Consider the following 57,671-nt stretch of genomic DNA (forward strand, 5'->3'; position numbering starts at 1 on the left):
AATTGTACAAATCAGACAGCTAAGAGGGGTAGTGCCACGGTACATCGCGTTGGGGTCAAGTTATTTACTGGCCGGGGGTGTTGTGTCAATGATCATGACAATGGTGCATCGTTCATTAGGGGAACCCTTGTTAGTTATGTTTGCGCCTTTAACGTACCTGGAGTTTGGGATCCTGGCCGAGTTGATCTGCTTTACCCTGGTGCTGGGGTATCGGCAGCGTCGGGGGGCCATTAAGAGTGCTATTGTGGAACAACGGCTTGCCCGGGAACGCGAACGGCACCAACGTGAACAGGTGGAAGCCGAACTGGTTACCGAGAAACTTCAACAACAGATGTCGGCGATGCAGATGATGGCACTTCAGACGCAGTTGAATCCGCACTTTTTATTCAATAGTCTTAATTCGCTTTCCTCACTGATTGCCGATGAGCCGGTGAAAGCGATCCGATTCGTCGACGAAATGTCGAGTGTTTACCGCTACCTGTTGCGCACTAATAATCTGGCGCTAACGACATTACAAACCGAATTAACGTTTATCGACTCCTATTATCACCTACTTAAAACCCGCTACGGAGCGGGAATTGAGTTGATTAAAACGGTTGACGAGTCATCTCTAACGTGCAAGCTCCCTCCCCTTACACTACAATTATTGCTTGAAAACGCGGTAAAGCACAACATCGTCTCCGCCGAGAACCCCCTGGTGATTCGATTCGATACCAGCCCCGACGGCTGGCTGACGGTGAGCAACACACTCCAGCGAAAGACGGTTAACCGGGCAAATTCCACGCAGAAGGGGCTTCTTAATATCCTCTCCAAATACCAGCTTTTGGGCCAGCCCACACCTAAAGTAGAGGAAACAGCCGATGCGTTTATCGTATCCTTACCACTGATCGAAGATTAGATTAAACGTATTTTTTAACCACAGAGGCACAGAGAACACAGAGAAAAATATGTCATAAAAACTCTGTGTTCTCTGTGCCTCTGTGGTTAATCTAATTTTGTCTAGTAGAGATCGTGTACACCGGCGTTTCCTGAAAGCGGGAGGCTACAATCAGTTCCGTACTTCCCAAATGCGGCTTAAATAAATCGCTGGCTACCTGCGGGCAATTGTTGTCTTTAGATAAGTGCGACAACAACACATGGCTCATAAAATCAGGCTTGTGCGTTCTGAAAATTTCCAACGCCTGTTGGTTAGATAAGTGTCCCTTACCACCCCGGATTCGCTGTTTAAGAAAATAGGGGTAGCGGCCATTGGCCAGCAGGTCATCATCGTAATTGGCTTCCAGAAAAGCCGCATGGCATTGGCTAAAGTGATGGATGAGGTGTTCGCAGGGAGCGCCAATATCAGTAAAGACGCCCACTCGCGTGTTCTGATACGAAATCAGGAAACTATGCGGATCGCTGGCATCATGATGTTTCGGAAAAGCGGTAACACAGAGTTCGCCAATCCAGACGGGTTCATACCCACGCAACGCCCGGAGTGGAAACGTCTTTACAGGAAAGCCACAGTGTTGAAGCGTACCGGGCGTAATGAACACCGGTAATTGATATTTTTTGGCAAGTTGAGGAACACCCCGGATATGGTCTGAATGTTCGTGGGAAATAAAAATAGCCCGTACTTTATCCAGCGATAACCCGAGCCGCTCCATACGCCGTTCCGTTTCCCGGCAGGAGATGCCAGCATCGACTAATACCGCATCCTGATCGTTCCCAACGTAATAACAATTCCCGTTACTGCCCGAATTTAACGAGGTAATAAATAAGTTCATGATGATCTGACAAGCTACGCAATCGCCATACGAAGGTACGGCTTTGTCAGAGATTGACAGGTAGGGTTATTTTTTTTCTTTGACAGGATTAAAATGTAGTGCCGACCGTCCCGGTCGGGCGGGGAACACTTAGCTACACACCCGACCGGGACGGTCGGCACTACAACTATACCGCTTAGGCCTCTTTGGGTTCATCCTTCTTGGCGTTCTCTTTCAACGCTGCCAGACCTTTCTTTCCGTAAGCGAGTCGGGTAATACCGACATATAAAACAGGGACGACGAAAATGGCCAGCGAGGTAGCCGCTATCATTCCACCCAACACCGTACGACCAATTGTAGCGCGGGCAACCCCGCCTGCCCCACTCGCCAGCGCCAGGGGAAATACCCCCAGAATGAAGGCTAGGGAAGTCATCAGAATCGGGCGTAGTCGCAGCCGAACCGCTTCAATGGTCGACTCCAGCAAATCCTCGCCTTTATCGACGCGCTCTTTCGCAAACTCCACAATCAGAATAGCGTTTTTGGCCGCCAACCCAATCAGGGTGATCAACCCGATCTGAGCGTACACGTTATTCGTAAGATACGGAAACAGGATAAGCGCAACGATAGCACCCAGCGCACCGATGGGCACCGACAGCAGTACGGAAAATGGTACGGACCAGCTTTCGTATAAAGCAGCCAGGAACAAAAACACGAACCCAACCGACAGCATGAAAATGTAAATTGAGCTATTACCGGCGTTGATTTCTTCGCGGCTCAGTCCACCGAAATCGTAGGCGTAACCGGCAGGGAGTACCTTGGCGGCTACCTCTCGTAGCGCGTCATTGGCCTGACTACTACTATAACCCGGCTTGGCTCCACCATTCAATTCGACGGAACGGAACAGGTTGAAGTGCGAAATCAGCGGAGCGTTTTCAATGACCGTAGTTTTAATAACCGCACTAATCGGCACCAACTGGCCACCCTGGTTACGAACGTAATACTGACCCAGATTTGTTACATCCGTTCGGTACATCGTATCTGCCTGCGCTACCACCCGAAACTTACGCCCGTAAATAATGAAGTCGTTGACGTACTGGCTACCGAGGTACGTTTGCATCGTCCGGTACACATTGCTCACCGAAATACCCAGTTTCTTGCATTTGTCGCGATCCACATCGACCCGGTACGCGGGGGCTTTGGCGGTGAAGTACGAAAACGCCCGACCAATTTCAGGCCGTTTGTTCGCTTCGGCCAGGAAGTTCTGTACCACACCGTCAAAGGCCTTCACGTCATCGTTGGTTTCACGCTGCTGAATCTCAAACGTAAATCCTGAACTCTGTCCTAAACCCGGGATAGCCGGTGGCTGAATAACCTGAGGCCGAGCGTCGTTCAGTGTTGACAGAGCCCGTTGTAGTTTAACCACGAGCGAGTCGGCCTGCATACCCCGCTCGGTGCGTTCCTCCCAGGGTTTTAGCTGAATAAAGACCGTACCGCTGTTCGATTTTGAGGCAAAGGTGATGGCATTCAAACCGCCAAGGGCTGAAAAGTGCGCTACGTAAGGCTGCTTTTTCAGAATATCCATCACCTTGTTGAGCACAACCAAACTCCTTGATGTCGAAGCCGCTTCCGGGATTTCATAGGTCACTATCAGACGTCCTTCGTCTTCCGTCGGGATAAAGCCGGTAGGTTTGGCGCGGAACAGCAGCGCCGTTCCAATATACACCACCACCAGCCCGACAATCACCAAAGGGGTCAGCTTAATCAGCCGCTTCACACCGTTGGAGTAGACATTCGTAACCCGCTCGAACCATTGATTGAACTTGTAGAAGAACTTATTCAGTCCGGTCGCTTTTTCGTCGATGTGCATTGGCTGCAACAGCAATGTACAAAGCGCAGGTGTAAGCGACAGCGCAACAAAGGCCGAAATCAACACCGAAACGGCAATCGTAATGGCAAACTGCTGGTAGAGTCGCCCGACAATGCCCGGAATAAAGCCTACGGGTACAAACACAGCCGCCAGAATCAGGGCAATGGCAATTACCGGAGCGGATATCTCCCGCATGGCTTCCCGAGTCGCGTCTTTGGGCGTCATACCCTTATCGAGGTTCACCTGCACGGCTTCGACCACCACAATCGCATCATCCACCACAATCCCGATGGCTAGTACAAAGGCAAAGAGTGTCAGCGTGTTAATGGTAAACCCAAGCGGTACGAACAGGGCAAATGTACCCACAATCGAAACCGGGATGGCCAGCAAGGTAATGAGCGTTGCCCGCCAGCTTTGCAGGAACAAAAACACGACCAGTACCACCAGCACGAGGGCTTCGCCTAAGGTTTTCACCACCTCGCCAATCGATACCTGAATTACCGACACTGATTCGAAAGGCACCACATAATTGATATCTTTCGGGAACGTCTTTTTCAGGTTGTCCATGGCCTCATACACACCCTTGGCCGTTGCCAGCGCATTACTGCCCGGCAACTGATACACCAGCAAATAAGCCGCCCGATTGCCATCAACGAAGGAGTTACTGGCATAGGAGAACTTACCCAATTGCACCCGCGCTACATCTTTCAAATAGACCAATGAACCCTTAGCCGGATCGCTCCGTACAATGATATTCCGGAAGTCCTCTTCCTTACTGAGTCGGCTGTTGGTAAATACGCTATACTCAAATGCCTGAGTAGAAGGTTGTGGGGACGCTCCTACCGAGCCACCCGCCACCTGTAGGTTTTGCTCCTGTAAGGCTGCCACTACATCGTCGGAGGTTAGGCCGAGTTGCGCAAGGCGGTCGGGTTTGAGCCAGATCCGCATACTAAAATCATCCGCCCGGCTGAAAATATCCCCTACGCCCGGCACCCGTAACAGGGCATCCCTAATATAAATATTGGCGTAGTTATCCAGGAATGAGACATTATGGGTCTTGTTGGGCGAGTAAATCGCAACCAGCATAAACAGGGATGGGTTTCGTTTCCGAACCACAACACCCAGGCGGGTAACCTCTTCCGGCAGCTGCGGCTGGGCAATACCCACCCGGTTCTGTACATCCAGAGCGGCAATATTCACATCGGTACCTACCTTGAACGTCACGTTCATGGTCATCCGACCATCGTTGGTGGCGTTGGTTTGCACGTAGTCCATGCCCGGCGTACCGTTCACCTGCGTTTCAATGGGCGTGGCTACTGTCTGCTCAACCGTCTGTGCATCGGCACCGGTGTAGGTGCCTGTCACCTGCACAACGGGCGGGGTGATATCAGGATACTGACTGACAGGGAGACTTAACAAAGCCAGTACCCCGAGTGCCACAATCACAACCGAGGCAACAATGGCAGTAACCGGCCGATTAATGAATATTTCTGCGAACATATTTTTTTAGGAGAAAGGAGGAGAGGGAGAAGAGGGAGGAAAGGAAAGTACCGTTTTTTCGTTGTCCCTTTCCTCCCTCTCCTCCTTTCTCCCCTACTTTTACTTGGTTACCTGCACTTTTGCCCCTTCCCGGATTTTCTGCGTGCCTTCGGTTACGATGGTTTCTCCTTCTTTGAGACCATCTTTCACGATTACTTTATCATTAATACGGGCACCGAGCGTTACTTTCTTCTGGCTGACCTTGCTACTATCGCCCACTACAAACACAAAGTATTCACTCATTTGCTCCGTTACAGCCTGATAGGGAATTAATAGTTGTGGCTCACCCGTATTGTTTTTCACCCGGATGTTGGCATTCAAGCCAACTTTGAGTTGTTTGTTGGGATTTGGAAAGGCAACCCGAACCCGAAGGGTACCCGTTTGCGGATCAACGGCCCGGTCAACGATGCGTACCGAGCCAGGGTATTTGTATGTACTCCCATCTGGCAGTAACAGGATCAGTGTTGAATCACGGACTACATTCGGCTGGCCCTGTAATTTTAAAAATCGGGGAATCTGTGATTCATCGATCTGTACATCAGCGGCAATCGGGTTATCCGATGAAATCGTGTTGAGTGGTGTTGAACCCGGAGCTACAGCCGCGCCAAGTCGTACCTGCGAAATGCCGATTGTACCATCGAGCGGGGCGTAAATGGTTGTGTATTTCAAATTCGTAGCCACCTGCCGAATCGTTGCTTCGGAGGCCTCTACCTGCATTTTAGCCGCTTCCAGCGAAGCATTGGCGTTATCGACCAATTGCTTGGCAACGGCATCCTGTTCGGCCAGGGTATTGTACCGGTTAGCGTCCTTTTGAGCCCGGTTCAGGTTGGCTTTCTGAACGTTCAGATTGGCAACTGCCTGATCGTAACTCGCCCGATACTGCTGGGGATCAATCGTATAGAGTTTTTGTCCTTTACTGACATGCTGACCATCCTGAAAAAAGATACCCGTAATATTGCCGGCCACCTGCGGTTGAATCTCCACCTCCAAAAGGGCAGTTACCGTTGCCGGAAACTGATCGTAATAGGTAGCACTTCCTTTGGTAACTTTCACCGCACTAACAGCCGTGGGCGGTGGAGGAGCCTGTTGTTGCTGGGCATCTTTTTTACCGCCACAAGCGGCAAGTAACAGGGTCAGGATCAATCCCGATATAGCCAGATTTATAGGCTGCTTCATAATTCTAATAGACACGTTTGTCATGCTGACAACACTTAAAACTGAATAACACCCAATGCCCGCTGAACATCTAACTTACTGATCAACACCTGATAAAGTGCATTGAATACATTAAGTCGTGCGGTTCGGAGATCGGCTTCGGCGATGGTTACGTCTAGATAGGTTTTGATGCCGGAGCGATACTGTAGGTTGATAATCCGGTACACATCTTCGGCCAGTTGCTGATTCTCGACCAGCGCCAGATAGTTCGCCAGATTCCCCTTGTAGTTTGCTAAGGCCGTGGCATACTCGGCATCGACCGCACTGGTCAGCGCAGCCAGATCCCAGTTCAGCCGCTGAACCTGCAACTCGGCAATTTTTGTCTGATGAATACGTCGCCCTCCCTGAAAAATAGGTAGCGCAAGCGTTAAGCCAATTACCGAGTTGGGAAATGACGCGCTATAGAGTTGCCCGAAGGCATTGTTCTGATACAATAAATTGTAGTTACCAAAGGCCGATACCGATGGCAGATATGCCCAGCGATTGTAGCGAACATTGGCATCCAGTAAACGCCCCTGTGTTTGCAAAAGCTGATATTCAATCCGATTTTGCGGATTTACTAACGAGAGTGTGTCCAGGGTAACTTCCCTGGCCAATTGTAAGGTATCATAGGTTACCGCCAGTTGACTTGTTGGCGGGTACCCCATAACCTGTTTTAGCACCTGGTATTTTGACCCAACCAGATCCCTATATTGTTTCTGCTGAGCGCGGGAATTATTAAGCGCAATCTTCGCACGCTGCGGATCGGTTTTATCAACAATTCCGCTCTGATACTGATTGGTAGCGTCCTGTAAACTACGTGTCAGGCGAGCGATATCCTGGGTCAGAATATCGACCTGACGTTGCGTCAGGATTAGATCATAGAACGCTTTGCTGACATTTACGACAACATCGATTTTATTTCGGACCGTGTTCTGAGTAGCCTGTTCCCGGTAGGCGTCGGCAGTTCGGCTGGCCAGTAACACATCCCGGTTAAAAATACTTTGCGTTACCGAAAGTGAGGCCGTCGATGTGTTTTGGGCACCGAGCGAAACGGGACGTTTCTCACCCGTGGTCGCATCAGGAATGAGGGTAACGGGCAGTTTGAGGTAATGGAGCAGGTTATAGGAGGCACTTAGTTGGGGGTACCAGGCGGCCAGTGCGCTTTGCACAGTACGTTCGGCAATATCCTGGTCAATAATCGACTGACGGACTACAGGCTGATGACCCAACGCATACTGAATGCAATCGGAAAGATAAGCTTGTTTCGATAGCGAATCTGTTGTTTTCTGACTTACTGCATCAATCGACAAAAACCACCCAAGCGCGAAAAGAAAGCCAATAAACGTTCTATTCATAAACAGTTAAACCTTGAAAACCGTAGTTGGGAGATTGGCAACGGTCTGTATCTATAACAACTCGCCAGAGTGTCCATTTTGTTCGTTCGTTCCAAAGAAATTAGTGACTGCGCTACCGCTACTTAAGTAATTTCTCGAAACCATGCCCCGTAAAACAACCTGACTTACCTACCTGATAATGAGTCCTTTTCACCACTAGCTAATTACTTTTTACTACTAATGCCACCTGTGTATTAAATTAATCTTAACGCCCCCAGCAGGCAAATTTGACAGGATCACCAATTGGTAAACCGGGCATGGATTGGTGCAGTTTTTAAAAAACCTGCAGGCCACTTAGAACGCCCAGACACCCTACTTTAAATTCCTCGTTTTTGCTTTACCCCTGTTTTGGTTTGTCAAAGCGGGGCAAAGGCCGTAATTTTCGGACTATTTATCAGTACGCAACCACATGACTGAAGCAACCAAAGACTCCGACGAAGGCGTTACCAACGAAAATAGCACCGCTGGTGGCAGCAGTGCTGGTAGCTCCCTCAACTTCATTGAACAAATTGTAGAAGAAGACCTGGCCGTTGGTAAGAACGGTGGACGTATTCACACGCGTTTTCCACCCGAACCTAATGGCTACCTGCATATTGGCCACGCTAAATCCATTTGCCTGAACTTCGGACTGGCCGATAAGTACGGCGGGCAGACAAACCTTCGGTTTGACGATACAAATCCCGTAACGGAAGATACCGAATACGTTGATTCGATCAAGAACGATGTCCGTTGGCTGGGTTTCGACTGGGAAAACGAGTTTTATGCATCTGACTACTTCGACCAGATTTACCTCTTTGCTGAGAAACTGATTCAGAAGGGGTTAGCCTATGTAGACGATTCAACTTCGGAGGAAATTGCCGCTCAGAAAGGTACGCCGACTGAACCGGGACGCATGAGTCAGTACCGCGATCGGAGTGTGGATGAAAACCTCGATCTGTTCCGTCGTATGAAAGCTGGCGACTACCCCGACGGTGCCAAAGTGCTACGCGCAAAAGTCGATATGGCCTCGCCGAACATGCAGTTGCGTGACCCAATCATTTACCGGATCAAACACGCGCATCACCACCGTACGGGCGATACCTGGTGTATTTATCCGATGTATGATTTCGCACATGGTCAGTCCGATGCGATTGAACACATTACCCACTCGCTCTGTACGCTGGAGTTTGAGGTACACCGGCCCTTATACGAGTGGTTTATTGATAAGCTTGATATTTTCCCCTCCCGCCAGATCGAGTTCGCGCGGCTCAACCTGACGTATACGGTCATGAGCAAACGTAAGCTCAAACAACTGGTGGAAGAAGGCCACGTGAGCGGCTGGGATGATCCCCGGATGCCAACCATCGCGGGTATTCGTCGGCGTGGTTATACCCCCGCCAGCATCCGTGAGTTTGCCGACCGTATCGGAATTGCCAAACGCGATAACCTTATCGACGTGGGCTTGCTGGAATTCTGTCTGCGCGAAGAGTTGAATAAGACTACACACCGGGTCATGGCCGTTCTCGATGAAAAGCCCCTGAAACTCGTTTTAACGAATTACGAGGTTGGCCGTGAGGAGATCATGCCTATCGAAAACAACCCCGAAGACGCTACCGCGGGCGAACGCGATGTGCCCTTCAGCCGGGAAGTGTACATCGAGCGGGATGACTTCATGGAAGTTCCGCCGAAGAAATTCTTCCGCCTATTTCCGGGCGGTATGGTACGGCTGAAAGGTGCGTATATCATCAAGTGCGATGAGGTTGTAAAAGACAATGCAGGGGAAATTATCGAACTGCGCTGCTCCTACATTCCCGAAAGTCGGAGCGGTTCTGATACATCGGGCATCAATGTGAAAGGCACGATTCACTGGGTATCGGTTCCACACGCCGTGGAAGCCGATGTTCGTCTGTACGACCGCCTGTTTTCCGTGGAGAACCCAGCGGCCGACGAACGGGATTTTAAAGAGTTACTGAATCCAAACTCGCTGGCAACCGTCCATGCGTTTGTTGAACCTGCCCTGGTAGAAGCTGCCCGATCGGGAGCCCAATCCAACTTCCAGTTCATGCGCAAAGGCTACTTCATCCTCGACCAGGACTCCACCGCCGACCGTCCCGTATTCAACCGGACCGTTACACTGAAAGACGGCTGGGCGAAGGAGATGAAGAAGGGGTGACACTCGGAAGGGATAATGCTCGGAAGGGTTGATTGGGGTAATATATGAGTAAACGAAATAACTATGTTACCCTTTGCCGAACGTGCTCAAGCAGATGACTCAAAATTTTTGGGTTACTGATTGAATACGGAACATCCGTATGGGAAGCATAAAGCTCGCGTATTCCGTTCGGCATTAGGGATAACCAGTATTGAATGGGAAATTCTGCGCGATGCTGTTTTGTCGGCGGTACTGTTAAATTCAGCGACTCATGAGGGTAGAAATAGCTATGGTGAAATTTACGTAGTTGACTTTGAGATGACTCATCAAGCCAAGACCGCCACTGTGCGAACCAGTTGGATTATTGATGACGGTAAAAACTTTCCACGACTAACGAGTTGTTACGTATTAAAAATATAATATCATGGATGAGCTTCATTTGCATGATTTGGTGGCACTGACGACACCTTTGCCACAGTATAATTTGCGCCGGGGCGAAATAGGTGTAATCGTCGACATTGGCCCAGACATGAATTATTTGCTCGAATTTGTTGGCAAAAATGGAATACCCTACGCCATGCCAACTGTTTCGGCAGCCCAACTGATGAAAGTCTATTTGCAGGCTGATATGGTTGAGTAAGTTTACTTTATTTTAACCGGACGGTGAAGCTGAAAGACGGCGGGGCTAAGGAGATGAAGAAGGGTTGATCTATTTGCTGAGTACAGAATACAATAAATGGTCTTTGTTTAGCAACTAATGGCTTAAGGCATAGGTTGCCAAACGAAGACCATTTATTTATCCATACTATAAACAACTTAAAAATATCTCAATGGCCAGAACTAGAAAACATCAAAGGTTACCCAAATTCACTGATTTGTTTGTACCTGTTGTTCAAGCCCTTATTGACCTTGGCGGCTCTGGAAATATTGAAGAAATAAATGAACGTGTCTATGAAATAACCAACTTATCTGAAGATGTATTAAACATTCCTCATGGAAAAGATGGTAGAACTGAGATAGAATATCAGTTGGCGTGGACAAGAACTTATTTAAAAAAGTATGGGCTATTAGAGAACTCAGCTAGAGAACTCAGCTAGAGAACTCAGCAAGAAGTGTCTGGACACTCACGAATCAAAATATAAATCCAAATGAGATTAATCCAGATGAGATTGAAAGAAAGGTCAGAGACTCTTCAAAGAAAGCCTCTCAATCACAAACTGAAGAGCCTGATAATATAGAACAAGAAATTGAAGTAGCTGATTGGAAGGAGCAACTGCTGGAAAAGTTGTATATTATTTCACCTAGCAGTTTTGAACGCTTAACACAACGCTTATTGCGTGAAAGCGGATTTGTTCAAGTAGAGGTTACGGGAAAAACGGGCGATGGCGGTATTGATGGAAAAGGTATTGTTAGGATAAGTGGATTTTTAAGCTTCCATGTAATTTTTCAATGCAAACGATATAAAGGCACTATTACCCCTAGTCAAATCAGAGATTTTAGAGGAGCAATGCAAGGAAGAGCAGATAAGGGTCTATTCGTCACTACGGGCACTTTTACTAGAGAAGCGGTAAAAGAAGCAACTAGAGATGGCGCTCCTCCAATTGATTTGATTGATGGCGAACTTCTATGCGATAAACTTAAAGAGTTAAAACTAGGTGTTGAAACCGAGTTTATTGAAGTTGTTAAAGTTAAACAAGCTTGGTTTGATCAATTTTGATTAGCAAGTACTTTTGGATCTAAATCTTCACCCCATGTCTATCATCCGCAAATCAAGCAATATCAACGATATTCCGGCTTACGATAAAGAATACTGGTGGGCTAAAACGCCACAGGAACGCCTGGCGGCTGCGCTAAAACTGATTCGGCGGGCAAAAGCCATCTATTACGCAAACCCCAAAAACCCACCCCTAGGCAATGGAGGACAAGTATTTAAATCTGATAAGCCTATTGACCACCGAAAATTGCCGATTATTCAACCGCACGACTTAGGCGATTTAGAAGTTTCGCTGTAAACCCTGGTTTACTTCCTCTTGCATATAATCCGTGTTGTTTGGTAATGTCTTTAGAAAGGACTTCATATTGCCAACTGCTTCCTTTCTTGCATGAGCAGACTCCTGGCCAGGACTACTAGGCGATAGCTTAACTACCTTGAGAACTATCCGTCGGGTGGCCATTTACATCGCTTTCCGATAGCCAAGCTAAACGCAAAAAGTATCTTTCTACCGACGCAATGGCTTCATTGGTCTAATTTCAGTAACACTTCTCATTCACCGGCACATTCGCAGTTTACGTCGGCACATTATGTTAAAATAGCTTAAACACGGCAAAAAGGCCTTTTAGCCTGCAACACCTCGAAAAAAAAACTCGTATCCGGAAGTAGACGATCCACTCAACACGTCAACTTAACCAGATCCGGATGAGAAATCGCGTTTCAACGTTCGACCGACTACTGGGTAGTCAACCAAAGTTCACCAGATGGCTAATGCTTATTGGCCTACTCGTGTCTTTGTCGGCCTGCACGACTGATGCAGACGAGGATATACCCCAACAGCTTGGTTCAACTACCGAGAAACAGGCGCTTACCCGATGGATTTCGAATTACTTACAGGAGGCCTCCACCGAAAACAGTACTAATCTGCCCATTCCCGACAGACGCCCAGATTCACAGGCCGCGCTCAAGCAAACTACGTATGACCCCGCCAGTACAGATAGCCTGGCTCTGGGTTACGTTTCCTGGATTGGGGAACGTGAGGATTCCATCAAGGTCGTTACCCAACTAATCTACGCGCTGCCGGATTCAATGGTGCAACAGCTTGACAGCACACAGATTATCGCCGAGATACTCATTGATTTAAGCGTCACCAGCGCTAGTGATACAACTACCATGTCGTTAGGCGATTCCACCCATGTGCCGCGAAAGGCAGCTCTCGGTCCAGTTCCACCTAGTTTATCAATCGCTCCGTTTGCCAGTAAGCCCAAAAAGACTCGCCCAATTTTTCATCACTAGCATTCTGACTTTCCCTATCACTCTTTTTTACACCTAATCAAGCTACTCAACCTCTTTAGTCCTATGAATTTTCGTATAGCTTACCTCCGCCAGCCATCAACAGTTTTACCAACTCAGAAGGCAATTAACACGGTTCTATTCCTTATCTGCCTCAGCTGGACAGCCTTATTGGTGGGATGCTCGACTTCGGACGTTACCACACTAGGCGACTGGCGAACCCGCTCTGACCTTGATGGGGTAAGTCGTAGTGCATCCGTTGGTTTTGTCATTGGAAACGTAGCCTACATTGGCACGGGCACCACTTCTTCGAACGATCTCTTGAAAGACTTCTGGGCGTATGATCAATCCACTAATGCCTGGAGCCAGGTGTCCAATTTCGGGGGGGCTGCCCGTATTTCGGCTGTTGGGTTCGCTCTGGGCAACAAGGGGTACGTTGGCACCGGCGTAGACGCCAACAACAATCGGTTAAAGGACTTTTGGGAATTTGATCAGGCCGCTAATACATGGAATCAAATTGCCGATTTTGGCGGAACAGCCCGACGAAACGCGGTGGCCTTCGCGGTTAACAATAAAGGGTATGTCGGCACTGGCTACGATGGAAATTACTTAAAAGATTTCTGGACGTACGACCCCGAAAGTGGTAGCTGGGAGAAGACTACCAGCTTTGGCGGAGGAAAGCGATTAGGAGCCATTAGCTTCATTATCAACAACATTGCCTATGTTGGCACCGGTACAAATGGCGCGGCTCTCACCGACTGGTGGGCCTACGACCCGGCGCAGGACCTATGGATCGAAAAGGGTGATTTCGAGGATGAAGAAACCGTAGCTCGTAGTTACGGAGTTGGTTTTGCAATCGGCTCACGGGGTTATGTGACGGCTGGAGACGGCAGCGCTACGGTTTGGCAATACAATCCTGATGATGATAGCTGGGCTGAATTTGGCGTCTTTGAAGGTGGTACCCGATTGTACGCACTGGGGTTCGCTATGAATGGGAAAGGGTACATCACAACGGGGCTTAGCGGAACGACTACCTTTGATGACCTATGGGAATTTGACCCCACCATCGCACAGGATACAGACACATACTAACGCTTGACCAAATTTGACGCTCAAGGCCCATTGAATCACTTTTCGTTGATTTTCAATAAAATACAACTAACAGAATCTAGTAGTGTCTAGTTGGATTAAGTACTACAATCAACAAAAGCGTTCTTACTTATCAGTATAACTATCTACACAAGTAAAGTTATGGTCGTCAGTCGAGAGGTGAATTTTACGGGGACATGCCCATCCATTACCGAAATAGTCTATCATGTACGTCAGCGAACAGGTGTTCCGGTTACGTATGTAGCTGATAAGTGGCTATTGGCAAACCCGCTCAATAAAGTTGACATTTTTAGTCTTTATCAGGATGGAGACCACACTATTGTCCTGACCAATGACGAACCCACAACTGATTTAGTAGGAGCCACACTCTATGCCTTATTGGAAATGGGCGGTTCGTATAGTGATCAAGGCTATGCCCTATAGCAACCGGCATACATACTATGAATTCGAGCGTAGAAATGGCAAGTTAGGATCATGTCTACGCTCGAATTCATAGTATATTTACTGGAAAACGAATCCGGACGAACATGAACCGAATCAATAAAGAAGACATCAAACAAGAGGTATTTGACCTGTATGATGATTATGCGCATAACCGGCTCGATCGGCGCGACTTTGTGCAAAAATTATCGACCTATGCCGTTGGCGGCCTTACCGTAGCCTCTTTGATGAGCTTTCTCATGCCTGATTACCAGGGCGCTATCCAGATCAAAGCCGACGATCCACGGTTAAAATCAGACTACGTCAATTATCCTTCTCCAAAAGGGGGCGGCACCATCAAAGCCCTGGTGTCGATGCCAGTGGATGCGAAAAAGAAACTTGGCGGTATTGTTGTGGTTCATGAAAATCGTGGATTGAATCCGCACATCGCAGATGTGGCCCGGCGAGCAGCTCTGGCCGGATTTATTACGATTGCGCCGGATGCGTTGACCCCATTGGGTGGCTATCCGGGCAATGACGATGAAGGTCGTGCGCTCCAAAGTAAGCGAGACCGAAATGAAATGTTAGAAGATTTTATTGCGGGCTATGAGTATCTAAAAGGCAACAAAGACTGCAACGGCAAAGTTGGTGTTGTTGGTTTTTGCTTTGGTGGGTGGATTGCCAATATGATGGCTGTGCGGTTACCCGATTTATCGGCAGCCGTTCCGTTCTATGGCGGGCAGCCAGCCGCTGAAGATGTTCCAAAAATAAAGGCTCCGCTCCTCTTGCAGTATGGCGAACTGGACAAAGGAGTTAATGCAGGTTGGCCAGCTTATGAAGCCGCGTTAAAGCAGAACAATAAAGAATACACCGCTTATGTGTATCCCAATGCAAACCACGGCTTTCATAATGATACGACCCCTCGTTATGACAAAGCAGCCGCCGAATTAGCCTGGAAACGTACTATTGACTTTTTCACTGCAAAATTGACCTAGTTTAATCTGGCTCACTTTCCACAAGCGGCACTTCCCGTGCAGGTTAAACTCACAAACAGTTCGGAGCGGATTTTCCAGCCCGCGCCTGTTTTACGCCACATGGCCAGGTAAACACCCGTGATTGTTTGAACGCCATCCGGGCGCTGGAAACGACCAGTCCAATGCCCTTGCTCGGCTGCTAATGGAGCAGTCGAGCTTATTTTTATGCTCTCAGTATCACGAACATACCCCCTAAAATTTGGGTCATTGAACTGAACCGCTACCGAAGCCAGCACCGAATCCCGGCTTGTTACGTGGGAGCCGCTTCCCCGGGTCACCTCAATATCTGGCAGCATCGTTTGCCCAAAGCCCGTCAGATCACGGGCCTGAATTGCCTGGTTCGATTGTGCCCGGAGCGAACGTATAGCGGCTACGTCGGGCGATTCGGTAGTCTTCGTCTGAGCCAATAAGTGAAGCGAAAACAACAGGAACCCGATTGGCAATAGCAAAAAACGGTTTCGAAAAGGATTCATAGAAATAAGTGAAAATTTTCTAACAGGGAAGCTGTTCAAACTTTTATTGTTTCCATGAAACAAGTGCGATTTGGCGTGTAATGCCGACCGTCCCGGTCGGGAGAGAAACAAGTTAATCCACACCCGACCGGGACGGTCGGCACTACACGCGTCTTTCCTTACCATTTTGGAAAGTTTAAACAGCTTTAGGATTGACAAATCCGTTTGCTTACTGCAACCGGTAAACTGGATACCGGTTGTGCGTTTTTTCGTAATAGGGTGTCTGTCGATAGATGAAGTCTAACTGAGCGTCGGCGTTTTCGGCGAAAGCTTTATCAGATGCTCGTTTATCGTCCAGTTTTTTGCGGAGTGCGGGGTCTTTTTTCAGAAGTTCAGCGGCTGTATCTTCGAAAATATAATCGGAAAAATATTCTTTCTGGTCAAGTGAACTATCGAAGAAGTTCCAGGCGAAAAACGAATCGACACCCTGTGGTTCAAGCGTTTCAACGATATATCGATTGGTGGGTTGATTGGTCAGAACCAGGTAGTCGCCTTTGTAAAACTGAATTGTTTGTGACTCCGACCGCAGCTTAATACCCGAGTGAATATAATGGCCCTCATAAGGTCGTTGCGGGCTTTTGTAATCAGTGACGTAGTAGGCCGATACGGCCATTGAGGTATCTTTAGGCAGTATCTGTAGTATCACTCCATTGCGTTTGAGCAGACCAATCACCTCAAACCAGGCCTGAGGAATAACGTATGTTCGTGGCTTATCGACCTGTACATCAACGACAAAGTTATTCCAGTAGGGAATTCGCTTCGTGAACGGTTTCGAGCGATCGTAATACAGTCGTTTCAGGCCCGACACCTCACTAGGTTTGTAGGCCGCTTCGTATCCCAGAAAGGTGATCGAATCGGTTTTACTACGATCCAACTTATAGCTTAACGGGAAGTTCGTCTGTTTACGAACTTCCTCATTGGCTTTCCGGTAATTCGCCAGAATCGTTTGGGCATCCCGTTCACATAATCGCAGAACCGATTCGTCGAAGGCGTAGGAGGCTTTTACCCGAGCCGGGTAGTCTTTCCACATATGCGTCTCCAGGGTGAATCCGAAACAGTTGAATAAGGCGGCATAGCCGGTTGAGTAACGGGGCGAATCGTTATAACCCAGTAAACCACTCTCGGGGGTTTCCGAAAAACTGTTTATATACGGAGCCGGTGGAAAGCCCTGCCCGGTCAGCCGTTTATCGAGTTCAGGCTGGAAGGTTTGCGTCATGTAGCCAGACACGGTTGGGTGGAGTTTGTCTTTCTGCGTGGCGAAATAGGTCAATACATGCTGGTAGTCAGCGCCATCACTGGTGTGATTGTCAATAAACACCTGTGGCTTCAACGATTGATACATCGTCTGAAACGCCTTCGTGTTTTCGGCTTCTGCCTTTATAAAATCGCGGTTCAGATTCAGGTTTCGGGCGTTTCCCCGAAAGCCATAGGATTCGGGTCCATTCTGGTTCACCCGCGATACTCCTCGATTCAAGGCGCCATCGATATTATAGACAGGCACGATGGCCAGTAGCACATTTTTGGGCAATTTATTCGCTTTTAATAAATCCCGCACCATCATCATACAGGCATCAATCCCTTCGGGTTCGCCGGGGTGAATACCGTTGTTAATCAGCAGGGTTACGCGATCAGGCCGAGCCGTGAATTGTTTATCAGCCGCTAACAAAAACACATGAAGTGGTTTTCCGATATCCGTTTTTCCCACCTCAATGAGCTTGGCCTGATCATATTGCCGGTCTACTTGCTGATACCAGCTTATAATCTGGGCGTAGGTAGCCGTCTGATTCGTGTTGCGCTCGTAAGGGGTGAGATCTCCAACTTTAGCCTGGGCATACATAGCTGTTGGTAAGGCAATTAGAAAAAACAAAGCGTATATTTTGATCATAAATAGTTCGATTTTTATTTTTAACCGCAAAGGACGCAAAGCTCGCGAAGAATACACTTTGCGCTCTTTGCGATTCATCTTTGCGTCCTTTGCGGTTAAAAATAAAACAATTAGACATTACTCTTTTTTTTCTTCCTGGGTAAAACGGGTGTACTTGCTGGCGGTATTCGGTGAAGGGTTGCCTGTTCGTAGGCATAGCATAACTTCACCAGTGTTGGCTCACTAAACGGTCGGCCAAAGAATTGTAAACCAGCCGGTAAGTCAGTATATGTAAAACCCATTGGTACGGTAAAGGCCGGGAAGCCCGTTGGGGGTGAGAGTGCGTTGTTGTTCGTTCCCGACGGCGTGTTCAGATCGCCAATGAGCCGGGGTGGGTAACTAAACGTTGGATACACCAGTACATCGACCCCCGTTGAATCCATCGCCCGAAGTAATAGCTGACGAAGCCGGGCACGCAATCCCAGATTTTTGGCCCAGCCTTTATGCGCTTCGGGTGCCAACGTATCAGCATCCGAGTCGAGTAACGTCTTTTCGATACTGGGGTGAAACTGCTTCGATTTGATAATGGACTTCAGGCTTTTATGGGGCGCATTGGGGCCTAAGTTGGCCAGGTATATATTGAAATCCCGCCGTAGTTGTGGAATCGTATCGAATGATTTATTGATGGTATCCAACTCAGGCACCCGAACTGAATCGACAACAATGGCTCCGGCCGCCCGGAGTTCATCCAGCGCCTTGTTGAACAGGGCATACACTTGTGGATCAGCATTCTTTGTCGTGCATAATTGCCGAAATACACCAATCCGGGCTCCTTTCAATCCGTTTTTATCCAGAAACTGCCGGTAAGTCTGCGGGATTTTCCCTTCACTGCGTCGGGTCACCGAATCAGCTTTATCATAGCCCACAATCACATCGAGCACCCGTACAGCGTCTTCCACCGTCCGACAAATTGGCCCACCTGTATCATTTGTCATAGCTAGTGGGGCAATTCCATCGCGACTAACGAGCCCCAACGTTGGCCGAAAACCAACCAGACTTTGATGCGCAGAAGGCCCGCGAATAGAGCTGCCCGTATCGGTCCCCAGGCCAATGGTTCCAAAGTCAGCAGCTACAGCAGCAGCCGTTCCCCCACTCGAACCAGCCGTTGTTCGTTTCGTATCGTAGGGATTACGCGAATAGCCTGGCAAAATAGAACTCACCGAAAAGTTGCCCGACGTAGCAAACTCCGCCAGATTCGATTTGACAATAATGATTGCACCAGCCTCCCGAATTCGCTGTATAACAAAGGCATCTTTGGGCGGGATTGACTTTTTCATGGCCAGGGTTCCATTCGTGGTGGGCATGTCGAAGGTGTTGTAGTTATCTTTTACAATCACTGGAATACCATGCAGTGGGCCCACAAATTTTCCCGTTGCCTTATACAGGGAATCCAACCGATGAGCTTCGGTCAGTGCTTTGGGATTCACCATGATAATGGCATTCAGGAAAGGCCCCTGTTTGTCATACGCTTCGATCCGGTCGAGGTAAAGCTGTACGAGTTGCGCCGAGGTCAGTTTACCGGCTTGCATGGCCGTGTGCAGTTGATCGATGGTGGCTTCACGCAGTTGTTTCGGCTTGAACGACTGTCCCTTGACAGATACAATCAGGCACAGAAAATTGAGTAAAAGAGGAAGTACAAGTTTCTTCATTGTATACGGTCCGTAAACTATATCAATTACGTATTGAGTAGAAATGGCAGAATAAAGTATTGATTAGAAAGAAGCTTGCCAATTTTTGAGATAAAAATAAGCTTACAAACAGAACAATCGCTATAGACCCAAAAAAGTCCAACTTTTCATCCGTTCCGTTTAAGGAAGTCAAAGTAAGCCTGCTGTTTGACCTTACCCAAACAAATCCCGTACTTGCATAGACTATTTTCTCCTACAAACTCTTACCAACAACAATGAACCTCAATCGCAGAGATTTCCTCCGGCAGCTCGGCTTCGGAGCCGCTGGCCTGGCCATTGCCTCTACCCTGCCCGACACGAGTTGGGCTTTACCAGCCAAAACGGGAAAATTACCCCGTAGTTTACCTGAGGCACAAGGTGTTGCACCGGGCGGCCTACTTGATTTCGTGAATACGGTGGAGGCTAAAAAGCTTAATATTCACAGCATGATGGTGCTTCGTCATGGCCAGGTCGTGGCGGAGGGCTGGTGGGCACCCTACGAACCCCAATACATTCACACGCTCTATTCGCTAAGCAAAAGTTTTACGTCATCGGCAGTTGGGATGGCTGTTGCCGAGAAGCGATTAACGGTTGAGGATAAAGTTGTTTCGTTCTTCCCGAAAGAAGTGCCTGCCAACGTTAGTACGAATCTGGCAGCCATGCGGGTGAAAGATTTATTGACTATGTCGACGGGCCATGATAAGGATACGACCCCTGCCTTGCGGGGAGGTACAGACAACAACTGGATTAAATCATTCCTGGCACAACCTGTCGATCATGAGCCGGGAACATTTTATATGTACAACAGCGGTGCCACCTATATGCTGTCGGCCATTGTGCAGAAGCTAACGGGTCAAACCTTGCTTGAGTATTTAAAACCGCGTTTATTCGGGCCACTGGGTATTGAGGGTATGGATTGGGAAGTTGACCCAAATGGCATCAATACCGGTGGCTGGGGCTTACGGATTCGCACGGAAGATATTGCCAAATTCGGCCAGCTTTACTTACAGAAGGGTATGTGGAACGGGAAACGCCTACTGTCAGAAGCGTGGATTCATGACGCGACCATCAAGGAAGTTGAGTCGAAGGGCGGCAAAGGTGATGCCAGCGTCAACGACTGGATTCAGGGATATGGGTACCAGTTCTGGCGATGCCGTAACGACGCTTATCGGGCCGATGGTGCGTTCGGACAGTTTTGCGTTGTGCTACCCAAAGAAGATGCCCTGATTGCCATCACTGCCGAATCAGCGAATACACAGGGAATTCTTGATGCTATATGGGATCATATTCTGCCAGCTCTTCGGGGAACGGGCCTACCCGCCGATAAAATAAAACAGGCTGCCTTAACGCAAAAACTGGCAACGCTCACGCTACCACCCAGTGTTTCGCAATTGGCCTCCTCTATACAACCTAAAATAAGCGGGAAGACATATGCCGTTGCGGATAATTCATTGCATGTAAAAGATGTAACTCTGACATTCGGAAAGGATGGCTGCATCTTTAAGCTTCAGGACGACCAGGGCGATCATCAGGTATTGTGCGGCATTGGTCGCTGGCGGGATAGTACAACCACCTTATCCGTAGCCCCACTGTCGCTGACACCCACACCTGTACCCAATGGCCCTAACCGAAAAGTGGCAGGCAGTGGTGGCTGGCAGGACGACACTACCTTTGTCATGACCTGGCGCTTTATCGAAACTGCCCACTACGAAACCGTAACCTGTCGATTTGGTGCCGACGGTGTTCAGGTGGAATTTCAAAATAGCATAAGCATTATTACGAAAGGGAAAGACAAACGCCCTGTACTGGAAGGGAAGGCGGTAGCGTAGTTTATTGTCATGGATAATCAGGAATGGTCATTTAGTTGCCGTTTGTTAGCAATAAATGACCATTCCTGACTATCCATGACAATAAATTACAATAATTTATCCAGTGTAATTGGCAAATCCCGGACACGCTTACCGGTTGCATGGAAAACGGCGTTGGCAATAGCTGCGGGGACGCCCACCAGGCCAATTTCCCCCAAGCCTTTCACACCCAATGGATTCACAATGTCATCATGTTCTTCTACAAAAATGACATCGAGTTCGTGAATATCGGCGTTAACGGCCACGTGGTATTCAGCCAGCGAGTGGTTCATTATTCGACCCAGGTGGTGGTCCATAATGGTTTCTTCTTCCAGCGCTTTACTGATTCCCCAAACCATGCCGCCCAGAATCTGACTTCGGGCGGTTTTAGGGTTGAGAATACGCCCCCCGGCAATGGCACTCACCAGCCTCGTAACCCGAACTACGCCTAAGTCCTCATCAACTTCCACTTCTGCAAACACCGCCGAATGCGCACTGCGGGCATATTTTCGCTGTTGTAGCATTTTGGGTAACCCCGCCGATGTTTCCCGAACAGCCGCTCCTCCGTTGGAATCAACTACAGCCTGTAGGGGAACCGCTACCGATGGATCATTTTTTAGTTGAATCGAGTTGTCGGCAAACACAACATCCTTACCATCAACTTTAGCAAAGGGCGAACCGGGCATCTTTTTGGCCAGTTTGAACAGCTTTTTCGCTAACTCTTCGCAAACCGTTTTCACGGCTGTTCCAACGGTTGCGGCTGTCCAGGAACCACCCTCAATTGGGGCAGCAGGCATATCACTATCCCCTAACTTAAACAGTACGTCTTCAATTGGTATTCCAAGCGTATCCGCGGCAATTTGCGTCATGATGGTGTAGGTACCTGTACCAATATCAGCCGTGGCGCTACTAACCCGAAGCTTACCATTAACCATCAAAACCGCTTCGGCACGGGCAGGCATCTGATTAGCCTCCCAGATACCAGTCGCCATACCCCATCCTACCAGGTTGTGGCCATTGCGCATCGACCGGGGTTCAGGCTTTCGTTTCATCCAGCCAAACCGTTCTGCCCCCTGCCGAAAACACTCCCGAAGCTCTTTACTCGAATACGGTAAATCAGCGTTCATGTCGCGTTCCGTATAGTTTCTCAGGCGAAACTCAACGGGGTCCATTCCCAGTTTATAGGCCAGTTCATCTACAGCACATTCGAGCGCCGACATACCGGTTACGCCACCCGGCGCCCGCATATCGAGAGGTGTGGCCACATCCAGAGGTACCAGTTTGTACTTAAATGTAACATTCTCCGGTGGATACAGCAGTCCCCCCCAACTGGATACAATCTCGGTGTAATCTTCAAACTGCGAGGTTTCCCCAACGGTATCATGATAAAGGGCCGTCATGGTTCCATCGGCCGATGCGCCTAAGGCAACCGTCTGCACCGTGGCTGGTCGATACCCAAACGTAAACATCTGCTGTCGGGTGAGAGTAACCCGCACAGAGCGCTTTAATTCACGAGCAGCCATTACAGCCAGAAATAGCTGGTATTGGGGCCGAAGACCTGAGCCAAAGCCCCCCCCTACATAGGGAGAAAGTACGCGTAGGTTCTTAAATGGGATATCGAACACCTGCGATACATATAAAACACTGTTCGTTACCCCCTGGGTTTTGTCATAAATAGTATACCGCGCCCCCGCCTTATTTCGGCCTTTTTCATACACGACCGTACTGGCAAACATCTCCATCGGGTTATGGTGCTCCATACTATGAACATATTCACCCATCATTTGCACGGGTGCGGCACTAAAGGCTTCCTCAAAATTACCCCGAGGTTTTGGTGGGGGTGGTTTTAGCAGTGAAGCCATACCCAGCGATGGTTTACGTGCCTTATGCCGATTGGCCTGCAAATCAGTTTCGTGTGTGTCTTCCTGATAGTCAACCTCAACCAGCGAGGCCGCATAGCGAGCGAGCTCGAAGGTTTCGGCTACGACTAACGCAATCGGTTGCGCATTATAGCTGATTTTAGCATCTCGTAAGGGTCGAAAGGGAGAGCCGGGTGGGGCATCCTGGTCTTTGTAGTTCATATCGAACCAGGCTAGCTTGGGTCGGTTCTCGTGCGTAAAGACCTGTAGAACGCCATCCAGACTCAGGGCCTTGGTGGCATCAATTCGCTTTATTTTCCCCTTCGCAATGGCGCTGTTCACCACATAGCCGTAGAGTAGATCCGAAGTCTCAAACTCGGCGGCATACTTAGCCTTACCTGTCACCTTATCCAGCCCGTCAACGCGGCTCAGAGGCTTTCCTATGTATTGAGTCATGATGCTGGTTTCAGTTTAGCTGCCTGTGATAAGGCCCGTACAATGGCCCGTTTTGCCAGTTCGATTTTGAATGTATTGTGACCAAATCCCTGAGCGCCTTCCAGTAGTGCATCCGCAACCGACTGAAATTCAGCCTTCGATGGTATTTTTCCGGCCAGGGTAGCTTCAACTTCGGGTCGTCGCCACGGTTTATGCGATACGCCACCGAGTGCAATTCGGGCGTCCTTGATACGACCGTCTTCCAGTTCCAAAGCCGCAGCTACCGATACCAGGGCAAACGCATAAGAGGTTCGATCACGAAGTTTCAGGTAGCTATAATTTTTCGAAAATCCGTTGGCAGGCAAGTCGATAGCGGTAATGAGTTCATCGTCCTGAAGCGTATTGTCGATATGGGGCGTATTACCGGGTAGGCGGTGAAATTCGGCAAAGGGAATTGTTCGTTCCCCATACGATCCTGTTACGCGCACCACCGCTTCCAGGGCTGCCAGCGCTACGCACATATCCGATGGATGTGTAGCTATGCAGTGTATCGACCGGTCCGGCGCTTCGGTACCCAGAATCGCGTGAATTCGGTTAAATCCAACGAGTGCCGAACAGCCCGAACCAGGTTCACGCTTATTACAGGGTGTAGCCACATCGTAGAAGTAATAGCAGCGGGTACGTTGCATCAGATTGCCGCCATCGGTTGCCATATTACGCAACTGCGCCGATGCGCCCGCCAGAATGGCCTGCGATAGTAATGGGTATCGCTTAGAGACCTGTTTGTCATATGCCGTATCGGCATTGGTCATCAACGCGCCCAATCGTAATCCACCTCCTTCGGTTTCGGCAATGGTAGCTAAGGGTAATCGGTTAATGTCGATTAGGCGGGTGGGGCGCTCCACATTCTCCTTCATCAGGTCAATCAGGTTGGTACCACCCGCAATGAATTTGGCGGTATGCTCTGATGCCCGCTCGCTCACCGCGTTGGTCACGCCATCGGCCCGGGTATAGTCAAAATTGGTCATAGTGAATCGGGTTGAGGGTGCATAACCGACTGAATCGCATCAACAATATTGGTATAGGCACCACATCGGCAGATGTTGCCACTCATTAACTCCCGAATATCGTCGGTCGTTTTTGCATGCCCTTCGTTCATGAGTCCAACTGCTGAACAGATCTGCCCTGGGGTACAATAGCCGCATTGAAAAGCATCATGATCAATAAACGCTTTCTGAAGAGGATGAAGCCCCTCCGGTCCAGCCTGTTGAGCTAATCCTTCTATCGTTGTGATCTGATTACCCTCTTGCAAGACCGCCAGGGTTAGGCAGGAGTTGATACGTTTGCCATTTACCAGCACCGTACAAGCCCCGCATTGGCCATGATCACAGCCTTTTTTGGTTCCTGTCAAATGCATGTATTCGCGCAACGCATCCAGTAAGCTCGTCCAGGGTGCTAACTGTGCGGAAATGTCGGAACCATTGACGGTAAGCGTAACGGTCCGGGTAGCTGGCAGCGATGGCGTCTGTTTAGCCATCGGGGGTGATTCAGCAGTAAGCGTCATATCGTTTTCGGTTGAGTCTCTTGAATCTCTATAGTCTCCGAACTCCCGTAGTGGCGGGTTGTTCGTGAAACTTAACCAGCGGGAAATAAACTAAGGAAATGGTCATACGCCTGATCGTTCTTATCCATCAATTCACCGCAGTCTTTTTCCGGTTGACTGAATCCAATCTGGGCGTTATGGCACTGACGAACCAACTTTGCATCATCAATCAGCCCGTTACGTATTGATGACGGGTAGCCTAATAAAACCTTATCAACACAAATACTCCAATCATGAAAACGTTAGTTATTGGCGGAACGGGAACCGTTGGCAGCCAGGTAGTTGAGGAATTGGTACGCCATCAGGTGTCAGTACGAGTGCTGGTGACCTCCGCCGAGAAAGCCGCCCAGTTGCCGGAAGGGGTGGAAGCCGTTATTGGTAATCTGGATCAACCCGGCACCTTACCCAAGGCCTTTACCGGTATCGATGTCGTTTTTCTCTTGAATCGGCAGGGGCACACCGAAGCAGCTCAGGGCCAGTATGCCATTGCGGCAGCCAAACGGGCTGGGGTTCGAAAAGTTGTGTATCAGAGTATTCATAACGTTCGGCAGGGCGCGCACATCCCGCACTTTCAACCCAAGATTACGATTGAAAATGTGCTGATGCAGTCGGGCCTTTCGTATGTATTCATCTGCCCGAATAACTTCTACCAGAATGATTTCTGGTTCACTAATGCCATTTCAACCTATGGTGTGTATCCACAACCCATTGGCGATGTTGGCCTGAATCGGGTTGATGTTCGGGATATTGCTGAAGCAGCGGTCATAGCTATGTTAACCGATGATTATAACGGGCAACACATCCCATTGGTAGGACCAGAGACATTAACTGGCGAGGTAACGGCTTCTATTCTAAGCGAACAACTCGATGCTGCTATCTACTATCGGGGGAATGATCTGGATGTTTGGGCTACTGATGCCAGGCGCTCCCTACCTGATTGGATTATTTCTGACTGGACCAAAATGTACCAGTTCTTTCAAGCGCAGGGGCTTGTGGCTTCTGATCAGGATATAGCCTTCTGTACGAAGGTACTAGGTCACGCACCTCGCAGCTATGCGGATTTTATTGCCGACCATCTTCTGGCTTTTCACCTTCATGTAGAAGTAGCTTAAGTGGCCCTTCTCCAGGCTACGAGTCACTTGATAACCCTTACCCGGCAGTTCATTAAAGCAAAATTCCGGTTGGTCGGACACAGCCTGGCGCAGTTGATGACGATGCCCCAACTTTGGCTCACCAATCTGGGAACAGAAGAATTAATAACTAACATTCTCTTTTTCAACCAGTAAACAACTAAACACAATGAACAGATTTCCTACTTTTATGCTAGCCGTTATGGCTACACTTGTACTGGCTACCTCATCCTGTAAGAAAGGTGATGATGGAGTTCAACCCGCAGACAATACGGCAACACCTGCTTTTGTTGGCAAAAATCTGGTCATGACCTCCTTTCAGGTCAATCCGGCGATTGACCTTGATGGTGATGGCAAACTGGACACCGATCTGATGGTTTTCCTGCGGGCCTGTGATAAAGACAACACCCTGGTTTTCGAGAAAAACGGTACGCTGTCGGGTAGTAACGGACAACTCTCCTGCTCCGACAACGAGGCCGATCCATCGGCCGTAAAACCAAGCCACTGGACGTATAACGAGCAGACAAAAACCATTCGCATTGTGAAAGACAGCGATGCAACGGATGTTTCAGAATGGAAAGTACTGGAGGCTTCGGCTACGGGACTGAAAGCGGAAGTATCTATCGCCGATCCCAGCCAGACGTCCAAGACACTCATGACCTGGAAAGCATTGTAATTTTCATCTCGCACCTTCCTCCTTTTCAAACCCATGAAATCGGCTAAACAACGTTTCCTGCTCACACTAGTCGTCATCAGTTGCGGGCTAATTGCCGCCCATACAGGCGATGTAATGTCTGAACTAACGATTCAATCCGGCAAGCTCCGGCAAGACGTTCTGTTAAATTTAAAAGAGCCTAACTGGTTCTTTTTCAACGCAACAGCCTCCATGCGACAAGTGGCACGTCGGTTGCCCGAGTCATCAAGGGGCGCAACCGTTCGGGCTTTAGGCAAGGTTGTTCGGGCTTATATTGAGTCAACAACGTTTAAGAATGAATGGCGTCAGGATGTACGCTCGGTTTATCCATATGACGAGTCGTACACGGATGAAGGTTTAGCTCAAAAGAAACAAGCTAACGATACAGAAAAAGCTGCACTAAAAACGCAGATGGCCACGTTGGATCAGGCTTTCGCGCAAATGGACCCCGCCATGTTGCAAATGGGTATCCGAACACAATTGGTGCAGGAAGAGCAGCAACTGGCTTCACTATCCGGTAGCGAGCGCACACGCCAGGCACAACATATAGCGGAGTTAAAAAAGATGCTGAACTTACCACCAGCCGAATGTAAGAAACAGTATCTGGCCTCTTTAATCGAACAGTCCCAGAAACAAGTGAGCAAATCCGGTACTGATATTGATCAGGAAGAACTGGCACTGCAACGAAAAAAGAAAGCTGAGTTCGACGCCCATGCTGATTTTCATCCCCTTCTGAAAAAACGGCTACAGGATTTTATTGACTTAACGGAAACGGTTGATTTCGAGGCTCGTTTAGTACCCATGGGTTACAAACAGGAGTTTGCGAATCCGATCTACCAACGTAAGCCCGCTGAGTGGAAATTCCTATATCGCTTAGGCAAAGAGCCCGTAACCGAAGCACGGATGTTTGCAAAGCAGTGGCTAGCAGAATTACATTAAATTCCGTTTTACCAGCTAACTAGATACGCCAGATCCTGGAGGTCTGGCGTATCTAGTTAGCTGGTAAAACGGAAAGTCACTCCTACTCCATATGAAAAACTCGTTCCAGTGGCACAGCCACCGGCGAATTATCGGGATTTGTATCCATCAAGTCGGCCATGTAAGCCCACCAGCGCTTCATAATGGGCAATCCTGGCAAATTGGCAGTGGTATGAGTATCAAGCCGTTTCTGAACGGCAAATAGTGTTCCGGTTGCCCGATCGAGGAAAATAGAATAGTCGCGAACACCCGCATCAATTAAAGCCGCTGATAATTCCGGCCAGATTTCGTCGTGACGGCGTTGATACTCAGCCTCAACACCCGGCTTTAGTTTCATTGTAAAGGCAATTTCTTCCATAGTTTTTCTGGTTTGGAGTTTGAAGTCTGAGGTTTGAAGTTGGCCTCACCTAACTTCAAACCTCAGACTTCAAACTCCAAACTATTTCAGTTTGCACAATTCCGTCCCTGCCAGCAGGAAACAACCGAGGCCATAATCGTCAAAATCAGGCTTGCTGTCGTACGTAACAGGCTGACCATCTTTTGGCTCTTTACCGGTTCCCTGCACATAACCTAAGAAGCCGTTCGGGTGTACAGAATCGGTAGCCATTGCATTCCAGGCTTTAGCCATAATTGGTCGATAGGTTTTTCCATCCAGTAAGCCATGAGTGACGCCCCAGGCCATGCCATAAATAAACAGGGCTGTTCCGGTCAGTTCTTTCCCCCCGTAATTAGTGGGGTCATGTAAGCTTACATTCCAGTAGCCATCCGGGCGTTGTAGGGGTGACAACGCCTTCATCATCTCCAGATAGGTTTTTTCGTACTCTTCCCGATGCGGGGCATCTTTCGGAATAATGTCAAGTACCCGAACCAGCGCGGCAACAGCCCAGCCATTCCCCCGCGACCAATAGCAATCCTGCCCATTGGGCTCTTTGTAAGGTGGCACAAAATCCTTATCACGCCACCATAAATGGTCTTCTGGATTATAGAGTCCGTTACCCCCATGTTTGGTTTTTGAGTAGTTGTAAATCTGGTACATCTTCTCAAAATAGGTATTTGCTACAGTACGATCTTTCTCCAGAACGCCTAGTTGTGCAAACACCGGCATGGCCATTTGTAAGGCATCGACCCAGTTCCAATCGTCGATTTTATCACTTTTTACCATTGCATCGATTGATGCTTTGATATCGTGAAGGCGCTCTGGTTTCTTATCAATCAGGAATAAGTCAATATAGGTTTGTCCGCAGCACTGGTCATCGGCGTTCCGGGTATTGATACCGCTTCGAAGGCCCCATTGGTGCTTTTCGCCCCACTCAACGGCGTAATCATAATAGGCTTTCTTTTTATCTATGCCATACAACGCCATCAACCCTTCGTAGTACACCGCTCTTGTCCAGATGTTGCTGGGCCGCGTTTTGTTCGTTACAATCTCCTTTCCAGGATCTGGCCAGGCCTTCATAAAATAGGCATTCGCCAGCGTCATTTTGGCGATGATATCTTTCCTCTCAGGAAGTTTCTGAGCCTGTACGCTACATGCACCAATGAGGACCAGTACTACAATCCGACTGGTTATTTGTCTGAATGCCATGGTTACTGTTTTATGTAGAGACCAGAGAAGCGTTCACTACATTAATGGACAACTGCATGGGCGGTGTATTTTTTGAGTTCGACACAGTCGCCGGGTAGTGGATGCGGATTCCAATGTTGGTGTACGGCTAAAGCAGCTCCCAGTGCCGATGCCTGCGCAACGGATGCTGCGTAGACTTCGATAGTTGGAAAAGCAGTGGCCAGTAAATTCATATAGATCGGATTTTTGCCAAATCCACCATCCACAAAAATACGTTTGACAGGAGAACCCGCCAGTACCAGATTAGTCGAGATTAGCTGTTGCGAAACAATATCAAGCATCAGCTGGTGATACGCTTCCTCATAAGTGGCGAAATCAGTTAGCTGCCGTTGCCCAAACAAAGATCCCTGCATGGAGAGCATCTGATTTCCTTTTGCATCACGCTCGGTTGTTACCTGACTGGCCTGATGGCGCAATTTCTCGATTATTTCAGGGTCATAAGCCACTTTCGTGAACTGATCTATCGGCGTCTGAAACTGCTCTGCCAGCCGTTTAACCTGTTGCTCGTGCTCATACCCTGCAAACAACCGAGCCGCTTTTACCGGCTGGCCTTTGTAATGCATAAAGTTGAGACAGTCGTACTGGAGTTCTTCCGGTGTCAGCGGCAGGCTATTGAACGGGTTCATACTCACGCACCAGGTCCCAGTCGAAATGAGCACAAAGGGTTCCTGAAACGAAGCCAGGTAGGGAATCAGCGCCGATGAGCTATCATGTAACCCCACGCCAACCTGAACCGTAGTATCACCAAAAACCGTCAACCGGGCTGAATCAGACGGAACAATGGGCGCCAGATGAATATCAAGTTTTTCATCAGTAACCCATCTGTGATACTGTTGCCGGTCAAAATCCCAGAGCATGGTGTGGCAACCGATGCTGGTCAGTTCAGAAACAGGCCAGTTACTAATCAGATAGCTTACGTATTGAGGCAGATGGAGCGCAAAGGCCAGTTTCGAAAACAAATCCGGCTGCTCGTATTTGAGTCGGTATAGCTGAAGACCTGAATTCAAACTTCGCAACGGTGGCGATGCAGTTTGCCGGGTCAAGTCGGCTTCTCCCCCGTAGGTATCGTAAAAATTCTGTAGTAAAGTATCCGGGTAGGCTTTCAGATAACTATATAATTGCCCAAGCGGTTGCCCGGTCTGGTCGATGTAGACCAAACTGGCGCCATAAGTCGAAAAATTCACGGCCTTTACTGAGAACTCCGGCAAGGCCAATACCTCCGTTAGTGACGCAGTAACCCACCTGGTGAGCTTAGTCAGGTCTTCGCATAACTCACCATCCTCGTCGGGTATCTCCACAAACTGCTCCGATTTCTCCCAAACGATTCGATACTGTTCATCGAAGAGAAACAATTTTTTATTCGTCTTACCGATATCGAAGATGGCAATGACATTCATAAATGATGAATTATGAATGATGAGTGATGAATGATGAACAACAAATGGTCTATGCGAACTCATTCATCATTCATCACTCATAATTCATCATTGATTTACAGTCCCGTTGCTACTGTTTTGGCTCCCCGCTCGCCAATGAGTTGCTGGCGAACGTTCAGTTGCCGATAAAGGCCCAGTGGATTCAAGGCGGCACCAGCCCGCCGACGAGCTTCGGCAACTAAGGGCCGAACATCCGTCCGGAAGGCATCTTGCAGAATTTCCTGAGCACGAACCGGATCGTTGGCTTCACGAGCTTCTTCTAAGGCAGCACGATCAACTAACAACGCCTGCGCATAAGCGAGTTGAATGGCTTCTACCGACTGGAGCAGGTCTTCGAGTGGGTCTTTCACATTGTGGCTGGCATCAATCATCCAGCCAAGGTCTTTGGCATGATTCATAGCCCGAGCGTCCAGCCCATCCACCAGTTCAGTGAAAATCAGGAATAACTGGTAAGGCTTGATGCTACCCGCCGTCAGGTCGTCGTCGCCGTATTTGGAGTCATTAAAATGGAAACCACCCAGTTTGCCCTGGTGTAACAGAATAGCCACAATCTGTTCGATGTTGGCATTGGGTAAATGGTGCCCCAAATCCACTAGCGTAAAGGCCTTTGGCCCGAGTTTGCTGGCGTACAGAAAACTGCTACCCCAATCGCCTACGGTCATCGAATAGAAATTCGGTTCAAATGCTTTGTACTCTACAAATAGCTTCCAGTCGTCGGGCAGGGCCGCGTAAATCTCCTCCAGGCTGGAAAGTGTCCGATCAAAGGCCTTACGGAAATTAAGTTGACCCGGGAAACAGGAACCGTCTGATAACCAGACCGTCAGCGCATCAGATCCCAGGGCTACGCCATGCCGGATTACCTCAATATTATGGTCGATAGCCTGTTGCCGAATAGCCGGATCGGTATGTTGTAAGGAGCCAAATTTATAGCTCAGGTTTTGGTCGGGCTGATCCTGGAATGTGTTGGAGTTCACGGCATCGAAGCGCAGCCCGTGCTTAGCAGCAAGTTGTTTGATCGCTTCTGGATCTGTTGGGATGTCCCAGGGGATGTGCAGTGAAATAGCCCCGCTGGCCCGGTTTAGGGCGTGCAGCAAGCCAACATCCGCAATTTTTTCTTCCAGCGAACGAGGCTCTCCCCCACCCGGGAAACGGCCAAAACGGGTTCCGCCCGTGCCCAGCGCCCAGCTCGGTATGGCAATCTGGAAATCAATCAGTTTCTGAATAATTGGTTCCGCCGTAGCGACCTCCTGCGTCCAGTACGACAATTTCCGTTGGTGACCTTCCAACTGCGACTGGTTATAATCAGCAATATGTTCGGGTTCGAGTTGCATAAGGGATTGGGTTTATGGTTTGAGGTTTACGATTTTCAGTTTACGGTTGGCTAACGCGGGAAATGCTGGCGCGTCAGCCAACCGTAAACTGAAAACCATAAACCATATACCTACTTCACCGGACAAACGCCATCGCTACACCACCATCTACATTCAGGACGTTGCCGGTGGATTTAGACAACAGGCCATTGGTGAAGGCCAGACAGGCATTGGCGATATCGTCTGGGAGGATGATTTCGTTCAATAGCGTCCGCTTGGCATAGTATGCGGGTAGCTCTGGTACAGTGATACCGTATGCTTTAGCACGGCCTTCGGCCCAGGCACCTGCCCAGATTTTCGAATCAGAAATAACCGCATCGGGATTCACCACATTCACCCGGATATGGTCTTTGCCTAACTCAGCCGCATTCAGGCGACTCAGGTGTAGCTGCGCTGCTTTGGCCGAACCGTAGCCTGCATTATTGGGACCGGATACCAGCGCATTCTTGCTGACAATATTAAGTACATCGCCACCTAATTTCTGCTTCCGCATCACCTCAACCGCTTTCTGAGTCACTAAAAACTGGCCTTTTACCAATACGTCGTACAGTAGATCCCAATCTTTTTCGGTATGCTCCTCAATGGGTTTGGAGATACTCAAACCCGCACAGTTGACTACAATATCAACGCCACCAAAAGCCAGCGCAGCTGTATCAAACGTAGCGGCAATTGTTTCGCCTTTTGTTACATCTAACTGATCAGCTGCGTAAGCATCTTTACCATATTGCTTCAGGAATTCCTCCTTCGCACCTGCCAGCCGGTCGGCATCGTTGTCGTTGATGACCACAACCGCGCCTTCAGCCAGGAATTTCTTGGCGATAGCCTTTCCGATCCCACCTGCACTACCCGTAATCAGGGCAATTTTACCCGAAAGTGGTTTTGGTTTCGGCATCCTCTGGAGTTTAGCTTCTTCCAACAGCCAGTATTCAATATCGAACGCTTCCTGTTCGGGCAGACCAACGTAATCGGATACGGCTTCGGCGCCCTTCATTACGTTAATGGCGTTGGTATAAAATTCTGCGGCTACACGCGCCGTTTGCTTGTCTTTTGCAAAGGTGAACATCCCCACCGCTGGCCACAGTAAAACGACTGGATTTGGATCACGGATGGCCGGACTATTGTCATGTTTGCAACGCTCGTAGTAAGCGGTGTAATCGGCACGGTAATCGGCGAACGCCTTTTCCAGATAGGCAATGCTATCCTCACCAGCCAATTGAGCCGGGTCCAGTACCAGCGGACGAATTTTAGTACGCAGGAAGTGATCAGGGCAGCTGGTACCCAAACGAGCCAGGCGTGGCAGGTCACCTGAGTTAACGAATTCCAGCACGCGTGCATCGTCCGTAAAATGACCGATCATCTGGCGATGGCCCGAAGCCAGCCCACGCAATACTGGCATTAAAGCAGCGGCCTGTTTTTTACGAGTATCGGCATCCGTGTTTTCAACCACTTGTCCACCAAATACCGGGCGTTTCTTGCCATAATTCTGGTTTAGGTACTCAGACGCCTGCTCAATGACTTCCAGGGTATTTATATACGATTCGTAGGAGGTATCTCCCCAGGTAAACAAACCGTGTCCACCCAGAATAATGCCCCGCAGATTCGGGTTCTTTTGAATCGCTTCTTCCAGTTTCAACCCAAGGTCGAAACCAGGACGCTGCCAGGGAATCCAGGCCATCTTATCGCCCCATATTTCGTGCATAATTGCTTCCCCATCGCGGCTGGCGGCAATGGCAATCAGTGCATCCGGGTGCAGGTGGTCAATATGTTTAAATGGCAGTAGGCCATGTAAGGGTGTATCAATGGATGGAGCAGCACATTTTGGGTCGAACAGACAGTGATCGAAAAGACCAACCATTTCGTCCTCAAAAGCCAACCCCCTGTAACGGCTTTTCAACGCATGTAAACGTTCTACGTACAGATTTGCGCAGCCTTTTTTAGTGAGTGTACCAATATCGCCCCCAGACCCTTTTACCCACATTACTTCAACAGGATCGCCAGTAAGCGGGTTAGTTTCCATCAACTTAACCGATGTATTTCCTCCGGCATAGTTAGTCAGGCGCAGATCGGCACCAAGCAAATTGGAGCGGTAAATAAACAAAGCCACTTCGTCACCGGCCAGCTCGGCTGCCTTATTCTCATCCCAGAGGTAGCTAACGTAGTTGAACGCTTGCGTTGTATTCATAAATAGTTAAATAAGTAGTATCCGACAGTAATCTTGTTTTGTACAAAGTACGTTAGGCTAATTTTCTCCTGCTTCATGTACTCTCCTGTTATAATCACATTATAATGGCAAAAAACATGAACTGCTTTTTCTAGTCCAGTTGGGCGAATATACAGGAGAGAACAGGTAGGTTTTAGCAACGAACAAGGATAAATTTGAAAATTATGACGGGACTGTCTATAGGGCTCCGCTTGTCCCGCACGAATACATTACTTATACATAATTCATCATTTATAATCAGACAATAGTGGCTGTAATCTGGGGTGTTATATTTCATGCGCTGGGGGGATTTGCCTCTGGCAGTTTTTATTTACCGTACAAGAAAGTAAAAGGCTGGGCCTGGGAAAGCTATTGGCTCATAGGCGGTTTGTTCTCTTGGGTAGCGGCTCCCCTTCTCCTTGGCTCAATCACTGTTCCCAATCTATTTGGTGTGCTGGCTCAATCATCCAGTGAAACCATTTTCTGGACCTATTTCTGGGGTGTTCTTTGGGGCTTTGGGGGATTAACCTTTGGGCTAGCAATGCGCTATCTGGGTCTATCGCTTGGTATGGCCGTTACGCTGGGGCTTTGTGCCGTTTTTGGAACCCTGGTACCTCCTATCTGGCAAGGTCAGTTTGGGGAGCTTATCGGCACCCTCTCTGGTCAGGTCATTGTGCTGGGCCTGGGGGTTTGTGTATTAGGCATTTCTGTTTGTGGCATTGCCGGAATGATGAAAGAACGAAGCTTAACCGATGCCCAGAAGAAAGCGTCAATTGCGGAGTTCGATATTCGCAAGGGGCTAATGGTTGCTATATTTTCGGGGGTCATGAGTGCGTGTTTCTCGTTTGGCCTGACAGCCGGGCAACCTATTGCTGAACTGGCTGTCAGGAACGGGACCGATCCACTCTATATGAATAATGCAGCACTGGTCATTATTCTGTTAGGCGGCCTGACGACCAATCTTATCTGGACAATCTACCTGAATATCAAGAACCGCACGTATACCGATTATCGAAATGTTTCGACCCCCATTCTCATGAATGTTTTATTCTGCGCGATGGCTGGGTTTACCTGGTACTTCCAGTTCTTTTTCTATGGCATGGGCGACAGTAAAATGGGAGAATATCGCTTTTCAGGCTGGACTCTCCATATGGCATTTATCATTGCCTTCAGTAGCTTCTGGGGCCTGTATCTGCACGAGTGGAAAGGCGCTAACCCGAAAACCATGCGCACCATTACCTTAGGAATCCTACTGGTTGTGTTCTCAACAGTGGTTGTGGGGGTTGGCAATTATCTGGCTGCATAAGATCACATTAAGTAACGCACAGAAGCCGGTCAAAGCAATAATAAATTTGCTTTGACCGGCTTCTGTGCGTTGGCTTATATGGCTAAATTGCAACTTAACAACCTGCAGATACCGATAGTAGATTAAAAAGTCATTAAATTGCCAACGTTTATCGGTCGAGAAACCCGGTGATCAGTTTTACCAAAATGCACCCATAGTCTATGCATTTATGAAAACCACTTTTTTCGCTTTCGAATCGATTAAAAATTAACACTAAGCCAACAAAATGGATATTGCACGAATCTTTAAAAACAATCAAAATTGGGTTCAAAAGAAGCTAGACATAGAACCAACTTACTTTAGTGATCTCTCTAAAGGACAAACTCCAGATATCCTCTATATTGGTTGTTCAGATAGCCGTGTATCAGCCGAGGAGCTTATGGGCGTTTCGCCCGGTGAAGTGTTTGTGCTTAGAAACATTGCGAATATGGTTCCCAATACGGATCTGGGAGTAATGTCAGTTATTAACTACGCCGTGGTAAACCTTAAAGTAAATCACATCGTGGTGTGCGGTCATTACTATTGTGGTGGCGTCCAGGCAGCTATGAAATCAGCAGACCTGGGCATATTGAATCCATGGCTGAGAAACATCCGTGACGTATATCGTATGCATAGGGATGAATTAAATGCTATTACAGACGAAGAACTACGTTATAAACGATTAGTAGAATTGAATGTCGAAGAACAATGTATAAATGTTCTCAAAACGGCAGAGGTGCAAAAAGCCCAGCTGGATCGAAATCTTACCGTTCATGGATGGGTTTTTGATGTACACTCAGGCAAGTTGATCGACCTGCAAATTGACTTTATAAAACTTTTAGAAAACATCAAGGAAATTTATCGTCTCGATTGAAACAACCCTCAAACTGATTGGGGTCATTAGCAAAAAGCCATCAAATAGTCGTTCTGACTATCCGATGGCTTTTTGCTAGAATATCTCCCTTGCAATTTTAATCACATTATCAGCTTTTCCCATCGTATAGAAGTGCAACACTGGCGCACCGGCAGCTACAAGTTCACGGCATTGCTGAATGCACCACTCTACGCCTACTTGCCGGGCCTGCTGATCATTCTCGCAGGCTTCAACCATCTTAACCAGGTCTTCGGGTAATTCCAGATGGAAAAGCTTCGGTAAAATCTGGATTTGTTTGCGCGTACTAAGGGGTTTCAGTCCCGGAATAATTGGCACGGTAATGCCTTCCTGACGACATCGGTCCACAAAATCCAGATACTTCTTATTGTCGAAAAACATCTGCGTCACGATGTAATCGGCGCCTTTGTCGATTTTCTGTTTGAGGTAATGAAAATCACTGTCGTGGTTAACGGCTTCAAAATGTTTTTCGGGATAAGCCGCTACGCCGATACAGAAGTTACTGGGAGCCAAGGGGGTATCTTCTTCATGCAAATACATTCCCCGGTTCATGTTGGCCACCTGTTCCACTAATTCGCTGGCGTATGTATAGCCATTCTCTTTGGCTTTAAAAGTCGTGAACGGTTTCGCCGGATCACCCCTGAGCACCAAGGCGTTATCGATGCCCAAATAATGCAGGTCGATCAGAAAATCTTCAGTTTCTTCGCGGGAGAAACCACCACAAAGGACATGGGGTACTGGATCAACGCCGAAACGGTGCATAATAGCCGAACAGATCCCTACCGTACCCGGCCGTTTACGCGTTACAATTTTCTGGATAGTGCCGTCGGGCAACGGCCGTTCGATGTATTCTTCACGATGGTAGGTTACGTCAATGAAAGGTGGCTTGAACTCCATCAGCGGCTCGATGTTGTCGAGCAGGTTCTTCAGATTATCCCCTTTGATCGGTGGAATTACTTCAATCGAAAAAATCGGTTTGCCGTTAGCAGCCTTAATGTGGTCGGTAATTTTTGTCATTTGTCAAATACAAGGGAACCGCATCGGCGGACCGGCAGATTTATATGATTTTGTTAATCAGTTATGATTGTTTATATCGTTGCCCCCAGATTTTTTACACTTTACTCTCACCAATCATCCTGAAATTATATTCATCATAAAAATCTGCCGGGGCCGCCCGTGCGGTTCTATCAACTATTGGAGCAACGTTAACGCGAAAACACGGCCAACCGCATGTAAATTCCATTGGAAAAACCCGTACTCCAGGGCTGAATATCCAGTCTACGCCCGAGTTCGCTCTTGTTTTTCACTTCATGCAGTTTTGGAATACCCCAGCCTACTAATGAGCCGAAGGCGGCACCAGCTAGTAGATCAGACGGATAGTGCAGCCCACCCTCATAACGCAACACAGCCGTGGCCGTAGCCAATCCCAGTGAACCTACCCAAACAACAGGCTTTAATTTAGAATGAGGAAAATAATGGCGAAACACTTCGCTCGTGAAAACGGCGGTAGCAAATGCATTGGTCGCATGACCCGAAAAAAACGACTGTCGGGCATCTCGGGTAAGTTTTTCATCCATAGGGGCCGACGGATTATACACAAAGGGTCGGGTACGTTGCGTTATGCCTTTCACGGTTCGTTCAATGCCGTTTGCAATCAGCATTGTTTCAATGAACATCACTCCCACTGTTTTAATATCCTGTCGCATTGACTTTGTTCCAACAGTAAGCAGGCCAGCGAGAGCAAAATTACCGGCCAGCGTAACGTCACTTAGACGGTCGGCCGAGCTAGACCAGCGATAAACTGCCTTCCGATCCAGTGCATTGATATCATCGGGGCTAAGGGCACTAATCTCAGCTTGTGTCAGTGGCTCAATGCTATGACTTAGGGCAACCGAAGCTCCCAAAGACACCGCCCCTACGCCCATCCACGTAACTTCCCGACTCGTTTTGAGCTGGTAAGGGGACTGGGCAAAGGTTGGTTGAATGAATAGTGAACAATGTAGAATGAATAATGATGAGATAATATGTTTTTTAAATCGGGCTACATCCAGGCTATTCGTGCGTTTTTTCATCATTCTACATTAACCATTATACATTTTTCATTATTAAACCACTCGCACTACTTCGGGTTCATCGGCAAGATACACTAACCTGCCCTCAACTTCAGGATAACCCATTTCCCGGTACAAATTGGTAAAGTACCGTAGCGTACTGACCGGATTCGTAGGTAGTGAATTTTCCTTACCGGGCAAAGACTCATATTGCACCAGAACAATGTGGCCATCGGGGTAATGTACTACCCGATGTGGGGCTCCGTGCATTCGTTTGCTACTCAAAATACTCCGATCGGTATCAATCCGAAGGGTGGAGTCAAAAAGAGATGTTAAAGCTGGGTGTAAGACAATTGCCAGTAAAGCCTGCTTCAATAGTTCGCATTCTATCTTACGAATTAGCCCTTCACTTACGAGTTGCCGAAGTACTGCGTCAATCATTTCAGGGCCTTTGATCAGGCTCAGGGCTGCACATAGTTTACGATCCCGTTCTCGGGTACGTTCAAACGTTGCTACGTCAAACATTCGGTCGGCTAGCCGACGCAGTTGCATATCCTGCCCTCGATTCCCACTGACAACATCGTCCAGGAAAATCTCGTCAAGCGTTTCATCCAGTTGGTGGTGCGGAAACGAATCGGCGCACAGACTGATTTCGTAGCTGGTTCGGCCTTTCTCCCAGGCACAGCCGCAATTACGGGCCACTTCGCTATCACGCAGAAATGCATGCAGCCAGTAGCTTACGTCTTTCTGGTTGCCGATTTTATCGAAATCAGCTGCCTTGGCAATGATATACAGTCGGTCCGTGGGGCGGGTGAAAGCCACATAAAGCAGGTTCATATTTTCGATGAACGTGCGCGTTAGTTCCTCTTCGTATTGGGCCGCTACCGACGCTGGTGCACTGCGCAGTTTGCTAGTCGTGTTCGAGGGGGCAGACAGTAGACGGGTAAGCGGTCCGGTATCGGTTGAATGCGCCAGCGTATCGGTTCGAACGCCGGCCAGGTCGAGCCAGATCGTACTCTCGTTAATCGGCTCCACACGCCAGTTCGCGAATGGGATAATCACAACAGGGAATTCCAGCCCCTTCGATTTGTGAATTGTTTGAATACTTACCGCATTCCGGGCATTCCCTTCCACCGAAATCTTTTGTCGAACACTATCCCAGTACACCAAAAAATCGCTCAGGTGTCCACTCCGTTTTTGATTGAAGGTTAATACTTCATCCAGGAATCGAAACAGAAACGGATTATGTTCAGCCTGATTAAAAAGTCCGAACTGGGCCGTTAATCGCTCTGCCAGTTCGTAGGGATTCAACTGCCCTAAGGCGTAGGGATCAAGTGGGTAACCTTCTGCAGCTAGGTATTCATATACATCCGAAATATCATTTTCAGCTACAGTTCGTAGTTTCCCCGTCAGCACATCGTCCGGGAAAATGCCCTGCACCACCCGATGGAACAGATACAACAATTCGTACCGAAGCATGCGTAGATCAGGACGCTGAAGTACACGCATGAGCGTAATGAGCCATTTGACCGGATCCGAAAACTCCAGCGACAACGAGTCTGCCGACACCAGGGGAATCTGGCGGGCGTTCAATTCATTAGCTAAGGCTTTGGCGTGCGATTTTTTGCGACACAGAATGGCAATATCACCGTATTGGTACCCCTCGGCCAACGACTTTTCCAGATGCGCGATGGTTGTTTCGAGCATTTGGGTGGTTAGGTCTTTACCAAGTTCGTCGTCTTTATCAACAAAGTCTAGTTGTACATGTCCGGCCTTGTTTGCTTTCGGTTGCGCTTTCTGATGAAACTGGCGTTCGGCATCGAATACATCAGCCAATTTTGGGTGCTGATACTCAAATTGGCGAGCGACGAACTCAAAAAAGTCATTATTGAATCGCACAATTGGCTCCGCGCTCCGCCAGTTCGTGTCCAGAATTTCGGGCTCCAGATGTCCGTCGAGCATACCAATTCGCTCGGCCGTCCAGGAACTGGGGTTATGTGCTACTTTCAGACTTTCCAGATCCTGCCGATGTAAGGCCACAATCTGGTCCATATCGCCCCCCCGGAACCGGTATATTGCCTGTTTGCCATCGCCAACCGCGAGGTTAAAATGAGCCGCACCCAGTGAGTTTTCAATAAGCGGTAACAGGTTGGCAAACTGTAGCCGGGAGGTATCCTGAAATTCATCGATCAGGATGTGGTTGTACTTCGTGCCCAGTCGCTCGTACAAAAAAGGTACCGGCTCCGACGCAACAATGCTCAAAATTTTCTTATTGAACTCCGAAATATGCACCCGCCCATCTTTTCGAAGCAGGTCATCGAACTCCACCCGCATTTGCTTCAGTAACGCCAATTTCTGCAAATGCGGTAATAAGCAATCGAACAACGTCACCTGCCGACTGCTTTCTGAGCGAATCGTTTCGATCTGATCAAAGCAATTACATAACTCATCTGTAATGCTATCAATGGCTGCTGCTGTTGGTAGTGGCGTTTTAGGCAAATACCAGTCACCCTCAATCTGTTTCCGGTGGGTAGCCGTTGGCTCTTTCTCGAAGTTGGTAAGGGCAATAGTCTTAAAATAAGCCGCAATACTGTTCTTCTTACCTTTAAAATCTTCTTCGTCAAGCCCCTTGCTGGTAATCAGCGACCAGGCCCGTTTCCCCTGGTCAATAATGGACGTTTCTACCTGTCGATTATGCTCGAGCAATTGTAGGCGAATAGCCCGCAACGCACCCGGCGATAATTCCTGGGCAGCATTCACTGCATCATAAAACTGATCGGAGGTGAGGTTTCGGCCAAATTCTTTGAGTAACTCGGGGAGTTGATTCCAGCTTTTTCCTTCTGTGGCCGCGTGGGTATAATACTCGCTCAGAATGGTCGTAATTTCCTCCATTTCCTCCGTACCTGCCTTTTCAATCAGGTTATCGATGGCGAGTTCGAGTACTTCATCGGTTTCCATTTCCACCTCAAACGAGTAGGGAAGGCCAAGCTCGTCGGTAAATGCCATTACCACCCGCTGCGTAAAGGAGTCAATGGTGGTAACGCTGAAATCGGCGTACCGGTGCAGAATGGTTTTGAAAACAGCTGAGGCTTTCTGGCGCAATTTGGCCTTATCTAGCTCAAAGGCATCGCTGTGTAGGGGTGTGCCATAGAGGTCAACGACTAACTCATCCAGCAGAGGCAATTCTTTCGTCCCGGCAATGTCGGAGAGCCGTTCTAGAATCCGGTTCTTCATTTCGTTGGCAGCTGCGTTGGTAAACGTCACCGCCAGAATATGCCGAAAATAGTCGTCCTTCGCATCTGGCCGTAGCGCCAGTTTCAGGTACTCCTTTGTAAGCGTGTACGTCTTACCCGACCCTGCCGAAGAACTGTAGATTTTAAACATGGGAGGAAAGGGAGAAAGGAGGAAAGGGAGGAAGGAGGAAAAATTCCGTTCCTCCCTTTCTCCCTTTCCTCCCTCTTTTAAAAATTATACCGCAACCCCAATCCTGTATTCAAATTCAGGAAGAATGGCGCCTGAAGAAGTTCGACATAAACGCCGGTTTCCAGAAAAAACGAGTAGGGTTTACCAACCGGAAAAAACTCCAGACCGGCAATACCCGAACCTCCTAATGAGAGTGCATTTTCGTATTCACCATTTAAACGAGGTGGGTAATATCGGCGATTATTTATTTGGCCACCAAATCCATAATACGCCCGAATGCTTTCGCTTTTCGTGAGAGCGGTGTGCCACAAATAATGCCCCTGAATGCTTAGCCCGACGCTTTGATAATCGCCAGAGCGGTAGCTTCGTTTGGTGCCGTAAATTCCACCGTAGGTGCCAATATTCAAATCGAAGGCGTGGTTCGTGCCAAAATACTTCCGAACATTCACGCCTGAAGGTTCACCAATACGAAAGCCCACGGCCCAGTTATTGTATTGAGCCAGTGCATCATGGGGCGTCAGTATCCAGCCAGCTAAAACCAGTACTGCTAATAGAAACGATTTTTTCATAGAGTTAGTGATTAGTCTTCTTAGACTACACGGTTCGGTTCTCGTAACAGGTGTATGGCTACTCATACCCAATAATCAGGCATTTGAAACAGGCTCCGGTTTCATAGCTTCCTCACCAGTACCCAGCGGCAAATCATCGACTACCGATGAGCTGTCCATAGCTTGAAGCACCGATAATAGTCGCTCATTTTCAGCCCGTGTGCCCACCGAAATACGCAGACAACCGCCACATAGTTTTACCTTTGAGCGGTCCCGAACAATTACCTGCTGCTCAATCAGGTGTTCAAAAATACCCTTTGCATCATTGAATTGAACCAGCAAAAAGTTCGCATCGGATGGATAAATTACCTGTACCGATGGCAAAGAACGCAGTTTCTCGGCCAAAAACTGACGTTCCGTCAAAATTTGACGAACCATCTCATCCTTTGCAGCTTCGTGGGTAAGGGCATCCAGAGCGAGCGACTGGGTTGGAGCCGAGATATTATATGGCGGTTTGATCTTATTGAGCACCTGGATTAACTCCTCAGAGGCAAAGCACATTCCCAGGCGTAATGCCGCCAAGCCCCAGGCTTTGGAGAAGGTTTGCAAGACAACCAGGTTCGGGTAGCGGTCCAGTTCAGTGGTCCAGGATGGCGTGTCGGCAAAATCGATATAGGCTTCATCCACAATCACTAACGACTGTCGAGCCGCTTCGAGAATCGTGCGAATAGCATCGGCCTGCAGTAGATTCCCCGACGGGTTATTGGGCGAACACAACCAGATCAGTTTTGTATTTGAGTTGATTGCCTTTAAAACGGCCTCCGTATCCACCTGAAAATCGGGCGTCAGTGGCACTTTGACCAGCTCCACATCATTCACCGCTGCCGAAACTTCATACATGCCATAGGTTGGCGGCATGATTAATAGATTATCTTGGCTCGGCGTACAGGTGGCACGAACGAGTAAATCAATCGGTTCATCGGACCCATTGCCCAGGAAAATCTGCTCAGGTCGAACCCCTTTGATGGGTGCCAGCCGCTGCTTGATAGCCCACTGATGCGGGTCGGGATAGCGATTATAATCGCCCGTGTTTGTTGTTGAACCAATTGGATTTTCGTTCGCATCCAGGAATACACCGACTTTACCCGTATACTCATCGCGAGCGGATGAATAGGGTGTCAGGCTAAGAATATGGGGGCGAAGGAGGTTATTAAGATTAAATGATTGCATTAGCTTAATTTCTGAAAAAATCGCGAGTCAAATTCAATGGACTCCACGGCAATTAGTTTTACGTCTGTGAACAATTCCTGAGCGGGATTGAGCAGATAATTGTACTCTGCCCGAACGATAACCGAAGGCACACGCAACAGAAGTGACTCATTTGAAGCCAGCCATTGACTACCAAGCTGTTGAGTATAGGCTTCGTCAACTTTCCAATTTTCGGGCAATTGCTGGCTGTTGATAAACGGAATATGATCAGGAACATATAACACCATGACCCGATAATCGGTTGGGGGTTGTGGTTGTCGCAGGTGAACCAGTGTCTCTAAAATGGCTAATGACCGACTACTGGCAGCATAGATCACCGGCCTCCCTGCTTCGTTCCACCTCCCTCCATACACAGCCGCACCATTCCCCGACAGATCGCTGGCGTACTTCTGGCGCGTAACCCGAAATAACTCCATCAGGCAAAAATTCCATGTTCAATCCGACCAATCTCCCGGTCAACGATACCAATGCCTTTATGCGTTTTGAGGAAATCAACAGGCCGCCGATTGCCCAACGCCAAAATCGACCCATGGAGCCAGTCTCGAAAATAGTCTTTCCCCAATGCATCTTCGCCATGTTCAAACAACTCGGCCAGAGCCACAATATGGTCTGAGACACTATCGGAAAGTAGATCCTTATCCTGATATCGTTGCAGGTTACGGGGGGTAACGGGCAGATATTGTACAAGTTCTTTGGGCTCAATGCCCAGCGAATCAGCTAAATAGCGAATTGTGGCTTTAGGGATACCCTGTTCAATCAGATGCATCAAGTCAGCTTCACTACGAATACTTCGTCCAAGTATTTCATGGCCGCCCAGTCGATTGGCGATGGCTATGATTGTCATAATGAGGAATTATTTCCTTAAAAATACAGACATTTTTCCGTTAACCCAAACTGACCCGCTTAGCATACAGCATTAATGAGTCAGGCAGTTGGTGTTGGTCGCCACCGAAACGACTGATCGTCAATGGCACGCATAGTACACAGAACCCCGTTGAGGTGATCGTATTCATGCTGAATTAATTCCGATAAGCCCCAATCGGCAACCTCCCAGGTGTGGTGTTGCCAGTGTTCATCCCGATACGTGAGTGTCAACTGGCAATGTCGCCGGACACGTACCAATAGATTGGGGAAACTCATGCAATCGTCCCAAAGTTCGCTGGTTTCGTCACTGACCACTACCAGTTCAGGATTGATGATAACCTGCGGTTTGGCTACATTAAGGTAAATCAGTCTTTTCATAATACCAAGTTGCGGAGCGGCAATACCCCGTCCAAACTGGTACTTCGCTCTGATTTCCTCCATCACCGTATGCAAATCAGCCACCCAGCCTGCCGCCAACGGAAGCTCTGATTCCAGAACAGGCTCGCAGGTTTCGTACAGGCGGGGATCGCCTAAGAGCAGGAGGTCGGCGAGGTGTTTCATTCGTGAGCGTTTTATAGCGTCTGTTTTCGATTTCGTGACCGTAAATAGATTAGCCAACCAGCGCCAATCAACGCAATCAGTGCGTAAACTATGTAGCGTAAATTGAGTTTTGATGATACCTCAACTAATCTGGTAGAACGGGGAGGCTCAAATGTCAACGCTTCATTAGCAATTGGTTTATTGAGGACGGGCTGGTACGTCAAGCTCATTTTTACCAACTGCTTAGTTTTACTGATTGAATTATTTTCATCGATCCGGCGCAACAGGAAGGTATTCTGATCAACCCAGAGAACAGCCTCCTTATTTTTCCAATAAGCCCCAGGAACGTGCCCTGTAAGTCGGTAGCAGGAACTCTTATCCAGTGTATCTGTGCCGATCAATTTCACATCTTTTAACGAGTCGATACCCCAGCCAGCGTCAGTACGTTCAGCGATAAGTAAGAAAGGAACTTTGCGGGATGCGGTACCAGAAACGCCTGTAGCAATACCTAAAGCTGAGCCCAATGAGGCTTCGTGGCTCGTCGAATCCCATAAAGACCACCATACGTGTACATCCCCCTCCTGACTCCAGATAACCATCTTTTCTGGCTTATCATCTGATGATTTAGGCTGGGTTTCATACTGAAAACGGAATCGCCCGCCTTTCCGATCATACGCCATCGTAAAGTCCTGAATCGTCGTGAATTTTGGTTTTGTCTGACCAATTTCGTAAAAATCAGTTTGTACACGCCCCTGATCCTGATACGTGGTTGCTTCAGCGTAAACACGTAGCATCCGGTCAAAAATCTGCTTTCCTGACATATCCTGGCTTTGTCCCGGCACTATCTTCAGAAGAAGAATACAACCGGCCATAAACCATTTTGCCAGGGAGAGCTTGAATTGGCCAGTAACTATTGTAAGTCGCACTGATTTCATTTGAAGCTATTTTTCAGGGTGTCAACCAACGTATTGATCTCATCTTCGGTATTAAAATAGTGGGGCGAAATACGTAGCGCGGTCGTTTTCATGCCCTTTTGATCAAAATCCAGAATTGCCGCTCCATGTGGACTGAGTGAGGTATTAATATGCTCGGCTTTCAACGCCAGTTTAAGATCGGCAGCCGATTTACGGTCGCTAAACAACGTTATGATGCTGGCCAACCGCTGGCCTTCATCCAATAAACGAACGCCCGGCACCTTGCTTAGTTGACTACGTAACATGCCGCATAGTTCCTCATTTCGTTTTGCAATAGTTTCAATGCCTACGTTCAGGGCATATCGATTGGCTTCGGCAGCTCCTAGAACCAGAGCGTAGGGGAATTCCCAGTTTTCAAACCGGAGGGCGGTTTTTATCGGTTGAAACGTATCCGCCGATTCCCAGCTAGCCCCATGCAGGTCGATAAACAGGGGGGCCAGATTCATGGATAGAGCCTTATCGGAAACGTATAGAAACCCCGTCCCACGCGGTCCCCGCAGGAATTTTCGGCAGGTCGCCGTCAGAAAATCACAGCGAATCTGAGTCACATCTACAGGCAATTGCCCCACCGACTGGCAGGCATCAACCAGATACAATACGTCATTCTCCCGGCAAAGCTGACCAATCGCTTCGACCGGCTGAACCAACCCTGAGTTAGTTGGCACATGGGTCACGGCAACCAGTTTCGGGCGTAATGACTTAATCTTCTTCGCCATGTCCTCGACCGAAACGCCATTTCCCGGTTCATCCGCAGCTCGAACAACTTCAACGCCAAACCGCTTTTTCAGGGAAAGGAACGCGATCTGATTGGAGACATAATCGTTGATTGTCGTCAGGATAACATTACCCCGCTCAAACGGAATTGCGGACAAGGCCTGCGCGTAAGCATCTGTTGCACTGGACATTGCCGCAATATTGTCGGCGGTTGTATTCAGCAGTTCAGCGGTAGACGTATAAAAACCTCGAATGGCGTCTTTGCGAGCGTCGGCGGCTTCGTATCCACCAATTTCGGCTTCCAGTGCGATGTGATCCGTAATCGCGTCGATAACCGGCTTCGGCATCAGCGATGCTCCGGCATTATTAAAATGAACGACGTGCTGAGCACCGGGGGTATCGGCGCGGAGGGAAAGGAGATCAAGCATAAAAATTATAGACTATAAAACCGACGCCAGCGAAATAACCGTCAAGCCATCAACATCGGTAAAATCGGCCACATTATTTGTCAGGACTGGTTGATTATAGATCAGTCCTGTAGCCGCAATAATTGAATCGCCAATCGAGCGTTTGCGTTGCTGACGTAGTCGAATGGCTTCAGTGATAATATTATCTGTGATAGGCAATACAAACGCAGTAGTCAAAAAACGCTCTAATTCAATCTTATGTTTGGCTTGAAGACGATAAAAACCTAATACTTCCAGCTTGGTAATTAATGAAATAAAAGGCAACTCTTCCTGCTGAGCCAGGTATATGCGCAATGAGTCATATCCAGGTTCAAGGGAATAAATAAGTATATTACTGTCTAGAATCATTCTTCTCGACCATCAAGTACTCGATCCCAACTACGTATTTCTCGTTGCCATTCGGACGGGTCACCAAATGACGCACCAACTCCCCCTCCAGAGGCTATTTCTTCCATTAATTTTAGGAAGTCATTCTTTTTTTTATCAATATCCTGTCGATCAACAACTCGTGCGTTTAATCTCGGAAGCAGAGCAAGCAGTAATTCTTTGTCCTGTGGTGTATCAACTTCTATTAATAGCTGTTCCATAACTTTCTTGTTTATCCAGCAAGATAACAAAATCAAGCCGGATTTACTTCGGTAAGACTGGCTAGTCGTAGGCTTACCGCTCGCTTATGCGCATCCAATGATTCGGCCTCGGCCATTGCTTCCACCACGGGACCCACGTTCTGTAAACCTTCGGGCGTAATGTACTGGACCGTAATTTTCTTCACAAAACTATCCAGGGATACACCACTGTATGCCCGTGCGAAACCATTAGTAGGAAGCGTGTGGTTGGTACCCGATGCATAATCGCCAGCGGATTCGGGCGTGTAGTTTCCGAGAAAAATAGAACCTGCGTTGATAATTTGGTCGGCTACTTCTTCCGCGTTTTCAATGCTCAGGATCAAGTGTTCGGCGGCATAGTCGTTTAACAAGTCGATGGCATCAGCTTGGTTATCTAGCAAAATCATCTTACTGTTTTCCAACGCTTTAGTGGCCATTGCTTGCCGGGGAAGTCGACTTAGTTGCGTACTTAACGTCAGGTTAACACTGTTAAGTAGCTTTTTACTAGTTGAAACCAACAACACCTGACTATCAGCCCCATGCTCTGCCTGTGATAATAAATCGGCAGCGACAAAGGCGGGTATGGCAGAATCATCAGCATACACCGCTACCTCACTCGGTCCAGCGGGCATATCAATGGCCATGCCTTCTTTTGCGACTAACATCTTGGCGGCTGTCACGTATTGATTGCCCGGACCGAAGATTTTATACACCTTCGGCACCGACTCTGTTCCGTAGGCCATAGCGGCAATGGCTTGTGCTCCACCAATGCGGAATACCTTTGTCACACCAACTAGTTTCGCGGCAAAGTATATAGCGGGGTGATTACTCGGTGTACAAAGCACTACTTCCCGGCAACCCGCCAGTTGCGCTGGAATACCCAACATTAAAACCGTACTAAATAATGGAGCGGTACCGCCTGGAATATAAAGCCCTACCTTTTCGATACCTACGCTTTTTCGCCAGCACAGTACCCCCGGCATCGTTTCGATTTTCTCGACGGGCTGCTTTTGTCCTTCATGAAACAAGCGAATATTCTGATACGCCTGCCGAATAGCCGCTTTTAGCCCATCGCTCAGTTGCGCTTCGGCTTCGTCAAGTTCATCAGGGCTAACTTGCAGTTGACTCTTGCTCAACTCAATCTTATCGAATTTCTCCGCCAGCTCAAGTAGCGCACCATCTCCGCCAGCACGAACCTGCGCTAATATAGGTGCCACCGCAGCCTCGATCTGCTGTGTCGACTGAACAGGACGAGCCAGCAAAGCAGGCCATTCAGCACGGGAAGGAAACGGGATGATATTCATTTTTGTAGGAGCGAGGAGCGAGTAGTGAGGAGTGAGAATGGCTGGCGCGTCCATTTGCTTGCGTCAGCCATTCTCTTTCCTCACTACTCGCTCCTATATACTTTTAATAAATCATTTTCTCAATCGGGATAACCAGAATACCTTCGGCACCGGCGGCACGGATGGCTTCAATGTTTTCCCAGAACTCATTTTCATTCAGTACCGAATGAACCGAACTCCAGCCTTCGGTAGCCAACGGGGTTACGGTCGGGCTTTTCATACCCGGTAGTAAGGCTGTTATTTGGTCGAGAGCATGATTCGGCGCGTTTAACACAATGTATTTGTTGTTTTTGGCCGCCTGTACCGATTTGATCCGGAACAGGAGTTTATCAACCAACGACTGCTTATCCGCATCCAGTTCAGGGCGTGCAATGAGAATGGCTTCAGAACGAAATATTGTTTCAACTTCCTTCAACCCATTACTCAGTAACGTACTTCCCGAACTGACAATATCGCAAACGGCTTCAGCGAGCCCGATGCTGGGTGCAATTTCAACCGATCCACTAATCTCATGAATCTCGGCCCGAACGCCCTGCTCGGCAAGATATTTCCCTAATAAATTCGGATAAGACGTAGCAATATTTTTACCGTCCAGGTGCTGAATGCCCGTCCACTCCACACCACGCGGAACAGCGATGGATAGACGGCACTTAGAAAAGCCCAGTTTGTGAATCGTTGTTACTGGCCGACCAGTTTCAACGGCAACATTTTCGCCAACGATACCTAAATCGGCTACGCCATCTTCAACGTAACCAGGAATATCGTCGTCGCGCAGGAATAGGAATTCAGCGGGGAAGTTCGACGAAACGGACTTGAGCTTACCGGTGCCGTAGTCGAAGCGGATACCACATTCTTTGAAAAGCTGGTATGAATCTTCGCTTAACCGACCGTTTTTTTGCAGAGCAATTCGTAATACAGAAGACACAGTGAATGTACGATGTACGAGTTACGATGTACGAGTTTAGCGACACACCTTGTAATTCGTTGATTTTCAATTAAAACCAGAAACAGCGATTGACCGATGTGTGGTTTATTAAATTAGGGGGCAAAAATACGCGAAAATGGACAGGTTTCGACGTTTGAACAGGACAACACCTGGTTGCACGGGCTTAGCAGCCGCGATGATGGCGACGATGTCGGAAAGGAGAATGAGTGGCCCGTTGGGAAATCATAGGGCAAAGGTAAGGAAGAAAATGAGAATGAACCAATTCAACAAAAAGTCCTTATCAGCCTGCTCGTTCGTATCTTTGTCTATGCTTTTGGACCACAATCAACAAACATCAATAAAATCGGCAATGTCTATCCTGCCCGTTATGGAAGCGTTTTACACACTTCAGGGCGAAGGGGCACATTCAGGTAGAGCAGCTTACTTTATCCGGCTCGGCGGCTGCGACGTAGGCTGCTTCTGGTGCGATGTCAAAGAATCGTGGGATGCTGATGCACATCCTAAACTAACAATTAATTCCATCGTTGACGGGGCATTACAGTATCCCGGACGGATGGCCGTCATTACAGGTGGAGAACCACTCATGCACGACCTTTCTGAGCTAACATCGGCTCTGCAATCAGCAGGTTTTCAGACCAATATAGAAACATCGGGTGTGTGCCAGGCAGTTACGGGTTCGTGGGATTGGATTTGCTTTTCACCAAAGAAATTTAAAGCGCCCAACCCCGACATTTACAATAAAGCGAACGAGCTTAAAGTTATTATCTACAACCAATCTGACTTTGCATTTGCCGAGTCGTTTGTGCCTCATTTACGACCCGATTGCAGGCTCTTTTTGCAAACCGAATGGGGTCGTTCCAATGAAATGCTACCTCGTATCGTTGAGTATGTAAAAGATCACCCGCAATGGCAAATATCGTTGCAGACACACAAATACATGGACATTCCATAAAGGGAGAAAGGGAGGAGAGGAGGAAAGGGACAAAGGAACTTTGTTCTATAGTTCGTCTTTTTCTCCCCCTCCTCCCTTTCCTCCTCTCCTCCCTTTCCTCCTTTTCACAGGATACGAAGGCTAAGGAACTTTACGCCCAATCCATCAAGCTATTTGGCGAACGGAAAGCAGATGAGGCTATTCCATATATGGAGCAGGCCATAAAACAGGATCCAAATTTTACGGATGCCTACCTCAAGCTCGGACAACTCTACGAATTCACGAAACGATACGATCCCGCTCTGGCCGTCTATCGGAATGCCATAAAACTCCAGCCCGACAGCCCCGCATCGGGAGCAGCCTATCAGTCGCTGAGCACTACCCTGCTTCGGCTAGGCCGGTACGGCGAAGCCCTCCCCTATCTCGAAAAATACCAGACGATGTTTGCCCCTCAATCGGCACAGGCAAAACGAATTGCCCGACAGATTGAAACGGCACGCTTTGCCCAGGAAGCCATACAACATCCCCAGGCCGTTGACCCCAAACCGCTTTCGTCCATATTGCAAACGACGCCTTCGCAATACTTTCCCGTACTAACTGCCGATGAGCAAACGCTGGTCTTTACAGCGCTGAAACCCGAAGGGGACGAAGATCTGATGACGGCCACCTTCAATGGTGAAACCTGGTCCCCTCCTACCTCACTTGCCAGCAACATCAACACACCCGAAAACGAAGGGACAGCCAGCCTCTCGGCCGATGGACGTACGATTGTATTTACGGCATGCCAGGGTCGTAAAGGATTCGGTAGCTGTGATTTGTATGCAAGTCATAAAACAGGTAGCGATTGGTCGACTCCAGAAAATCTAGGACCAGCGATCAATACACGTTATTATGAATCACAACCCGCCCTATCGGCAGATGGGCGCCAACTTTATTTTGTTTCTGACCGACCAGGCGGAAAAGGTCGGCGCGATATCTGGCGGAGTGATCTTACTACCACTGGGGATTGGAATGAACCTGTCAATCTGGGCGAACCGATTAATACCCCGTTTAACGAAGCATCACCCTTTATTCACCCCAATGGGCAAAGTTTGTTTTTTGCATCAGAGGGCCATATTGGTATGGGTGGTTACGATCTGTTTGTGGCCGACAATTGCGCATCCGGCTGGTCGTCACCAACAAATCTAGGTTATCCGATCAATACGTCGGAAGACCAGGCTTCGTTATTTGTATCAGCAAATGGAACACGAGCCTATTATTCCTACGAAGAACAGAAAGACGGTGTTTCGCAGAAATCACGGCTATACACCTTCGATTTGCCAGAATCGCTACGTGAACGAATTAAACCGGTGAGCTATCTGAAGGGAATTGTAACCGATGCCAAAACGAAAAAGCCGCTAGCAGCAAACCTTGAATTAATTGATCTAAAAACGAATCAGGTCGTTTCAAGGGTCCAGACCGATAGCCAAACGGGTCAATATACTGCCGTGCTGCCAAGTGGGGGTGAGTATGCCCTCTATGTGAGTCAACCTGGGTATCTGTTTAAAAGTCTATCCTTCGATTTTACCCAGAAAACTAAAGGTGATGCCATGTCCCTGACGGTTCCACTGGAACCAGCGTTGGCAGGCACATCGGCCAATGAAACTTTGAACAATCTGTTCTTTGAAACCGGTCGGTACGATCTGGCAGACAAGTCAAAGACCGAACTTGACCATCTATCTACTTTTTTACAGGCCAACCCAACGTTTAAAGTGGAGATTTCAGGGCATACTGACGACAAAGGTGATGCTGCTATTAATCTGGCGCTCTCACAAAAAAGGGCTCAGGCAGTTGTTGCCTATCTGGCCAAAGCAGGAGTTGAAGCCAGTCGTATCAAAGCGGTTGGTTATGGTAAAACCCGTCCCCTTGTTCCAAATACAACAGACGAAAACCGACGGCTCAACCGTCGTATCGACTGGAAATTACTTTGATTTACAGGGCAGGAATTACAAAATACGTGTAGGCTCACAGTAGCCGAGTTCATATTAAATACATTGTACATCGCAATTCATAGTGCGTAAATCATTGCTGTTTGCGGGATTTTTTTCAATTTTGTGTACGTTGTCTCAATACCCTCACTTTTTAGGGAGCGGTATTTTTAGTTACCAGGCAACTCATTCCCACTGCAATGACTTCCGAACACGTTAAGTGCTTAATTATAGGTTCCGGCCCGGCCGGTTATACGGCTGCCATTTATGCCTCACGGGCGAATATGAAACCCGTACTCTATCAGGGAGAACAACCTGGTGGACAACTTACCATCACTACCGAAGTAGATAATTTCCCAGGATATCCCAACGGAGTTCAGGGTCCGCAAATGATGCAGGATCTGGAAGCCCAGGCCCGTCGATTTGGTACTGACATCCGCTATGGGATGATCACAAAAGTTGTGTTCGCTGAGCAGCCCGGTCCGAATAATCCCCACCGGGCTCTTGTTGACGACAAATACGAAATCACCGCCGATTCGGTCATTATTTCGACTGGTGCCTCCGCCAAATGGCTTGGCCTACCTTCCGAAATGCGACTCAATGGTCGGGGGGTATCTGCCTGTGCAGTCTGTGATGGCTTCTTTTTCAGAGGCCAGGATGTGGCCATCGTAGGCGCTGGTGATACAGCTGCCGAAGAAGCCAGCTATCTGGCCAACCTCTGCCGCAAAGTGTATATGCTGGTCCGGCGCGATGAAATGCGGGCGTCGCAGTTTATGCAACAGCGCGTCAAAACAGCCCATAACATCGAAATTTTGTATAACTCAGCAACCGAAGAAGTGTTGGGCGACGAAGATGTGACGGGTGTTCTGGTAAAGAATACCGTAACCGGTGAAGAACGCGTTTTAGACGTGACAGGATTTTTTGTGGCTATTGGTCACAAACCCAATACCGATATTTTCCGGGAATTCCTCGATCTGGATGACAATGGTTATATACTGACCGAGAAAGGAAGCACCCGAACCAATATACCCGGCGTATTTGCCTGCGGTGACGCACAGGATAACATCTACCGTCAGGCGGTTACAGCAGCTGGCACAGGCTGTATGGCAGCCCTCGACGCAGAACGTTATTTAGTCACGCTGGAAATGCAGGGCGAAGAAATTGTTCATTAACAAAAAGTAGTTTACGGTTTACGGTTTACGGTTTATGGTTGGCTGACGCATCCTCTTGCTCGCGTCAGCCAACCATAAACCGTAAACCGTAAACCGTAAACTCATCAACTTATCGATGAGAAGAACCGCTACACAGTGGCTACTGGCCATTGGGTGCTTGTGCATTACCGTAACAGCACAGGCCCAGGAGCGCGGGAGATTTAAAAATAACCTGCGTATCGCGCCCAAAAACGGATCAAGTCCGAATGCCCCGGTCGTTGAACAGCCGCAAAAAGCGGACGACCAGTTTGAACAGGAAACAACTCAACTGCGCTTTAATAATCAGTTTGAGCCGAAAAAAGAATTAAACCCGGTTGTTAGCGAAGACACCAGCCAGCTCGATCAGGGTGAAACTAGTGTAGTTGAAGTCATAGACTCTGTGCTCGTTGGTAACGAATGGGTAAAGATTGCCGATTACTATGCCGTATGGGATTCCCGCACTATTGACCCCTATAATATCAACCCACTCGAATTTGACGAAACGATTGATATCAAGTTATATGATCCCCCTGCTAACCGTTTTTGGTCATCTCCACTGGAAATCGGCAAAATGACCTCTAATTTCGGGTATCGCTGGGGGCGCTGGCATACGGGTACCGACCTTGATCTTGAAACTGGTACGCCAATCTATTCGGCCTTCGATGGTGTTGTTCGAGTAGTGGGTTGGGATGGTAATGGGTACGGACGCTTCGTGCTGGTCCGCCACTATAATGGTCTCGAAACACTCTATGGACACATGTCCAAACAGACCGTGGAGCAGGGGCAACTGGTTAAAGCTGGTGACCAGCTTGGCCTGGGCGGTAGTACCGGCCGCAGTACAGGACCACACTTACACTTTGAGACGCGGTATGAGGGCAACCCATTCAGTCCATTGAATATCTTCTCATTTCCAGAAAACACGATTAACTCCGATCATTTTCTGCTAACAGGTTCTGTATGGGATTACCTGCGGGGTGGTCGTTCATCCTCCTCAGAATCAAGTTCAAGACCGCGATTAAAACGAACCGTATTACACAAGGTGCGGTCTGGTGAAACGCTCAGTTCTATTGCCGATCGGTACGGCCTATCGTTATCTGCGTTGAAGCGCAAAAACCATATTTCCGGTTCACGACTTCGTCCTGGGCAAAAAATACGTGTACACTAAAGGAGGTATTGGATTTTAGCAAAAATTCACTACATTTGCACCCTCATTTCCAATTTCATACACAACACATGTACGCAATCGTAGAGATCGCAGGGCAGCAATTCAAGATCCAAAAGGGTCGCCATATCTATACCCACCGGTTAGAAGGCGATGTGGACGCTGCACTTGCCTCCGACAAGGTGAAGGTTCTCCTTGTTGATAACGAAGGGAGCATTAGCATCGGTGCTCCAACTGTCGCAGGAGCGACGGTATCTGCTAAAATCGTCGAACACCTTAAAGGCGAAAAAGTTATCGTCTTCAAGAAGAAGCGTCGGAAAGGATACAAAAAGAAAAACGGCCACCGTCAGTATTTGACGAAGGTCATGATCGAAGACATAACTCTTTAACATAGTAGTTAGGAGCAAGGAGTGAGAATGGCTTACGCGTCAGCAACTCCCCGCTCCTAACTCCTGACTCCTTAAAAAAATGGCACACAAGAAAGGTGTAGGTAGTTCCAAAAACGGCCGCGATTCGCACAGCAAGCGGCTGGGTGTTAAGTTATTCGGCGGTCAATCGGCCATTGCCGGCAATATCATCGTCCGCCAGCGCGGTACAAAACACCATCCTGGCAAAAACGTTGGACTGGGCAAAGATTATACACTATTTGCTCTGGTAGCAGGTACCGTGAAATTCCGTCCAGGTCGCGATAGCCGCTCGTATGTAGATATCATTCCAGCTGGCCCGTCGGCAGTTGAAACTGCTCCTGTAGCTGAAGTAGCTGTAGCCTAGTCAGGCACTTTTAAGCTTATAAGGTTTTAAAATCGCCCAGGCTTAACGAAAAAACCCGTTTAACATTAGTTGAACGGGTTTTTTCGTATAGAAAAACTAAAAAAACGGCTCGACTGTTACGTCTGTACAACTACTGGTCGATGTGCTGGTAAACTGAAAACGTTCCTGACAATGAATCCAACGCTAAACCGTCCCGTATCTATTTTTACGGAAGGCAGCCCTAACCCGAACTCCATGAAGTTCGTGGTTAATTTTGAACTTGTACCTACTGGGCTTACATTCGATTATGCTACACCGGGTGATGCCCTTCTTGAAGGGAAAGCATCACCTTTAGCCGTGGCGCTCTTCGGCTTTGAGTTTGTACGTCGTGTCTTTATTTCGGGAAATTTTGTAACCGTCACGAAAGATGATGAGACCGATTGGGACGAGGTTCTGTTTGAGGTCAAACTCTTCCTTAAAGAATATTTCGGTGAGCAGAAGCCTGTTTTCTCGCAGCGGACGATGGATACCAACACCACGAAACTGGATATGGATTCTGAAACCGTACAGAAAATAAAAGCGGTGCTGGATCAGTATATCAAACCCGCCGTTGAATCCGATGGAGGAGCTATTAGTTTCTATTCCTTCGATGAGCCCAGCGGCACCGTAAAAGTTCTTTTACAAGGATCTTGCAGCGGTTGTCCATCATCTACCCTTACCCTCAAAGCAGGCATTGAAAACCTTCTGACTCGTTTGGTGCCTGAAGTTAAATTAGTAGAGGCCGAAGGGGTATAAGCCTATAGAATCACAAGCTGTCAATAGAAAAACGCTATCAGCCTGGGCTGATAGCGTTTTTCTATTGACAGTGTTAGCGTCCAATGGGGGGACATTTAATGCCGCTCCCCGGAAGTACATAATGAATTGTGATCTGCGTAAGCAGATAGGAGTCATTGCCAGCCAGTCCTCGTCTCACCTCTGTAGGGACTGCATA

The 57,671-nt window shown here is 48.4% G+C and carries 55 protein-coding genes (2 of these 55 cut by a window edge); 25 read left to right on the plus strand and 30 right to left on the minus strand.

Annotation, left to right across the window (positions count from 1 at the left end):
- A protein-coding gene (locus EXU85_RS17475; RefSeq protein ID WP_142773317.1) for a sensor histidine kinase crosses the window boundary here: on the plus strand, positions 1 to 898 show its 3' portion. Its footprint begins 437 nt before the window's first position; the window shows 898 of its 1,335 coding nt (coding positions 438–1,335); the start codon falls outside the window, past its left edge; its stop codon occupies positions 896 to 898.
- A gap of 91 nt (positions 899 to 989) precedes the next feature.
- On the opposite strand, the gene EXU85_RS17480 is transcribed toward EXU85_RS17475, so the two are convergent.
- From EXU85_RS17480 to EXU85_RS17495, 4 genes are all read right to left on the minus strand, one after another.
- Complete coding sequence (locus tag EXU85_RS17480; protein WP_142773318.1) at positions 990 to 1,766, minus strand: MBL fold metallo-hydrolase; 777 nt, start codon at positions 1,764 to 1,766, stop codon at positions 990 to 992.
- 175 nt (positions 1,767 to 1,941) lie between these two features.
- Positions 1,942 to 5,112 (minus strand): efflux RND transporter permease subunit, encoded by a 3,171-nt coding sequence (locus EXU85_RS17485; protein ID WP_142773319.1) that lies wholly within the window; start codon positions 5,110 to 5,112, stop codon positions 1,942 to 1,944.
- A gap of 99 nt (positions 5,113 to 5,211) precedes the next feature.
- Complete coding sequence (locus EXU85_RS17490; RefSeq protein WP_142773320.1) at positions 5,212 to 6,327, minus strand: efflux RND transporter periplasmic adaptor subunit; 1,116 nt, start codon at positions 6,325 to 6,327, stop codon at positions 5,212 to 5,214.
- A 35-nt stretch (positions 6,328 to 6,362) separates the two neighbouring features.
- Positions 6,363 to 7,703, minus strand: a complete 1,341-nt coding sequence (locus EXU85_RS17495) for a TolC family protein (RefSeq protein ID WP_142773321.1) — start codon at positions 7,701 to 7,703, stop codon at positions 6,363 to 6,365.
- A gap of 448 nt (positions 7,704 to 8,151) precedes the next feature.
- Between EXU85_RS17495 and EXU85_RS17500 the strand changes: the two genes are divergently transcribed.
- The 10 genes from EXU85_RS17500 (at position 8,152) to EXU85_RS17540 (ending at position 15,402) form a co-directional block, all read left to right on the plus strand.
- Positions 8,152 to 9,894, plus strand: coding sequence for a glutamine--tRNA ligase/YqeY domain fusion protein (locus EXU85_RS17500; RefSeq protein WP_142773322.1), 1,743 nt, complete (start codon positions 8,152 to 8,154; stop codon positions 9,892 to 9,894).
- Positions 9,895 to 10,014: 120 nt separating this feature from the next.
- Entirely contained in the window at positions 10,015 to 10,293 is a 279-nt protein-coding gene (locus EXU85_RS36190; protein WP_371732031.1) for a DUF6883 domain-containing protein, read from the plus strand.
- 4 nt (positions 10,294 to 10,297) lie between these two features.
- Positions 10,298 to 10,513 carry a DUF4926 domain-containing protein gene (locus tag EXU85_RS17510; protein ID WP_142773323.1) on the plus strand — a complete coding sequence of 72 codons (216 nt, stop codon included), beginning with the start codon at positions 10,298 to 10,300 and terminating at the stop codon, positions 10,511 to 10,513.
- Positions 10,514 to 10,703: 190 nt separating this feature from the next.
- Positions 10,704 to 10,970 carry a winged helix-turn-helix domain-containing protein gene (locus tag EXU85_RS35795; protein WP_246859596.1) on the plus strand — a complete coding sequence of 89 codons (267 nt, stop codon included), beginning with the start codon at positions 10,704 to 10,706 and terminating at the stop codon, positions 10,968 to 10,970.
- A gap of 188 nt (positions 10,971 to 11,158) precedes the next feature.
- Positions 11,159 to 11,590 carry a restriction endonuclease gene (locus EXU85_RS35800; protein WP_246859598.1) on the plus strand — a complete coding sequence of 144 codons (432 nt, stop codon included), beginning with the start codon at positions 11,159 to 11,161 and terminating at the stop codon, positions 11,588 to 11,590.
- Between the two features lie 34 nt (positions 11,591 to 11,624).
- Positions 11,625 to 11,885, plus strand: a complete 261-nt coding sequence (locus tag EXU85_RS17520) for a hypothetical protein (RefSeq protein ID WP_142773324.1) — start codon at positions 11,625 to 11,627, stop codon at positions 11,883 to 11,885.
- A 404-nt stretch (positions 11,886 to 12,289) separates the two neighbouring features.
- The gene (locus tag EXU85_RS17525) at positions 12,290 to 12,880 is read left to right on the plus strand and encodes a hypothetical protein (RefSeq protein ID WP_142773325.1); all 591 of its coding nucleotides are present in this window, start codon (positions 12,290 to 12,292) and stop codon (positions 12,878 to 12,880) included.
- Between the two features lie 63 nt (positions 12,881 to 12,943).
- Positions 12,944 to 13,969, plus strand: a complete 1,026-nt coding sequence (locus tag EXU85_RS17530) for a galactose oxidase (RefSeq protein WP_246859599.1) — start codon at positions 12,944 to 12,946, stop codon at positions 13,967 to 13,969.
- 159 nt (positions 13,970 to 14,128) lie between these two features.
- Positions 14,129 to 14,410 (plus strand): hypothetical protein, encoded by a 282-nt coding sequence (locus tag EXU85_RS17535; RefSeq protein ID WP_142773326.1) that lies wholly within the window; start codon positions 14,129 to 14,131, stop codon positions 14,408 to 14,410.
- A gap of 104 nt (positions 14,411 to 14,514) precedes the next feature.
- Positions 14,515 to 15,402 (plus strand): dienelactone hydrolase family protein, encoded by an 888-nt coding sequence (locus EXU85_RS17540; RefSeq protein ID WP_142773327.1) that lies wholly within the window; start codon positions 14,515 to 14,517, stop codon positions 15,400 to 15,402.
- 11 nt (positions 15,403 to 15,413) lie between these two features.
- Here the strand turns inward: EXU85_RS17540 and EXU85_RS17545 are convergent, their stop codons facing one another.
- The 3 genes from EXU85_RS17545 to EXU85_RS17555 all read right to left on the minus strand — a co-directional run bounded on the left by EXU85_RS17545 (position 15,414) and on the right by EXU85_RS17555 (position 19,526).
- The gene (locus tag EXU85_RS17545; RefSeq protein WP_142773328.1) at positions 15,414 to 15,914 is read right to left on the minus strand and encodes a DUF4440 domain-containing protein; all 501 of its coding nucleotides are present in this window, start codon (positions 15,912 to 15,914) and stop codon (positions 15,414 to 15,416) included.
- Positions 15,915 to 16,122: 208 nt separating this feature from the next.
- Positions 16,123 to 17,838, minus strand: coding sequence for a M14 family metallopeptidase (locus EXU85_RS17550; RefSeq protein WP_142773329.1), 1,716 nt, complete (start codon positions 17,836 to 17,838; stop codon positions 16,123 to 16,125).
- A gap of 110 nt (positions 17,839 to 17,948) precedes the next feature.
- Complete coding sequence (locus tag EXU85_RS17555; protein ID WP_142773330.1) at positions 17,949 to 19,526, minus strand: amidase family protein; 1,578 nt, start codon at positions 19,524 to 19,526, stop codon at positions 17,949 to 17,951.
- A 254-nt stretch (positions 19,527 to 19,780) separates the two neighbouring features.
- Here EXU85_RS17555 and EXU85_RS17560 point away from each other — a divergent pair, with 254 nt between their 5' ends.
- The gene (locus EXU85_RS17560) at positions 19,781 to 21,373 is read left to right on the plus strand and encodes a serine hydrolase (RefSeq protein ID WP_142773331.1); all 1,593 of its coding nucleotides are present in this window, start codon (positions 19,781 to 19,783) and stop codon (positions 21,371 to 21,373) included.
- An 86-nt stretch (positions 21,374 to 21,459) separates the two neighbouring features.
- On the opposite strand, the gene EXU85_RS17565 is transcribed toward EXU85_RS17560, so the two are convergent.
- The 3 genes from EXU85_RS17565 to EXU85_RS17575 are packed head-to-tail and all read right to left on the minus strand — an operon-like array spanning position 21,460 to position 25,249.
- Positions 21,460 to 23,706: a xanthine dehydrogenase family protein molybdopterin-binding subunit gene (locus EXU85_RS17565; RefSeq protein WP_142773332.1), complete on the minus strand. Its 2,247-nt coding sequence runs from the start codon at positions 23,704 to 23,706 to the stop codon at positions 21,460 to 21,462.
- Positions 23,703 to 24,713, minus strand: a complete 1,011-nt coding sequence (locus EXU85_RS17570) for a xanthine dehydrogenase family protein subunit M (RefSeq protein WP_142773333.1) — start codon at positions 24,711 to 24,713, stop codon at positions 23,703 to 23,705. The genes EXU85_RS17565 and EXU85_RS17570 overlap by 4 nt, the downstream gene beginning before the upstream one ends.
- Entirely contained in the window at positions 24,710 to 25,249 is a 540-nt protein-coding gene (locus EXU85_RS17575; RefSeq protein WP_142773334.1) for a (2Fe-2S)-binding protein, read from the minus strand. The genes EXU85_RS17570 and EXU85_RS17575 overlap by 4 nt, the downstream gene beginning before the upstream one ends.
- Positions 25,250 to 25,347: 98 nt before the next feature.
- Between EXU85_RS17575 and EXU85_RS35995 the strand changes: the two genes are divergently transcribed.
- The 4 genes from EXU85_RS35995 to EXU85_RS17590 all read left to right on the plus strand — a co-directional run bounded on the left by EXU85_RS35995 (position 25,348) and on the right by EXU85_RS17590 (position 28,051).
- Positions 25,348 to 25,476, plus strand: coding sequence for a hypothetical protein (locus tag EXU85_RS35995; RefSeq protein ID WP_256366048.1), 129 nt, complete (start codon positions 25,348 to 25,350; stop codon positions 25,474 to 25,476).
- Between the two features lie 45 nt (positions 25,477 to 25,521).
- Positions 25,522 to 26,400, plus strand: a complete 879-nt coding sequence (locus EXU85_RS17580; RefSeq protein ID WP_142773335.1) for an SDR family oxidoreductase — start codon at positions 25,522 to 25,524, stop codon at positions 26,398 to 26,400.
- Positions 26,401 to 26,587: 187 nt separating this feature from the next.
- Complete coding sequence (locus tag EXU85_RS17585; protein WP_142773336.1) at positions 26,588 to 27,094, plus strand: hypothetical protein; 507 nt, start codon at positions 26,588 to 26,590, stop codon at positions 27,092 to 27,094.
- A gap of 33 nt (positions 27,095 to 27,127) precedes the next feature.
- Positions 27,128 to 28,051 carry a hypothetical protein gene (locus tag EXU85_RS17590; RefSeq protein WP_142773337.1) on the plus strand — a complete coding sequence of 308 codons (924 nt, stop codon included), beginning with the start codon at positions 27,128 to 27,130 and terminating at the stop codon, positions 28,049 to 28,051.
- Positions 28,052 to 28,133: 82 nt separating this feature from the next.
- On the opposite strand, the gene rhaM is transcribed toward EXU85_RS17590, so the two are convergent.
- The 5 genes from rhaM to EXU85_RS17615 form a co-directional block, all read right to left on the minus strand.
- A complete protein-coding gene (rhaM, locus tag EXU85_RS17595; RefSeq protein WP_142773338.1) occupies positions 28,134 to 28,448 on the minus strand; it encodes an L-rhamnose mutarotase in 315 nt (104 codons plus the stop codon).
- Positions 28,449 to 28,529: 81 nt separating this feature from the next.
- Positions 28,530 to 29,675 carry a glycoside hydrolase family 88 protein gene (locus EXU85_RS17600; protein ID WP_142773339.1) on the minus strand — a complete coding sequence of 382 codons (1,146 nt, stop codon included), beginning with the start codon at positions 29,673 to 29,675 and terminating at the stop codon, positions 28,530 to 28,532.
- Positions 29,676 to 29,716: 41 nt separating this feature from the next.
- On the minus strand, positions 29,717 to 31,111 hold the full coding sequence (locus EXU85_RS17605) for an FGGY-family carbohydrate kinase (RefSeq protein WP_142773340.1): 1,395 nt from the start codon (positions 31,109 to 31,111) through the stop codon (positions 29,717 to 29,719).
- A gap of 95 nt (positions 31,112 to 31,206) precedes the next feature.
- Positions 31,207 to 32,481, minus strand: a complete 1,275-nt coding sequence (locus EXU85_RS17610; protein WP_142773341.1) for a TIM barrel protein — start codon at positions 32,479 to 32,481, stop codon at positions 31,207 to 31,209.
- Between the two features lie 115 nt (positions 32,482 to 32,596).
- Entirely contained in the window at positions 32,597 to 34,702 is a 2,106-nt protein-coding gene (locus tag EXU85_RS17615; RefSeq protein ID WP_142773342.1) for a bifunctional aldolase/short-chain dehydrogenase, read from the minus strand.
- 286 nt (positions 34,703 to 34,988) lie between these two features.
- Here EXU85_RS17615 and rhaT point away from each other — a divergent pair, with 286 nt between their 5' ends.
- Positions 34,989 to 36,026: an L-rhamnose/proton symporter RhaT gene (gene rhaT, locus EXU85_RS17620; RefSeq protein WP_142773343.1), complete on the plus strand. Its 1,038-nt coding sequence runs from the start codon at positions 34,989 to 34,991 to the stop codon at positions 36,024 to 36,026.
- 265 nt (positions 36,027 to 36,291) lie between these two features.
- Entirely contained in the window at positions 36,292 to 36,918 is a 627-nt protein-coding gene (locus tag EXU85_RS17625; RefSeq protein WP_142773344.1) for a carbonic anhydrase, read from the plus strand.
- Between the two features lie 75 nt (positions 36,919 to 36,993).
- Here EXU85_RS17625 and metF read toward each other — a convergent pair whose 3' ends face one another.
- The 14 genes from metF to hisG all read right to left on the minus strand — a co-directional run bounded on the left by metF (position 36,994) and on the right by hisG (position 50,659).
- A complete protein-coding gene (gene metF / locus EXU85_RS17630) occupies positions 36,994 to 37,953 on the minus strand; it encodes a methylenetetrahydrofolate reductase [NAD(P)H] (protein WP_142773345.1) in 960 nt (319 codons plus the stop codon).
- A 188-nt stretch (positions 37,954 to 38,141) separates the two neighbouring features.
- Positions 38,142 to 39,011 carry a phosphatase PAP2 family protein gene (locus tag EXU85_RS17635; protein ID WP_371732033.1) on the minus strand — a complete coding sequence of 290 codons (870 nt, stop codon included), beginning with the start codon at positions 39,009 to 39,011 and terminating at the stop codon, positions 38,142 to 38,144.
- Between the two features lie 30 nt (positions 39,012 to 39,041).
- Entirely contained in the window at positions 39,042 to 42,371 is a 3,330-nt protein-coding gene (locus EXU85_RS17640; RefSeq protein WP_142773346.1) for a UvrD-helicase domain-containing protein, read from the minus strand.
- A gap of 77 nt (positions 42,372 to 42,448) precedes the next feature.
- On the minus strand, positions 42,449 to 42,979 hold the full coding sequence (locus EXU85_RS17645; protein ID WP_210422476.1) for a hypothetical protein: 531 nt from the start codon (positions 42,977 to 42,979) through the stop codon (positions 42,449 to 42,451).
- Positions 42,980 to 43,054: 75 nt separating this feature from the next.
- Entirely contained in the window at positions 43,055 to 44,188 is a 1,134-nt protein-coding gene (gene hisC, locus EXU85_RS17650; protein ID WP_142773347.1) for a histidinol-phosphate transaminase, read from the minus strand.
- Positions 44,188 to 44,643: an RES family NAD+ phosphorylase gene (locus EXU85_RS17655; protein ID WP_142773348.1), complete on the minus strand. Its 456-nt coding sequence runs from the start codon at positions 44,641 to 44,643 to the stop codon at positions 44,188 to 44,190. The genes hisC and EXU85_RS17655 overlap by 1 nt, the downstream gene beginning before the upstream one ends.
- The gene (locus EXU85_RS17660; RefSeq protein ID WP_142773349.1) at positions 44,643 to 45,071 is read right to left on the minus strand and encodes an antitoxin Xre/MbcA/ParS toxin-binding domain-containing protein; all 429 of its coding nucleotides are present in this window, start codon (positions 45,069 to 45,071) and stop codon (positions 44,643 to 44,645) included. Before EXU85_RS17660 ends, EXU85_RS17655 begins: the two co-directional genes overlap by 1 nt.
- A gap of 80 nt (positions 45,072 to 45,151) precedes the next feature.
- The gene (locus EXU85_RS17665; protein ID WP_142773350.1) at positions 45,152 to 45,652 is read right to left on the minus strand and encodes a peptide deformylase; all 501 of its coding nucleotides are present in this window, start codon (positions 45,650 to 45,652) and stop codon (positions 45,152 to 45,154) included.
- Positions 45,653 to 45,663: 11 nt separating this feature from the next.
- Entirely contained in the window at positions 45,664 to 46,566 is a 903-nt protein-coding gene (locus EXU85_RS17670; RefSeq protein WP_142773351.1) for a DUF2092 domain-containing protein, read from the minus strand.
- On the minus strand, positions 46,563 to 47,747 hold the full coding sequence (locus EXU85_RS17675) for an aminotransferase class V-fold PLP-dependent enzyme (RefSeq protein ID WP_142773352.1): 1,185 nt from the start codon (positions 47,745 to 47,747) through the stop codon (positions 46,563 to 46,565). Before EXU85_RS17675 ends, EXU85_RS17670 begins: the two co-directional genes overlap by 4 nt.
- Before the next feature lie 12 nt (positions 47,748 to 47,759).
- Entirely contained in the window at positions 47,760 to 48,134 is a 375-nt protein-coding gene (locus tag EXU85_RS17680; RefSeq protein WP_142773353.1) for a type II toxin-antitoxin system VapC family toxin, read from the minus strand.
- A complete protein-coding gene (locus EXU85_RS17685) occupies positions 48,131 to 48,373 on the minus strand; it encodes a hypothetical protein (RefSeq protein WP_142773354.1) in 243 nt (80 codons plus the stop codon). Before EXU85_RS17685 ends, EXU85_RS17680 begins: the two co-directional genes overlap by 4 nt.
- A gap of 32 nt (positions 48,374 to 48,405) precedes the next feature.
- The gene (gene hisD, locus EXU85_RS17690) at positions 48,406 to 49,695 is read right to left on the minus strand and encodes a histidinol dehydrogenase (RefSeq protein ID WP_142773355.1); all 1,290 of its coding nucleotides are present in this window, start codon (positions 49,693 to 49,695) and stop codon (positions 48,406 to 48,408) included.
- 103 nt (positions 49,696 to 49,798) lie between these two features.
- On the minus strand, positions 49,799 to 50,659 hold the full coding sequence (gene hisG, locus EXU85_RS17695; protein WP_142773356.1) for an ATP phosphoribosyltransferase: 861 nt from the start codon (positions 50,657 to 50,659) through the stop codon (positions 49,799 to 49,801).
- Between the two features lie 328 nt (positions 50,660 to 50,987).
- On the opposite strand from hisG, the gene EXU85_RS17700 reads away from it, so the two are divergent.
- From EXU85_RS17700 to EXU85_RS17730, 7 genes are all read left to right on the plus strand, one after another.
- A complete protein-coding gene (locus EXU85_RS17700) occupies positions 50,988 to 51,632 on the plus strand; it encodes a 7-carboxy-7-deazaguanine synthase QueE (RefSeq protein WP_371731911.1) in 645 nt (214 codons plus the stop codon).
- Entirely contained in the window at positions 51,587 to 53,581 is a 1,995-nt protein-coding gene (locus EXU85_RS17705) for an OmpA family protein (RefSeq protein ID WP_142773357.1), read from the plus strand. Before EXU85_RS17700 ends, EXU85_RS17705 begins: the two co-directional genes overlap by 46 nt.
- A 197-nt stretch (positions 53,582 to 53,778) precedes the next feature.
- Positions 53,779 to 54,750 carry a thioredoxin-disulfide reductase gene (gene trxB, locus EXU85_RS17710; RefSeq protein WP_142773358.1) on the plus strand — a complete coding sequence of 324 codons (972 nt, stop codon included), beginning with the start codon at positions 53,779 to 53,781 and terminating at the stop codon, positions 54,748 to 54,750.
- A gap of 115 nt (positions 54,751 to 54,865) precedes the next feature.
- On the plus strand, positions 54,866 to 55,933 hold the full coding sequence (locus tag EXU85_RS17715; RefSeq protein WP_142773359.1) for a peptidoglycan DD-metalloendopeptidase family protein: 1,068 nt from the start codon (positions 54,866 to 54,868) through the stop codon (positions 55,931 to 55,933).
- Between the two features lie 68 nt (positions 55,934 to 56,001).
- The gene (gene rplU, locus EXU85_RS17720; protein ID WP_142773360.1) at positions 56,002 to 56,319 is read left to right on the plus strand and encodes a 50S ribosomal protein L21; all 318 of its coding nucleotides are present in this window, start codon (positions 56,002 to 56,004) and stop codon (positions 56,317 to 56,319) included.
- 79 nt (positions 56,320 to 56,398) lie between these two features.
- Positions 56,399 to 56,701, plus strand: a complete 303-nt coding sequence (rpmA, locus tag EXU85_RS17725; RefSeq protein ID WP_142773361.1) for a 50S ribosomal protein L27 — start codon at positions 56,399 to 56,401, stop codon at positions 56,699 to 56,701.
- 171 nt (positions 56,702 to 56,872) lie between these two features.
- Positions 56,873 to 57,475, plus strand: a complete 603-nt coding sequence (locus EXU85_RS17730) for a NifU family protein (RefSeq protein WP_142773362.1) — start codon at positions 56,873 to 56,875, stop codon at positions 57,473 to 57,475.
- A 73-nt stretch (positions 57,476 to 57,548) separates the two neighbouring features.
- Here EXU85_RS17730 and EXU85_RS17735 read toward each other — a convergent pair whose 3' ends face one another.
- A protein-coding gene (locus EXU85_RS17735) for a DUF6089 family protein (protein WP_142773363.1) crosses the window boundary here: on the minus strand, positions 57,549 to 57,671 show its end. 816 nt of this gene lie beyond the right edge of the window; 123 of the gene's 939 nt are visible here — the last part of the coding sequence; its start codon lies beyond the right edge, outside the window — the gene reads right to left on this strand; it ends in the stop codon at positions 57,549 to 57,551.

It is taken from the genome of Spirosoma sp. KCTC 42546, assembly GCF_006965485.1.
Lineage (GTDB): Bacteria > Bacteroidota > Bacteroidia > Cytophagales > Spirosomataceae > Spirosoma.

Coding starts and splice junctions, on each gene's coding strand:
- EXU85_RS17625 (WP_142773344.1), top strand. CDS start 36,292: ATGGATATTGCACGAATCTTTAAAAACAATCAAAATTGGGTTCAAAAG.
- EXU85_RS17535 (WP_142773326.1), top strand. CDS start 14,129: ATGGTCGTCAGTCGAGAGGTGAATTTTACGGGGACATGCCCATCCATT.
- EXU85_RS17480 (WP_142773318.1), bottom strand. CDS start 1,766: ATGAACTTATTTATTACCTCGTTAAATTCGGGCAGTAACGGGAATTGT.
- EXU85_RS17485 (WP_142773319.1), bottom strand. CDS start 5,112: ATGTTCGCAGAAATATTCATTAATCGGCCGGTTACTGCCATTGTTGCC.
- EXU85_RS17555 (WP_142773330.1), bottom strand. CDS start 19,526: ATGAAGAAACTTGTACTTCCTCTTTTACTCAATTTTCTGTGCCTGATT.
- EXU85_RS17575 (WP_142773334.1), bottom strand. CDS start 25,249: ATGACGCTTACTGCTGAATCACCCCCGATGGCTAAACAGACGCCATCG.
- rpmA (WP_142773361.1), top strand. CDS start 56,399: ATGGCACACAAGAAAGGTGTAGGTAGTTCCAAAAACGGCCGCGATTCG.
- EXU85_RS17590 (WP_142773337.1), top strand. CDS start 27,128: ATGAAATCGGCTAAACAACGTTTCCTGCTCACACTAGTCGTCATCAGT.
- metF (WP_142773345.1), bottom strand. CDS start 37,953: ATGACAAAAATTACCGACCACATTAAGGCTGCTAACGGCAAACCGATT.
- EXU85_RS17605 (WP_142773340.1), bottom strand. CDS start 31,111: ATGAATGTCATTGCCATCTTCGATATCGGTAAGACGAATAAAAAATTG.
- EXU85_RS17640 (WP_142773346.1), bottom strand. CDS start 42,371: ATGTTTAAAATCTACAGTTCTTCGGCAGGGTCGGGTAAGACGTACACG.
- EXU85_RS17560 (WP_142773331.1), top strand. CDS start 19,781: ATGAACCTCAATCGCAGAGATTTCCTCCGGCAGCTCGGCTTCGGAGCC.
- hisC (WP_142773347.1), bottom strand. CDS start 44,188: ATGCAATCATTTAATCTTAATAACCTCCTTCGCCCCCATATTCTTAGC.
- EXU85_RS17550 (WP_142773329.1), bottom strand. CDS start 17,838: ATGATCAAAATATACGCTTTGTTTTTTCTAATTGCCTTACCAACAGCT.
- EXU85_RS17530 (WP_246859599.1), top strand. CDS start 12,944: ATGAATTTTCGTATAGCTTACCTCCGCCAGCCATCAACAGTTTTACCA.
- EXU85_RS17715 (WP_142773359.1), top strand. CDS start 54,866: ATGAGAAGAACCGCTACACAGTGGCTACTGGCCATTGGGTGCTTGTGC.
- EXU85_RS17545 (WP_142773328.1), bottom strand. CDS start 15,914: ATGAATCCTTTTCGAAACCGTTTTTTGCTATTGCCAATCGGGTTCCTG.
- EXU85_RS17700 (WP_371731911.1), top strand. CDS start 50,988: ATGCTTTTGGACCACAATCAACAAACATCAATAAAATCGGCAATGTCT.
- EXU85_RS17510 (WP_142773323.1), top strand. CDS start 10,298: ATGGATGAGCTTCATTTGCATGATTTGGTGGCACTGACGACACCTTTG.
- EXU85_RS35795 (WP_246859596.1), top strand. CDS start 10,704: ATGGCCAGAACTAGAAAACATCAAAGGTTACCCAAATTCACTGATTTG.
- EXU85_RS17610 (WP_142773341.1), bottom strand. CDS start 32,481: ATGCAACTCGAACCCGAACATATTGCTGATTATAACCAGTCGCAGTTG.
- EXU85_RS17540 (WP_142773327.1), top strand. CDS start 14,515: ATGAACCGAATCAATAAAGAAGACATCAAACAAGAGGTATTTGACCTG.
- hisD (WP_142773355.1), bottom strand. CDS start 49,695: ATGAATATCATCCCGTTTCCTTCCCGTGCTGAATGGCCTGCTTTGCTG.
- EXU85_RS17615 (WP_142773342.1), bottom strand. CDS start 34,702: ATGAATACAACGCAAGCGTTCAACTACGTTAGCTACCTCTGGGATGAG.
- trxB (WP_142773358.1), top strand. CDS start 53,779: ATGACTTCCGAACACGTTAAGTGCTTAATTATAGGTTCCGGCCCGGCC.
- EXU85_RS17705 (WP_142773357.1), top strand. CDS start 51,587: ATGGCAAATATCGTTGCAGACACACAAATACATGGACATTCCATAAAG.
- EXU85_RS17730 (WP_142773362.1), top strand. CDS start 56,873: ATGAATCCAACGCTAAACCGTCCCGTATCTATTTTTACGGAAGGCAGC.
- EXU85_RS17635 (WP_371732033.1), bottom strand. CDS start 39,011: ATGATGAAAAAACGCACGAATAGCCTGGATGTAGCCCGATTTAAAAAA.
- EXU85_RS17665 (WP_142773350.1), bottom strand. CDS start 45,652: ATGAAACACCTCGCCGACCTCCTGCTCTTAGGCGATCCCCGCCTGTAC.
- EXU85_RS17490 (WP_142773320.1), bottom strand. CDS start 6,327: ATGAAGCAGCCTATAAATCTGGCTATATCGGGATTGATCCTGACCCTG.
- EXU85_RS17670 (WP_142773351.1), bottom strand. CDS start 46,566: ATGAAATCAGTGCGACTTACAATAGTTACTGGCCAATTCAAGCTCTCC.
- EXU85_RS17520 (WP_142773324.1), top strand. CDS start 11,625: ATGTCTATCATCCGCAAATCAAGCAATATCAACGATATTCCGGCTTAC.
- EXU85_RS17495 (WP_142773321.1), bottom strand. CDS start 7,703: ATGAATAGAACGTTTATTGGCTTTCTTTTCGCGCTTGGGTGGTTTTTG.
- EXU85_RS17660 (WP_142773349.1), bottom strand. CDS start 45,071: ATGACAATCATAGCCATCGCCAATCGACTGGGCGGCCATGAAATACTT.
- EXU85_RS17685 (WP_142773354.1), bottom strand. CDS start 48,373: ATGGAACAGCTATTAATAGAAGTTGATACACCACAGGACAAAGAATTA.
- EXU85_RS17570 (WP_142773333.1), bottom strand. CDS start 24,713: ATGACCAATTTTGACTATACCCGGGCCGATGGCGTGACCAACGCGGTG.
- rplU (WP_142773360.1), top strand. CDS start 56,002: ATGTACGCAATCGTAGAGATCGCAGGGCAGCAATTCAAGATCCAAAAG.
- EXU85_RS17680 (WP_142773353.1), bottom strand. CDS start 48,134: ATGATTCTAGACAGTAATATACTTATTTATTCCCTTGAACCTGGATAT.
- EXU85_RS17585 (WP_142773336.1), top strand. CDS start 26,588: ATGAACAGATTTCCTACTTTTATGCTAGCCGTTATGGCTACACTTGTA.
- EXU85_RS17525 (WP_142773325.1), top strand. CDS start 12,290: ATGAGAAATCGCGTTTCAACGTTCGACCGACTACTGGGTAGTCAACCA.
- EXU85_RS17500 (WP_142773322.1), top strand. CDS start 8,152: ATGACTGAAGCAACCAAAGACTCCGACGAAGGCGTTACCAACGAAAAT.
- rhaM (WP_142773338.1), bottom strand. CDS start 28,448: ATGGAAGAAATTGCCTTTACAATGAAACTAAAGCCGGGTGTTGAGGCT.
- EXU85_RS17580 (WP_142773335.1), top strand. CDS start 25,522: ATGAAAACGTTAGTTATTGGCGGAACGGGAACCGTTGGCAGCCAGGTA.
- EXU85_RS17655 (WP_142773348.1), bottom strand. CDS start 44,643: ATGGAGTTATTTCGGGTTACGCGCCAGAAGTACGCCAGCGATCTGTCG.
- EXU85_RS17565 (WP_142773332.1), bottom strand. CDS start 23,706: ATGACTCAATACATAGGAAAGCCTCTGAGCCGCGTTGACGGGCTGGAT.
- EXU85_RS17645 (WP_210422476.1), bottom strand. CDS start 42,979: ATGAAAAAATCGTTTCTATTAGCAGTACTGGTTTTAGCTGGCTGGATA.
- EXU85_RS35995 (WP_256366048.1), top strand. CDS start 25,348: ATGGTCATACGCCTGATCGTTCTTATCCATCAATTCACCGCAGTCTTT.
- EXU85_RS17600 (WP_142773339.1), bottom strand. CDS start 29,675: ATGGCATTCAGACAAATAACCAGTCGGATTGTAGTACTGGTCCTCATT.
- EXU85_RS17675 (WP_142773352.1), bottom strand. CDS start 47,747: ATGCTTGATCTCCTTTCCCTCCGCGCCGATACCCCCGGTGCTCAGCAC.